Below are 56,129 nucleotides of genomic sequence, written 5' to 3'. Positions count from 1 at the left end.
CGGGTGAGCAGCTGCCCTGAGGGCCAGCGGTCGTGGAAAGAGACCGGCATGCGGGAGAGCTTGTCATAGAGTCTCATGCGCATGGTCATTTCCACCGTGGCGGCGGTATCGACCACCAGCATTCGGCGCACGAAGAAGAGGACTGCCTGGGCAAGACCCAAAACGGTAATGAGCGCGCCGCCCGCCCAGACCCTGCCAGGGGTGGGGGTCTCAGAGCCCACCAGGTGGTCAACAATCCAGGCCAGCACCTGTGGAATCGAAATACCGATCACCGTGGCGGTAACGGCAACCGCGCATCCCAGAAACCAGCGGGCACGGATTGGCCGCATGTATTCCCACAGACCCAGAGCTGGTGGCTCCTGGGAACCCACCTGCAATGGGGCAGGAACAGGCTCCCTCTTCGATTCGATCAGACTCATAGCTTCTAAAATACACCGCAAAAGTTGGGCATGCGTAGGGCGCTCTCGGTCAGCCGAATCGGGGGAGAGTGTACCGGGTGAGTCTTATGCGCGGGCGGTCAGTGTTACCAGAATTGCCTCGGGCGGGCAGAAGAGGCGCACCGGGGCAAAACGGGAGGTGCCCAGTCCGGCTGAGACCTGCACCGGTACCTCGCCCTGGAGAGAAACTCCCTTAGCACGGTCAGTCTCAAGATCACAGTTCGAGGTCAGGGCCTTCCCCCCGGGCAGGCAGACCTGCCCACCGTGGGTGTGGCCGGCGAAAATCGCCTGAGCGCCGTCGTCCACAAAGCGGTTGAGCGTGCGCAGGTAGGGGGCGTGGCACACGCCCAAACGCACGGACGGCGCCGGTTCGGCGTCGAAGGCGCGCGGGGCGAAGCCGGGGTGCTCGTCAAAGCCCAGGTGGGGATCATCCACGCCGGAGAACTCCAGGCGCAGCCCCTTGAGCGTGAGGGTATCTGCTCGGTTAATCAGGCCAACCCAGCCCCGGGCGTCAAAGGCATCGTGCATCTGCTGGGTGGGTAGTTCCTGCCGGTCGGGGCTGATTCCCTCATCTGCGGTGGACTCCTTCCACAGATAGCGCGCCGGGTTTTTCAAGACCGGGGCGTAGTAGCAGTTGGAGCCGGGAACGTAGACCCCGGGGAAATCCAGCAGGGGATTCAGGGCCTCAAGCAGGGAGGGCAGGGCAGACATGTGCGAGAGGTTATCGCCGGTGTTAATCACCAGATCCGGGTTCAGCTCGGCCAGCGAGTGCATGAACTCGGTCTTCTTCTGCTGCCCCGGAATCATGTGCATGTCTGAGATATGCAGAATCCTGAAATCCTCAGCCCCCTGGGGAAGCACCGGAAGGGTCTCGGAGCGAACCTTAAAGTTGTTCAGCTCAATAAAGTGGGCATAGGCTACGGTGGCTGCACCGGCTAGTACCGAAGCACCGGTGGTGGTAGCTAGACCCTTAATCACCGGGCCGGTTGGAAAAGAAACCAAAATCTCCCCTTTAAACGTTCAGGGTCTACGCCAGCTGAATCGAAAACTCGATCACCATCGTAGACCCTGAAATACTCAATTATTCCCCGAGAACCTTGCCGGAGGGCCGGGCAAACCTATCGGTGTTGTACTTATCTGCCTCTGCCTCCATGAACTGCTGCCACTGAGCACCGGCGTAGGTGGCGCCGTCCACGTATTCCTTACGCTGACCACCAATGGAGAGGTCGTTCAGCGAACGGGAACCCAGAGCCAGGTTGCCCACCCACGAAGCGGTGGAGAGACCGCGGGTGTAACCGACAGTCCAGGTCTGGGTTGAATTATCGGTGGTACCGGTCTTCGCCGCCGAAGCACCGGGTAGGTCAATACCGCGCTCGTAGCCGGAGCCGGAAACCAGCACCTGCTCCAGCACGTAGTTCACGCCGTTAGCAACATCCTTATCAATGGCCTGCTCGCAGTCAGCCTGGAAGGTCTTGATGGTCTCGCCGTTGCGATCCTTGACCTCGTTGATGGGCTGCGGGGTGCAGTAGGTACCCTCAGCTGCGAAGGTTGCGTAGGTCGAAGCCATGGTCAACGGTGAGACACCTTCGGTACCAATCAGAGAAGCCAGCGAGGTGATGTCGTAGGCGGGATCTCCCGAACCGTCGGCCTTCATCAGGTGCAGGTCTTCAGCCATAGAGTTCACACCGCAGAGATCCACCGGAGATGCCATGGAGTAGAGGAAGGAGTTGATGGAGTTCTTAATACCGTAGGCAACGGTATCCCACTTCTGGTAACCCTCAACTGCGTTCTGGAAGCTCCAGCCGTTGCCGTCGTCACCGGCAGAGCGGTAGAAGCCGCCGTCCAGGCAGCTTGCCTTCCAGGGGAAGTTCGGCGGGTAGCTGAGCTTAGTACCGTCAATGGTCTGGTTGACGCTCTTACCCTCCTTAATCCACTCGGCAAGAACCACCGGCTTGAAGGTTGAACCCGGCTGGAAGCCGGCGGTACCGCCGTCGGCAATGTCTACGTTGTAGTTGAACATAGAGGAGGAATTATCCTCAGATTCCCCAAAGTTAGAGTTCTGAGCCATAGCCACAACCTTGCCGGTGCCGGGGGCAACGGAAACCAGGGCGGTGTTCACGTTATCGGGGTTGTCATTGCTGGGCTGAGTCTTCTCTACGGCGTCTTTAGCTGACTTCTGAGCCGAGACGTTCATGGTGGAAATAATGTTGTAGCCACCGCGGTATAGGTTGGTCTGGCGGTCCTCGGGAGTATCGCCGAAGGCGGGATCCTGGTAGACCTTAGCGGTGACGTAGTCGCAGAAGTAGGCAGAACCCCCGGCAGTGGTGCAACCGTTCTGGGTGGGGTGAATATCTACGGTCACCGGAGCGTTGAGGGCATCGTTGTATTCGTCCTCAGTAATCTTGCCGTCGCGGTACATGGTGCCAAGCACGGTATCGCGGCGATCCTTGGTGAGCTCCGGGTTCACGTCGGGGCGGTAGGTGTTCGGTGACTGCACCATACCCGCCAGAATAGCTGCCTGATCAACGCTGAGATCCTTGGCAGATACGCCCCAGTAGTACTGGGCGGCGGCTTCAACACCGTAGTTGGAACCACCCAGGTTCACAATGTTCAGGTAGCCCTGCAGGATTTCGTCTTTAGACTTATTCTGCTCCATCGAAATGGCGAGCTTGATTTCCTTGATTTTATCGAGGTAGCCCTTGTTGGCACCCAGGGTGCTCTGCTCTTCGCCGGCAACGTCGGCCTGGTCAATGAGCAGGTTGTTCACGTACTGCTGGGTCAGGGTCGAGGCACCCTGGCGGTTATTGGGGCGCAGAATGTTGTTGACCAGCGCACGGCCCATGCCCAGAGGGGAAACGGCACCGTGGTTGTAGAACTCGCGGTCTTCCACAGAGATAATCGCATCCTGCATATAGGGCGAAATATCGTCGAGCTCAACCTCTTTGCGGTTCTGAGAGTAGAAGGAGGCAAGCTCGGTCTTACCGTCAGAAGCGTAGATGGTTGAGGGCTGGGAGAGGGGGCCGTCTTGCATATCATCGGGCAGACCCTTGAACCAGTCAATCGATGAGGTTGCAACAACGCCCAAACCAACGGTGGGCGGAATCAGAATACCCGCGGTCACAAAACCAGCGATAATACTCAGCGCAAGGAACTGAATAAAATCGCCCGGGGTGCGTTTTTTCCGAACATTCTTCGATGAAGCCATTGCTTCAGTTTACAAGTACAACCTGAGAACCCGGTAGCCTTGGCCCCCGGCGCCACCTCAAATTAACCTAAAAACTTGGTGATGTCTCCCTCAGATGAGGGGAACCTTGACCTCATTTTCTTCTGCCTGTAGGGAATCGCTCAGAGAATACTCAGTGTTCAACTTTTCTTTGGGTTCTCACAGGGTTAGGCTTGGAGCTATGGAGAAATGGGAATACGCAACAGTGCCCCTGATGATTCACGCAACCAAGCAGATCCTCGATAACTGGGGTGAAGATGGCTGGGAGCTGGTAACGGTTCTGCCGTCGTCAGCACCGGCAACCGCTGCGCCTCAGGGCAACATGGTGGCCCCCACCGCGGGTAACCCCATCGCTTACTTTAAGCGTAAGAAGACTAACTAAGAGGCTAGAAGACTGTGTCACGCATCGAAGAGCGCATTATTGAACTGGGCTATCGGTTGCCCGAGGCTCCCGCGCCTGTTGCCGCTTACGTTCCTGCGGTAACCACCGGTAATTACGTCTTTACCTCGGGTCAGCTTCCTTTTGTGGACGGCGCGCTACCGGCTACCGGTAAGGTGTCGGAGAGCAGCGCCGAGGGTACTGTGAGTCCCGAGGATGCCAAGAAGTATGCGGCTATTTCACTACTAAACGCTCTGGCTGCGGCAAAGCAGGTGCTGGGCGATCTTGACCGCGTGGTGAAGGTGGTGAAGGTGGTGGGCTTTGTGTCTTCGGAGACTTCTTTCTTTGCCCAGCCCGCCGTCATCAACGGTGCCTCTGAACTGCTGGGTGAAATTTTTGGTGAAGCAGGTATCCACGCGCGCTCTGCTGTGGGCGTGCCGGTTCTTCCCCTGGATTCGCCCGTTGAGGTTGAACTGATTCTTGAATATGCCTAATCAAGCTCTCTATACGGGCGCACTGAAAGCGGTGCGCCCCCGCTCTGAAGCCTCTGCTGCGCCTCGGAGTACCTCGCGTGAGCGCCTCTTTAAGATTCCCGCAGAGCTGGTGCCCGCTGCCCGGGCCTGGCTGGAGTCTGGGGACGAAGCGCCCTGCCAGCTACGCACGGCGTCAACGGTGGTCTTTGTGCGCGATGGTCAGGACGGCCTTGAAACTATCCTCACCTACCGCCCCGGTCTTTCACCGATGGGCTCGGTGGCTTTTCCCGGCGGGGTGAGCGTTGCCGATGACTGCGACCCTCTGCCCTGGATTGGCCCTAGCCCGCAGACCTGGGCGCAGGCTTTTAAAGAGGACGACGTGGTGGCGGCCCACGCCGCGGTGGTGGGTGCTATCCGCGAGTCTTTTGAAGAGACGGGCATGCTGCTGGCTGGCTCTGATGAGCTGAGCACCGTTGAGGGTTCTGCCGACGGCTTTGACCAGATGGCAGCCCGCGAGGCGGTGGCCAGTGGCGATAAACGTTTTTCTGACTACCTTTCTATGCGCGGCCTGAAGCTGCGTACCGATTTGCTCAAGCCTCTCAGCCGTTGGCAGTCGCCGGACTACCGGCACAAGCGCTACGATATTCACTACTTTGCCTGCGCAGCCCCGGTGGGCCAGTCGGCGGCGCTTCTTAAGTCTAAGGGCATCTGGGGCGAATGGGTCAATGTACGAGAGCTGATAGCAGACCCCACCTCCACCAGAATCGGTGATGCCATTGGTGCTGAAGAGACCGTGGGCAAGCCCTTTGAGCGGCTGGTGACCCCCGGAACCCTCTGCGTGCTCGAAACCCTAGCGGCGGCGTCCACCTCGGTAGCCTTCCTGGCGCAGAAGCGCACTGTGCAGGTGAAGAAGGCCGAGATTATTGAGCAGGACGGCGAGTACCTGCTGCGCTACACCACCCCCAAAAAAGCCGGTACCTGGGAGAAGTGCTCCCTCTAGCTCCGGTAGGATTTAGCCGTTTCCACCAGGTGCTGGCGGAACCTTTGGGCGGCGGGGCTCAGCTCGTGGTCTGCCGCCTGAAGAATCCCCGACTCACCCATGATTTCAAAATCTTCCACCGGCAGGTGGTCTGCGTGGGGAATCATGCTAAAGAGGGTGCTCGGCACCACCGCCAGATAGTCTGAGTGCTGTAGCAGACCCTGCATAATCCCCAGGTTTGAACAAATGATGTAGTTCTCGGGCATAGAGAGCCCGGCCCTGACGAAAGCGTTGCCCACCTCTTTGTGCAGGGTGGTTTCCCGCGCCGGCAGAATCCAGGGGTAGTCTTTTAGGTCTTTGAGCCTGACAGCAGAGCCTGCCTTCTCGGCCCGAATCGGGTGCTTGTGGTGGGCCAGAATGGCCGCCGGCGTGGAGTAGATCGGCTCAAAAGTAATCTGTTCACCGTTGGGTAGAAAAGGGCTGTCGCTGGGCTGGTGGCGGGTCACGATGAAATCCAGCTCCCCGTCGGCCAGCATTTCCAAGAGCTTATCGGGGGTGCGCTCAACAATATGGATGCCGATGAGGGGTGCGGTCTTTTTCATGGCAACAATGGCTTCGGAGAGCGCCCTGCCTGCCCCCGAGAGATAGGCGCCCACAAAAACTTCGCCGGTGGAGCCCTCGTCAAATTCCCTGATATTGCGCACTCCCTGGCGAATGTGGGCCAGGGCAGCCCGGGCTTCGCGCAGGAAAATTTCGGTATAGAAGGTGGGTTCCATGCCGGTGGGGGTGCGCTCAAACAGGGGCACTCCCAGCATAGACTCGGCCTCGCGTAGCAGGCGGGTAATGGCGGGCTGGCTAATCAACAGCTGCTCTGCCGCTTTGACGGTGGATCCGGCTTCAAAGACGGAAATAATAACCACCAGATGGCGCAGTTTGAGTCGCCCGTGGAAGAAATCTCTGTTTTCTACTTCTTGGGCCATGCTTCCCCCAGGGTATAAGGAAAATGAATAGGGCTATCTAAATATGTTAGTAGACCGAATAGGGTAATCCTGACAGTATGTAATTCAGTTCACAGAAAAGCTGTTCCGGGTAGATGGGCACAAACTCCCGCCCCGAAACACGCCAGAGATTTTATAGCTCCGAGGAGAAGCATCATGGTGGATCAGATTCGCAACTTTATCAACGGCGAGTACGTTGATGGCGTAGGAACCTTCGACGATATCAACCCCGTTGACGGTTCACTGGCTGCCCAGGTGCACACCGCAGACAAGGGCGTAGTCGATCGGGCGGTCAAGGCAGCACGAGATGCTCTGAACGGTCCCTGGGGCTCCATGAGCACTCCCGAGCGCGTAGCAATTCTGCGCCGCATTGCAGACCGAATTGAAGAGCGCTTTGACGACTTACTAGCGGCTGAAATCCGCGATACCGGTAAGCCGGTAGAGCTGGCGAAGACCCTGGACGTCTACCGCGCCTCCGCCAACTTCCGTTCCTTTACCGACACCGCGGCGTCCGCGGGGCTGGACGCCTTCATCACCGAACCCGCCAACGGCAGCAACGCTCTCATGTACGCGGTGCGCAAGCCCCTGGGCGTGGTGGGCGTGATCGTTCCCTGGAACCTGCCCCTGCTACTGCTGACCTGGAAGGTCGCACCGGCGCTGGCGACCGGCAACACCGTCGTCGTCAAGCCCTCCGAAGAAACCCCCGCCTCCGCAGCCCTGCTGGGTGAGATTATGGCCGAGGCGGGACTTCCCGACGGCGTCTACAACGTGGTGCACGGCTACGGCGACACCGGCGCGCTGATTACCACCCACCCCGATGTGGACGGCGTAACCTTCACTGGCGAGTCCAAGACCGGCTCTGCCATTCAAAAGGCTGTCTCAGACCGGGTGCTGCCCGTTTCCTTTGAGCTGGGTGGCAAGAACGCCGCACTTGTTTTTGAGGACGCCAACATTGAAGAAACCGTAGCCGGGCTCACCCACTCCCTCTTTACCAACTCCGGCCAGGTCTGCCTCTGCACCGAGCGCGTCTATATTCAGCGCCCCGTCTTTGACGAGGTTGTGGCGGGACTCAAGGAATCTGCCCAGAAGCTCAAGATCGGCACCCCCTACGAGGAAGGCACCCAGTTCGGCCCGCTGATTTCAGCCAAGCACCGCGAAAAGGTACACGGCTACGCCAGGCTGGCGAAAGAGCACGGCGCTGAGACCATCATCGGCGGCGAAATCCCCGATATGCCCGAGGAGCTGGCGGGCGGTTCCTGGTACACCCCCACCCTCTGGACCGGCCTAGAGCACACCGACCAGGTGATGCGGGAGGAGGTCTTTGGCCCCGTTGCCGGCCTGATTCCCTTCGACACCGAGGAAGAGGCGGTTCGCATGGCCAACGACACCGAATACGGTCTGGCCTCTGCTATCTGGACCACCAACCTGGAACGTGCCCACCGTGTAGCACCCAAGATGAACGTTGGCCTGAGCTGGGTCAACACCTGGTACCTGCGCGACTTGCGGGCCCCCTTCGGCGGCTCCGGCCTCTCTGGAATTGGCCGCGAGGGCGGGGTACACTCCTTCGATTTCTACACCGAACCGGTCAACGTAGCGATCAAACTCGCCTAGAAGTTCTCTTTCGGAAAGGATTTTTCATGACCCTCTCTCTCCAAGACATCGCAGAGAAGCTGCATACCGCTCAGGCAAACGCTACCGAGACCAGCCAGCTTGAAGAAGAAATTTCAATCGACTCGGCCTACGAGGTTCAGCGCCTCATTCTTGACCGGCGACTTGCCCAGGGTGAAACCTACATCGGGCCCAAGCTTGGCTTTACCTCCAAGGCCAAGATGGAGCAGATGGGAGTTCACAACATCATCGTTGGCTTTCTGACAGATGCCATGGATCACGACCCCTCCGAAGAACTCTCTCTGAAAGATCTAATCCACCCCCGCATTGAACCGGAGCTGGTTTTTGAGCTGGGGTCAGCTGTTGAGCCGGTGGCCGACGAGAGCGTTGAAGAACTGGCGGAGAGAATCCGCAGCGCCGTTCGGAAAGTCGCCGTGGGTATGGAAGTCATTGATTCCCGTTACAAGGACTTCAAGTTCAATCTGGCAGACGTGGTCTCCGACAACACCTCGGCAGCCAGGTTCGTGGTGGGGCAGTATCAGGACTTCCCCCGCGAGTTGGCGGGGCTCAAGGTGGAGTTCCTCATCAACGGCGAGGTCGTAGACAGCGCAGACACCAACGCGATTCTGGGCGATCCCAACGAGGCTTTCCTCGAACTGGCGAAGATGATTCAGAAATACGGATTCCACCTGCCCGCCGGGGCAACCATTCTCGGCGGCTCAATGACGGCGGCGCAGTGGCTGGAAGCCGGCCAGGTAATTGAAGCCCGCGTTGAGACCTTTGAACCCCTCACCCTGAAGGTCGCAGGCTAACCCCTCAGCAGAAAGGAAGAACTTATGGCAGACGGAAAGGTGATTGGCCACCTCGCCAAGCCCCGCGGAAAGTTCCCCCACGTCAAGCGGGCAGGAGACTTTCTCTACATCTCGGGAACCTCCTCGCGGCGTCCAGACAACACCTTCGTGGGCGCAGAAGCCGACGAAATGGGCGTAACCAACCTCGACATTAAAGCCCAGACCCGAGCTGTACTGGAGAACATCGAGAAGATTCTCGCAGAAGAGGGAGCCAGCCTCAAAGACCTGGTACAGACCACCTGCTACCTGGTGAACATGAACGACTTTGGCGGCTTCAACGAGGTTTTTGGAGAATTCTTCGATGAAACCGGGCCCTCTCGCACCACCGTTGCGGTGCACCAGCTGCCCCACCCGCACCTGCTCATTGAGATTCAGTCGGTAGCCTACGCACCGCAGAAATAAGATTTCCCGGCCTTCGTGCCCGAAGGCAGGACCCAAGTAAGAAACCCCGTGCTGTGCAACCGACCAAAGCAACACATCACGGGGCAGAAAATACACAGACAGGGCATGCATAGATGCTGCCTGCATAGAAAGGAAACCATATCATGGCTATCCCCGGCGCATTCAACTTTATGCAGTGGATCGAAGACAACAAGGAGTCACTGAAGCCTCCGGTAAACAACAAGGCGATGATCGTCAACGAAGACTTCATCATCATGATTGTTGGCGGCCCCAACGAGCGCCTGGACTACCACTATGAGCCCTATTCTGAGTGGTTCTACCAGCTCAAGGGCAACATGCACGTCAACATCATCGAAGACGGCAAGATCCGCAAGGTGGAAATCAAGGAGGGCGAGACCTGGATGCTTCCTCCCAACACCTCTCACTCGCCCCAGCGCCCCGAAGCGGGCTCCATCGGCCTGGTGGTGGAGCAGGTGCGCAAGCCTAGTGAAACCGAGTACTTCCAGTGGTTCTGTGCCGAGTGCGCCAACAAGGTCTACGAGGTTGAGGTGCAGGTTAACGACATCGAAAAAGACCTGCCCAAGGTCTACGAGGAATTCGCCCACACCACCGATGAAGAGCGCACCTGCTCCAACTGCGGCACCGTTCACCCCGCAGTTAAGTAATTCCTAAAATCCCGAGGATCCAACATGTCAGTTATCGATATCCACGCCCACTACGTGCCCAAAGGCTGGGCCGACCTGGGGGAGGCAACCGGAGACCGCTCTCACGACTGGCCCTGGTTGCGCGTAGATTCTGAGAAAGAAGCGATGATGATGGTGGGCGATAAAGAGTTCCGCCCCATCACGCACAATTCTTGGAATGCCGAGGTGCGCTTGAAGGAGATGGACGCCGACGGCGTTGATTTTCAGGTGATGTCTCCCACCCCCCTCTTCTTCACCTATGAGGAATCGGGCAAAACATCGGCCACTATCGCCCGTATTTTCAACGACGAAGCGCTGAAAATTGCGGAGCAGGGCGAGGGGCGCCTGATTCCTTTCTGCCAGGTTCCTCTGCAGGATACCGAAGAGGCTATCAAGGAGCTCGACCGATGCGTTGCCAACGGGCACCGGGGCGTGGAGATCGGTAACCATGTGGGCGACCGCGACTTGGATGACGCGGGGATTGTTGATTTTCTGGCCCATGCGGCCGAGCTTGACGTTCCCGTTTTTGTTCACCCCTGGGATATGGCCGAATCGCCGCGCCTCAACCGCTGGATGGCCCGCTGGCTAGCGGGTATGCCCCAGGAAACCCACCTGAGCATTATCTCGCTGATTCTCGGTGGCGCTTTTGACCGGCTGCCCAAAAACCTCAAACTTGCCTTTGCCCACTCGGGCGGTTCCTTTCCCTACTGGCTGGGCCGCTTTGAAAATGCCTGGCACCGCCGGCCCGATTTAATCGCTAAATCGGAGTTTTCCCCCTCCCACTACCTCGACCGTTTCAGCGTAGACACCGTGGTTTTCCAAGAGGCCTCTTTGCGTTTGCTAGTGGATGTGCTGGGGGAGGACCACGTAATGCTTGGCAGCGACTACCCCTACCCGCTGGGGGAGACCCCGGTGGGAACCGTGGTGCGCGAAGCAAGCTTTCTCACCGATGAGCAAGAAGCAAAAATTCTGGGTGGAAATGCTCAACGGTTCCTAGGCATGAAGTAGAGACAAGATTAAAGGATTTCTTCGATGGATTTGAAAAAGAAGATTAAGGATTCCCGCATGACGGGTTTCCAGATTCGCGCCATCGCAATCTGTTTTATTCTCAACCTGGTTGATGGCTATGACGTGGTGATTATGCCGCTGTCTGCCCCTCAGGTTGCAGAGCAGTGGGCGGTCGGCGACGTCCTTTTGGGCTACCTTCTCTCCGCCTCCCTCATCGGTATGGCGATCGGTGCTTTCGGGCTGACCCCGCTGGCGGATTTTATAGGACGCCGCAACGTCACCTTGACGGCGCTCGTTTTGGCCACCGTGGGTATGGTGGTGGGCCTCTTCGCCCCCAACGTTGAGGTGCTTCTGATTTCCCGCATTATTGCCGGTATCGGTATTGGCGGTATGGTCGCTAACATTACGGTGATTGTGGCTGAGTACTCCAACCGCAAATACGCGGCCCTCGCTACCGGCATCTACGCTGCTGGCTACCCCGTGGGTGCCTCGGTGGGTGGCGCTATCGCGGGCGCCCTGCTGGCCCAGTGGGGCTGGCGCGAGACCTTCCTGCTCGGCGTCGTCCTCACCGCCCTCTGCCTGATTGGCGCGGCTCTGCTCATGCCCGAATCCTACGAATACCTAATTCACAAGGGCGATCAGAAGTCTCTGGAGAAGCTCAATAAGATTCTGCCCAAGATTAACCAGGCACCGGTGACCGTAGCTGACCTGCCCTCCCAGCGGGCGGCTGAGAAGGTGACGGTGGGCGAGCTCTTCCGCGAGGTCTTCTCTAAGACCATGTGGTTGCAGACCGTGCTTGCCTGGGTGGGCTACTCGCTGCTGACCGCCTCCTTCTACTTCGCTAACTCCTGGACCACCAAGATTATTGCCACCACCGCCTCTGACCCCAACACGGGTGTGACCGCCAGCGTTCTCTACAATGCCGGAGGAATTGTGGGTTCAGCAATCTTCGGTATCATCGCCATCAAGGTGGCACCCCGCCGTCTGCTAGCGATCACCATGGTGGTGGCTGCTGCAACCTACTTCTTCTTCGGAGCGACCATCGACACCATCGGCCTAGCTATGGTGATTGGCGTTTTCGCCGGCATGGCCGTGGTTGCCGGTGTTTCGGGCGTTTACCTGATTGGCCCCGCTATCTACCCGACCAAGGTGCGTGGCGCTGGCTTCGGTTGGCTCATGGGCGTGGGTCGCTTGGCCTCGATTGCGGCTCCCATTCTGGTGGGCTACCTGCTTGCGGGCGGCATGGAGGCCACCCAGGTCTACCAGCTCTTTGCCATTCCGCTGCTGATTTCGGCGGCTGCTTTCTGGCTGCTGGGAGTCGTGCGCAAGCGAAACGGCCAGCTCTCTGAGCCCACCCACCAGACCGAAGCGCTGCCGGTGGTGAGCGCTAGCGGCGTGAGGGAGCAGCAGGCCACCTGGACCACGGTTCAGAACTAGGGCTAGCTGCGCTTGAGCCCCGGCAACTGGGCCAGCAGAGCTAGCAGAATCACAGCTGCCGCTGCGCCAAAGCCCCAGACCGGGTGCAGGTTGAAGAGAGGCAGCATGATGATGGGGGTCGATGACGACCCAAAATAGCGGAAGGCCTGCACGGTGGAGAGCACGCGCTCTCCACCGCGGGCCCGCAGGGTTTCCATATTGATAGAGGTCTGGGCAGTCTGGGCCGCCAGCACGGTGATACCCCAGACCGGAGCCAAGAGCCAGACCGAGGGCAGAAGCGGAATCAGCCCGGTGCACAGGGCCGCTACCGCCAGGGAAAGAACCACCATCTTACCGGCACCAAGCGCATCTGTTTTGCGACCCAGCTGGCGGGAGAAAATGAAGGAGGCCAGCCCACCGCACATCACTACCAGCCCGCGGGCCGCCGGCGAGAGGTCAAAGCGGTTGCCCGCCTGTAGAGCCACGATAAAGGCAAGACCAATCACCGAGACTCCAATGGCGTAGCAGCCCACCATCTTCGCCGAGATCACCGGCCAGTCGATGGCTTCTGCCCGCGCCGCCGTCCTGGGCAGTGCCGGAACGTGGGGAACCTTCACCAGCAACACAAAGAGAACCCCCAGCAGAGTCAGCACAAAGATTAGCCGCCAGGAAACACCCGCCGCCAGACCCGCAATAAAGGGGGCGCAGAGAATCCCCAGGGACTGCATGGCGGTGTAGGTGCCCAGCGCACCGCCGAGTTCCCCCGCCGGGGTAATGCGCTTGAGCACAATCTGTAGCACCGGGGTAGTGAAGGCATTGGCGATACCCATGACTCCGTAGGCGACGAGGAAGAGCCACCACCAGGGCGTTGCGATAAGGACGACGGCGCAGGCCAGGGTAACCGCATAGGCCCAGTAAATCACGCTGGAGGGGGAGAGGGCCCGAATCAGATTGGTTGAAAAAAGCATGACCAGGGCGAAGGGCAGCAGGTAGACGGTGAGCGTGAGAGCTGCCTGGTTCACTCCGAGCCCAAAACTAGCGCCAAATTCCGGGAGAATAACGCCTAGTGCCTGCCCTGAGAAAGGGCCCAAAAAGCCGCCGGTATAAATTGCGTAGCGCTGGAGAGTCGGAGAGGGAGCCATAATCGCAGAGTAGCAGAGGCAACCGCTAGGGAGAGCACCGGGGTTTCAGAAGGCGGAACGGAACGACAGTGGAGGTGGGGCTGGCTAACCTCCTTTAAACGTACGCTTCGCGATTCCGCTCACTCTTATGTATTCGCGCGCTCGCACTCGTTTCGCTACATCCCGATACCAATGACCGGGAGCCGACCTATAACCCGGAGAAAGCCCCAGCCCCTGCGGTATAGGGCATGCCTGGATTTTGCACTGAAACAAGCTCTCGGTACACCTAGATTCCTGTAGATAGACCTCAGGTACACGCAAAGCCCGGTTGAAAGGTCAAAGGTACACCTGTATTCCCTGGGTACACATCTAGATGTGTACCCAGGGAATACAGGTGTACCTATGTCAGCCCAGCAAGAAGAAACGTGTACTTTACCTATCGAGCTTTCCCGAGTGGCCACTTTTATACCGAAAACCTGTGAAAAACGGTATAAAAGTGGCCGCTCGGCGATCATGGCAGCCTGTGCAGATGCCCCTGTCTCATTGAGTCGCCGCTTCAGTTGCATTTCGCCGGTTCGTTACCGGCGATTTGTTGCTGAAGCGGCGAAATGTCATCGAAGCGGCGACTCGGCGAGGCTTCCCATTCTGAATAGGTGCCCAGTATGTGAGGAGACCGTTGTTGGGCCACTATCTCGGGTAAGATGCCCGGGCTGGGACACACATTTTGTTCTATAACCCACAAAAAATCCGGGCCCCTTTCGGAACCCGGATTTTCTACTGAGTTTTTAGCGTGAGCGGTTACGCAGGCGCTGCAGGTCGAGAATCACAACCGCGCGTGCTTCCAGGCGAATCCAACCGCGGGAAACAAACTCTGCCAGAGCCTTGTTCACGGTTTCGCGGGAGGCGCCCACCAGCTGGGCCAGCTCTTCCTGGGTGAGCTCGTGAGCCACCAGAATGCCGTCGGTTGCGGGGCGGCCGAAGCGGTCTGCCAGATCAAGCAGGGCCTTAGCTACGCGACCGGGAACGTCTGAGAAGACCAGATCTGCCAGGTTCTCGTTGGTGCGACGCAGACGGCGGGCCAGTGCCTGAAGCACCTGAGCTGAAATCTGGGGTGACTTCTCCATAGCCTTGCGCAGGGAATCGTGCTTCACACCTGCCAGGCGGGTTTCAGAGACGGCGGTTGCGCTGGTTGAACGGGGTGAGGGGTCAAACAGAGCCATCTCACCGAAAATTTCGCCGGGGCCCATAATGGCTACCAGGTTCTCACGGCCATCTGATGCGGTGCGGCCCAGCTTGATCTTGCCGGAAATGATGAAGTAGAGCTGATCGCCCGGATCGCCCTCGTAGAAGAGGGAGGCGCCGCGGGAGAGATCCACTTCGGTAATGTCTTCGGTCAGGGCTGCAAATGCCTGATCGTCGAGCGATGCGAACAGAGGTGCTCGACGCAGTACTTCAATGTCCATGTTTCTCCTTATAAAAGCTTAAAGGTTACTGTCACCACGCTAACAGAGCTACCCAGGGTGCGGTGAGATTTGCCTCTCAGCCACACCGTGAGAGAGGGGTGTGACATAATCAACTAAGTATGAGACTACCGTAATTTTTCTGTAATTACACCTCAAAGGTGTTACATGATTTCAGGAATCAGGGATTTTTTGGTATAGGCACACCGTTATCTCAGGTGGGCGTATTACTATCTTGAAATTAACCACAGTTGCCCCCTGTTTCTTTCACCGTGAGGAGTCAGCTACCCCTTGTCCGTTCTCGATATTGTTTTGATTGCCATTCTGGTGATTTATTTTTTGACCGGCTTGAGCAAGGGCTTCTTTGTGTCTCTGGGTACCCTGGGAGGCTTTATTCTCGGTGCCGTGGCGGCTTTTTACGTTACTCCCTGGGTGGTGACCCAGGTGAGTACCGGCTGGCAGGTGATCGCCGCGGTGCTCAGTGTGCTCGGCTGTATTATGGTGGGCCAGTGGATTGGCTTTTTGCTAGGACGAGCGATTAGGCGGTTTACCGACTCAACCCCCCTGCGAGGGATTGAGCGGGCTGCCGGTGGAATCTTGAATCTGCTGATTTGTGCTTTTGTGATGGTTGTGCTGGCGCTGACCATTAAGCCGCTGGGTATTCCTCAGATTTCAACCGCTATCGATGACTCAAGAACCGTTGGAACCCTGTTGAACCTCACTCCCGACTCGGTGGAGGAGCAGATTAATGAGGTGCGCACCCGGGTACTGACCGAGGGGGCTATCCCCGAAGTTTCAGAACTGCTCTACCCCCGACAGGAGCCGCCCACAGAGCAGCTGGAAAATCCAGCACTGGAACAGGCAAGCTACTCGGTGGTACAGGTGCTGGGCACCGCAGAGAAGTGCAGCTATATCTCTGAGGGCTCAGGTTTTGTGGTGGATACCGACTATGTGGTGACCAACGCCCACGTGGTTGCGGGTGTGTCTCACCCGGTGGTGCAAAACCGCGAGGGTGACTCCACTCCCGGCGAGGTAGTCTACTTCGACCGCCAGAGCGATTTGGCCATTATCCACGCACCTGAACTTAACCTGACCCCGCTACCTCTGGGTGGCGACGTCCCCGCCGGTAGCACCGTCTCTTTCATGGGCTACCCCAAGGGAGGGCCCTTTAAGGCGCTGCCCGGAACGGTGCAGGGGCTGGGCCGCGCCCAGACCGTCAATGCTGAAACCGGCGAGGCCAACCCGCAGCGGCTGGTCTACCAGCTGGCCGCGCATGTGGAGCAGGGAAATTCTGGCGGGCCCGTGCTTGATGAAACCGGTAGCGTGGTGGGCGTGATCTTTGCTAAGGCAACCGAGGGCGAAGTGGGGTATGCAATCCCCTCCTCAATTCTGGCGGACGCGCTGGTGGGTCTGAACTCCTATACCGAGGCGGTGCCCACCGGGGCCTGCGAGGCCAGGTAGGGCAGGGATTAGCGCGTTAGGTGCTGGGCGAGGAAGTCCAGGGCCATGGTGTAGCCAAAGGCACCGGCGCCCGCGATGACGGCGGTTGCTTGGAGGGAAACAAAGGAGCGGTGGCGGAATTCCTCGCGCCGGTGCACGTTGGAGAGGTGCACCTCGACCACGGGTTTTTCGGCGGCTTCGAGGGCATCGTGGATAGCTACCGAGGTGTGGGTGAAGGCGGCGGGGTTGATGATGATGGCGTCTGCTTCGGTGCGGGCGCGCTGAATTTCGTCGATGAGAGCGCCCTCGTGGTTAGACTGCATGAACTCGATGTCAAAGCCGTGCTCGGCGGCGCGGTTACGCACCTGCTTTTCGATATCGGCCAGGGTGGTGGAACCGTAGATTTCGGGTTTGCGGTGGCCGAGCAGGTTGAGGTTGGGGCCGTTGAGAACAAAAATGCGGGTCATGCTTTTCATCTTATTCAAAAATAGGGGCGAAAGCGGAAGTGCGGCGCCACTCGCCGACCGGCGCAGATAGACACGAAAACGGATAGCGCAGTGTCGCAAGCCGACTGGCTCGGGCAGGTGCGAAAGCGGTGGGGTTTTCTCTCGACTGGCATCGGGGCTGGCGTTTAAGGGAGGTCGAGAGAAAACCCCACCGCTGACGCTGAAGCGGAGTCTCGAACAGTGAACGGATACTTACTTCTTGAAGGTCTCCACGATTGCATCCATCACGGTGGAGTCCGCCAGGGTCGTGACGTCGCCGACCGGGCGGTCTTCCGCGACGTCCTTGAGCAGGCGGCGCATGATCTTGCCGGAGCGGGTCTTGGGCAGCTCGGGAACAATCAGCACGCGCTTGGGCTTGGCGATGGGTGAGATTTCTTCGCCCACGTGCTTGCGGATGTCCTCTGCCAGCTCCGCGTGGTCCTTGCCCTCTGCCTGGGCGTCGTCGGAGAGAATCACGAAGGCGATGACTGCCTGGCCGGTGGTCTCGTCGGTTGCACCTACCACGGCGGCTTCTGCTACGGAGGGGTGGGAGACCAGGGCGGATTCGATCTCGGGGGTGGAGAGGCGGTGGCCGGAGACGTTCATGACGTCGTCCACGCGGCCCAGCACCCAGAGGTCGCCGTCGGCGTCGCGCTTGGCGCCGTCACCGGCGAAGTACTTATCGCCGAAGCGAGACCAGTAGGTGTCGATGAAGCGCTGGTCGTCTCCCCAGAGAGTGCGCAGCATGGAGGGCCAGGGCTGGGTGATGGTTAGCAAGCCAGGCTTTTCGTTCTCTAGGGGCTCGCCGAAGTCATCGACTACGTCGATGCTGATGCCGGGCAGGGCCTGCTGGGCGGAGCCGGGCTTAGCTTCGGTGACGCCGGGGAGCTGGGAGACCATGATGGCGCCGGTTTCGGTCTGCCACCAGGTATCGACGATGGGGCAGCGGCCGCCGCCGATGACGCGGTGGAACCAGACCCAGGCTTCGGGGTTGATGGCTTCGCCCACGGTGCCCAGCAGGCGCAGGGAGGAAAGGTCGTATTCGGCGGGAATGTCCTCGCCCCACTTCATCATGGTACGGATAGCGGTGGGGGAGGTGTACATGATGGTGACACCGTACTTCTGCACAATCTCCCAGAAGCGGCCGCGGTGGGGTGAATCGGGGGTGCCCTCGTAGATGACCTGGGTGGCACCGTTGACTAGGGGACCGTAGGCAATATAGGTGTGGCCGGTGACCCAGCCGACGTCTGCGGTGCACCAGTAGACGTCGGTGTCAGGCTTGATGTCAAAGACGTTTTTGTGGGTGTAGGCCGCCTGGGTGAGGTAGCCGCCGGTGGTGTGCAGAATACCCTTGGGCTTTCCGGTGGTGCCGGAAGTGTAAAGGATGAAGAGCGGGTCTTCAGCGTTCTGTACCGAGGGGGTGTGCTCGGTGGAAGCGCCGTCCACAACATCGTGCCACCAGACGTCGCGGCCCTCGGTCCAGGAAACTTCTTCGCCGTTGCGCTTGACCACCAGTACGTGCTCTACCGACTCGGCGCCCTTCTCCAGAGCCTTATCAACGGCGGGTTTCAGGGTGGTGGGCTTGCCGCGGCGGTAGGAGCCGTCGGCAGTAATAATCAGCTTGGCCTGGCCGTCTTCAACGCGGGAGTGGATAGCATCGGCCGAGAAACCGCCGAAGACCACCGAGTGAATAGCGCCAATGCGGGCACAGGCCAGCATAGAGATAACCGCCTCGGGAATCATGGGCATGTAGATAGCCACGCGGTCGCCCTTGGTAATGTCCAGGGATTCAAGACCGTTGGCTGCCTTAGAAACCTCATCTTTAAGCTGCGCGTAAGTGAAGGTGCGGGTATCGCCGGGCTCACCCTCGAAGAGCAGGGCGGTGCGCTCGCCGTTGCCGGCCTCAACGTGGCGGTCTACGGCGTTGTAGCAGGCATTAATCTCACCGTCAGCAAACCACTTTGCAAAGGGAGGGTTAGACCAGTCCAGGGTTTCGGTGAAGTCCTTGCTCCAGGTGAGTAGCTCGCGGGACTGGTTGGCCCAGAACTCGGTACCCTGCTGCTGTGCAGTCTCGTAAAGGTCAGCCTTGGCGTTTGCCTGAGCCGCAAATTCCTGGCTGGGTGCGTAGGCCTGCTGGGGGTCTGACATGTTTGCCCTTTCGTATCGAGACAGGCAGTGTGATGGCTGCCATAGAAGTTTTGGTTGCTATAACCCTAGAAGAAAAAGTTGCTTCTGTCACATCTTTATGCTGTGGTGTGACAAAATTTTGCTGACAGCCAACCGGTAGGCTTAGACCGTGACTGAAATTCCTGATTCCCGCCCCCTCACCGATGCCGAAAAGGCGCAGCTTGAGATTCGCACCGTGCCCGACTTCAAGGCGGCCGCAGCGAAGAAGCGCCGAGCTCGAACGCCCGAGACTGAGATTGGTCTCAAACGCAGGGTGCGCAAAATCAACCGGATTTTGGCGGAGACCTACCCCTACGCGGTGGCGGAGCTGGACTTCGAGAACCCCTTTCAGCTACTGGTGGCAACCGTTCTCTCAGCACAAACCACCGATGTTCGCGTTAATTCAGTAACCCCCACCCTCTTCGCCGCCTATCCGACCGCGCAGGCCCTGGCGGCGGCGTCCTTAGAAACGGTGGAGGAGATCGTGCAGCCGCTGGGCTTCTACCGCTCTAAGGCGAAGTCAATTGTGAAGCTGGCGGGGCAGCTGGTGGCCGATTATGACGGCGCTGTGCCGGCTAGCCTCTACGAGCTGGTGAAGCTGCCGGGAGTTGGTCGCAAGACCGCCTTTGTGGTGCTAGGGAACGCCTTTGGCCGCCCGGGAATTACAGTTGATACCCACTTTGGAAGGCTCTCCCGCAGGTTGGGAATGACCGCCGAAGAAGACCCGGTGAAGGTGGAGCGCGCCGTGGCCGAGCTGTTTGACCCCAAAGACTGGACCATGCTCTCTCACCGGATGATTTACCACGGCCGCCGTATCTGCCACGCGCGCAAGCCCGCCTGCGGGGTGTGCCCGGTGGCGGATCTATGCCCCTCCTATGGCGAGGGCGAAACCGATGAGGCTGCTGCTGCAAAGCTCCTCAAATACGAGATGGCACCGGGTAGAGAGCGGCTACACCTGCGTTTTCTACAGGGAGCAAGCCGAGCTGAACTGAGACAGGAAGGGTGGAACCTTGGAGCCTAAACACATCGCCTATGACGAACTCGCCGCCTTCGCCGCCCGCGCCGATCTGAAGGTTCCTGAGGAACAGAACTGGCGCATAGGCGAGATTGACTCCTCTTCTGTGCAGTCTGCTGCCGTGCTGGTTCTTTTTGGGGTGCTGGACGACGCCCCGGCGGTTTCATCCGTTGCGGCGGGAGAGTGCGGCGAACACGTGGGTGCTGACCTCGACGTTCTCATTGTGGTGCGAGCAGCAACCCTACGCAAACATGCCGGTCAACCAGCCTTTCCCGGCGGAAAAATCGACCCTGAGGACTTTGAGGTTGCCGCTTCTACTGGTCGGCCTGTTGAACACGTGGCTGCCTTACGAGAAGCGGTAGAGGAGACGGGGCTTGACCCTGCCGGGGTGCAGATTCTGGGCTCCTTAGAAGAGATGCCCCTGCCGGTCAGTAACTTTATGGTGACCCCCGTGCTTGCCTGGTGGAACTCCACCTCTACCGTGGAGGCCCAGGATTTCAACGAATCTTCTCTGGTGCTACGGGTGCCGGTGGCTGATCTGCTCAACCCGGTCAACAGGCACACGGCCCAGGTCACCCGGGGCCGGGTCAAGCACAATTCTCCGGCCTTTACCGTGGTGACTGACCAGTCGCCCGAAGGCGAGTTTGTTATCTGGGGCTTTACCGGGATTATCCTAGACCAGCTTTTCTCCGAACTGGGCTGGGAGGTTCCCTGGAACAGGGACGATAAGCGCCCGGCGCCGGGGCACAGCTAGCGCTGAGCTGGGCGGGTGCCGAACGGCCGTGGGGAACGCGGCCACTCGGCGTCATTGCGGCCATTCAAACCCGTGCCCGCAAGCCCGGCTACTTCGCCTTAGCATAGTTATCCGTGGAGACCACCGTGACTGGGAACTGCACCGGTACCGGGCCAAAAATGAGCTCGGCGGCCTGCTGGGCAGATTCGCGCACAATCTTGGTGCAGGTCTGGGCCTCGCGTTCGGGGCCGTAAATCATGATTTCGTCGTGGAGGAAGTAGACCAGGTGCGAGCGCATGGGCTTACCGAACATCACGGTGGTGCGGAGCTTTTGGCGGATGAGCGACATCCAGCACAGGGCCCATTCTGCGGCGGTTCCCTGAACCACGAAGTTGCGGGTGAACCTGCCCCAGGCACGCGATGCCGAGACGGCGGCGCGTTCAGCCTCGGCGGTGGAGCGGTTGCGCTGGCGTTCGAACCAGTCCGCCGACGGCGCCGGGGAGGTTCTGCCGAGGTAGGTGGTTACCTGCCCGCCGCGTTCACCGATACGGGCGGCCTGTTCGGTAAAGCCGATAGCCTGCGGAAACATCTTTTTGAGGTGCGGCATGAGTCTGCCTGACTCGCCGGTGGTGGCGCCGTACATGGCGCCGAGCAGGGCTATTTTGGCGTGGGCACGTTCGGTCAGGGCAGATCCGGTGCGTTCGCCCAGTTCGGCGATGCCCAGGTAGAGGTCGCGGTCTCTGCCGGCGATTGCCAGTTTGGGGTCTGCGCTCATGGCGGCCAGAATGCGGGGTTCAACCTGGGAGGCATCGGCTACGGTGAGTATCATGCCCTCTTCTGCCTGAACCGCCGAGCGAACGTCTTTGGGAATTTGCATGGCTCCGCCCCCGTGGGCGCCCCAGCGGCCGGTGACCACTCCTCCCACCTCGTAGGCGGGGTAGAAGCGGTTGTCTTTGACCCACTCGTCGAGCCAGTTCCAGCCGTTGGCTGAGAAGAGGCGCGAAAGTTTCTTGTAGCGGAGAATGAGATCGACGACGGCGTGCCGCTGGCTTTTCAGTCTCGGGTTTTCGTCTGCCCAGCTTACGAGTTCCCACTTGCGGGTGGACTCCACCCTCATGCCGGCTGACTGCATGGCCTTGAGAAGGTCGGCGGGGGAGTCAACATTGACCTTGGGCGACCCCAGGGCCTGGCGGATTTCCCCGGCGAGTTTCACCATCTCGTAGGGCTTCTCGTAGAGGCCGGGGCGGGGGCCGAGGGCTTCGGTGAGAATTCGCTCGTGGATGGCGCGATTCCAGGGAATTCCATAGAATTTCATCTCCCCAGCAATGAGCCCGCCGGTTGATTCAGCGGCGGCAAGCAGGCGCAAGCGCTTGGGCTGCGGGGAGGCCTCAATGGCGGCTAGCTGGGTCTTGAGTTCTTCCGTCAGCTGGACGGCGGTGGGGAAGGTTCTCTGCGGCCGGGCCGGCTGGAAAAGAGAGTCTTCAAAGAGGGAGTCTTGCCCGGCGGCAACCTGCGCGGGCGGCAGGGTGCCGGCCGGGGCGTCGTCCTCGGTCAGAAGGTCAATCGTGGGCGTAAAGCTGAGGTTGTTCTGCGCGCGGGTCTCGGCGGTAACCAGAATCCGCTGAACCAGGCGCAAATCGTGAGCGCGGAACGGGGAGACCCCCTGATCCAGGAGCAGGGGCATGAGCACTCTGGCATCTGCCCAGGCCCAGCGGATGGTCTTGGAATGGTTGCGAGCCTCTACCTCGGTGATGAAGGCACCCAGCCGCTCGGTGGGGATTCGGCGGTGGGTGCCGAAGCCGGAGTCGGTAAAGGTGACCGCCTCCCAGGCGGCAGGCAGGGCTCCGGTGGCGACCTGCGCCGAGTCTTCAGCCGCTCCCAAGACGATATACATAGGCACCATTATCCCCGATGGTTACCGCTGCCAACAGGTTTGCACTTTTGCGCCGAGTGTGACCAACTTGTCCACCCGAAAAATGTGGATAAGTCGGCCTGGCCCGGTCTTCTGCGGTAGGCGCGAAACCCCCTTATCCACAGGCTAGATTTTTGGCGAAGAAGCGGGTGCAATGGGCTTCAAAGAAAGGAGCACCATGGCAACCCTGTTTAAGGAAATTGCTGCCCGCTACCCCCAGCAGTTTGAGGGTCTACGGCAAATCTCAGGACGCGGGGAAAAGCCTCCTCCGGTAGTCAGCGCTGGGGAAAGGGACCCGGTGGAGCTGACCGTTCGCCGGGCCCGGGAGCAGTTCTTCGCGCCCGCTGTTATCGATACAAGCCCCGCCAGCCTTGATGCCCTGGTACGGGAGGTGGAGGAGCAGGAGCCCCTGCATCTTCAGGAGGAGCAAATCCAGCGGGCGAGCCGTCTCTTACAGGCAGAGTTGTGCGGTCTAGGGGTCTTAGAACCCCTGCTGGCTATCGAGGGGATCACCGACATCTTCGTCAATTCTCCCACCGACGTGTGGATTGAAGCCGCCGGGCAGCTCAGGCGCACCGAGGTGTCTTTTGCGGACGACGCCGCGGTGCGGGCACTTGCCGTGCGGCTCATTACCGCCGCGGGCGCCCGCTTGGACGACGCCGTCCCTAGCGCCGACGTCCAGACCGAAAGTGGCTACCGCGTGCACGCGGTCTTACCGCCTATCTCCCGCGGCTCTCCGCTGCTCTCAATTCGCATTCAGCCGAGCCAGCGCCCCGGCCTGGGAGAGCTGCGCAACCGCGGCATGTTCGGTGAGGAAGTCGCCGCAGTGCTGCGCTTTCTGGCGCGCCAGAAGAAGAACTTTCTTATCAGCGGCGGTACCGGGACCGGCAAGACAACCCTGCTCAATGCCCTGCTTTCATCCTGCCCGGAGAACGAGCGGATAGTAACAATTGAGGATTCTGCCGAGTTGGCTCCCGCCCACCCGCACGTGGTCAGCCTACAGACCCGGGCCGCCAATACCGAGGGGCGGGGCGAAACCGACCTGGCAGAGCTGGTGCGGCAGGCCCTGCGCATGCGGCCCTCTCGGCTGGTACTAGGCGAATGTCGCGGGGCCGAAATTGCCGACATGCTCACCGCCATGAACACCGGCCATTCGGGAACCGGCGGAACCCTGCACGCTAACTCGGCGGCGGCTGTTCCTGCCCGGCTCTATGCTCTGGGAGCCCTGGCAGGTATGAGTGCTGAGGCCCTGGCACTGCAAGCATCTACCGCTCTTGAATTCGTAATCCATATCGAGCGAAGAGCGAGCCAGCGTTTTATTGCGGAAATAGGGCGGCTGGTACTGCGGCGGGGTGAGTTGGCCGTTGAGCCCCTGTGTTCCTGGCAAAAGTGCAGGCGGCGCTCGGTTCTCGAGTGGAGCCCGGCGGGGCAGGAACTGTTGCGGGAGGCACAGCGGTGAAGCCTCTCAGCATCGACGAAATGGAGCTCTGGCCCAACCTTGCCTGGCGCATGTCTGCCCTGCTCAAAGCCGGGTGCAGCCCCGCCACCGTTTTTGAGCGCCTGCGGGCAGAACAGGCTCCGATAGAAGCACCCAGTGACCCCTTGGAACGCCTACTGACAGCTTCAGACCGCGCCGCCCTGACCGCCGCGCGAGAAGATCTGGATACGGTGCTTTCCTGCTGCGCTCGCTCTGCCCGTGGCGGCCGGCCGGTTTTCTCGGCGCTGGAGACTGTTGGATCTTCCCTTGCTCGGGAATACTCACGCGCACGGGTAGCTGAGCTGGCGGCCTGCTGGATGATTTCTGAACGTACCGGGGCGGGTCTTGCCGAGACCCTTGAACGTCTGGCCCGATTTTACGAAAGTGAAATTGACCTGACCCAGGCGAGAGACTCCGCTATGTCGGGGCCAAAATCTACCGGGCATATTCTCTCCTGGCTACCTCTGCTGGGGCTCGGTCTCGGAATGCTTATGGGCACTGATCCTCTGGGGGTTCTCTTCGGCTCGGTACCCGGGGTAGTTGCAGCTGTTCTGGGACTCGGCCTTGCTCTGGTAGGACGCCGCTGGACTGCTCGCTTGGTTACCTCGGCTGAGCGGGGTGAGCTGTGATGGCGCGAAGACCGACCGGGAAGCTGAGGTCGGAAGATACTGGGCTGAACCCTGCCCTCTACCTGGAACTGACGGCAGCCATGCTCTCTGCCGGGCTCTCTTTGGTTCTTGCCCTGGAACGGCTGGGGGAGCTGGAGGGAGGACGGCACCGGGAATATTTACACACTGTGGTTCTGCGCTTGAAGGCGGGTGGTAGCTGGGGCCAAGCATGGGCAGGGGAACCGACACCCGCTGAGCTGGTTCCTCTCAGAGACACGCTGGGTTTCATGGTGGAAACAGGTGCTCCCTCTGCCGCCCTGATTGAAATCATGGCTGCCCGCGAGCGAAGAAAGGGCTACCGAACCTCTGAAAAATCAGCGGCCAAGCTGGGAGTCAAGCTGGTGGTTCCCCTGGGGCTGTGTTCCCTGCCCGCTTTTATCTGCTTGGGCGTGCTTCCCGTGCTGATTTCTATGGTTCCTGCGGTGCTGCCTTGATGGTTTGGGGAGGTGAGACCTGTGGAAAACCGCCTTGGAAAGGAGGGAAATTGCCTGTGGAAAACCCAAACCTCTGTGCACAGGTGGCTTAAAAAGTAATTAAAATATATAAAAGAACACTATTTATCCACAGATTTAAGAAAAATCTAGCAAAACACAGTTAAAAAATGCATTCTAGAGGTAACCGGGGTTTCCGCCCCGGCGACCAAGAAAAATTGCACAGTCAATAAGGAGACAACAATGGAAACCACACCCATCCACCGAGATTCCGCTAGCGCTGAGAACCAGACCCTCGAGGGCGAGGTACTCGGTTCTGAAACCGGTGCCACCACCGCCGAATACGGCATTGTAATGCTGGCGGCGGTGGGCTTCGCCGGGCTTCTGGTGGTGATTCTCAAATCCGATGAGGTTCGCCAGCTCCTCATGGGCATCGTTGAAAATGCGCTCAGTACCGGGGCCTAAACGGGAGACCCCGAGAAAATCCCCGGTAGAAGAAGACCTTTCAGGCAGGGGTGGTTCTTCTGCCGGGGTACCCTCTTGGGAGAAAACATGAACAAGCTGATAGATAGGGGTTCTTCCCGCGATAAAGAAACCGGGGCGGTCACCGCTGAATTTGCAGTGGTTCTTCCCGCCGTGGTCTTTATTCTGGCCCTGGTTTTGGGAGCCTGTGCGGTGGGCCTGACCCAGGTGAAGCTAGAGGAATCAGCTCGAATCGCAGCGCGGGCGGCCGCCCGTGGCGAAAGCTCCCAGACAGTAGAGCGTCTGGCTCGGGAGGTAGAACCCGCTACCGAGATAGCGCTGAGTTCTGACGGCGAGATGGTGCAGGTCTCCGTGAGTAAGCCTGCTCCCGGGGCGATCGGGGCGATGACAGGGTGGGAGCTCACCGCAGTGGCAGTAACGCCAGCAGAGGGAGGAGCCAGCCATGACTAGGAAAGACCGCGAGCGGGGCTCGGGAACGGTGCTTGCCCTGGGCATCATTGCCCTGCTCTTGGTTCTTCTGACTGTAGTAGCGGGCCTCATCGGAGTGGTCACCGCCAACCAGAAAGCTGCCAGGGCCGCAGACCTGGCCGCTCTTGCCGCCGCAGACGCCGCCCGCGGGCTGAGACCGGGAAACCCCTGCGAACTCGCCGCCGAGGTAGCCCGGGCAAACCGGGCGCAACTGGTGAACTGCAATCAGCCAGCGAATCTTGAGGGAACGGTCGATGTTCGAACTAGCTCGGAGATTACGGGTCCCTTCTTCTTTCTGGGACCGGCGGAATCCCTGAGCAGGGCGGGGCCGCCAAGATAGTAGCCGGCCAGCTCCTAGTCAGATTCAGCCTCCCCCGCCTGTACCAGCAGGGCCTCGAGTAGCCGTCGGGCGCCGTCCTTATCCAGGGGCTCATTACGGTTACCGCACTTGGGCGACTGCACGCAGGAGGGGCAGCCCTCCTCGCACTGGCAGGCAAGGACGGTGTCTAGCGTGGCGGTGAGCCAGTGGCGGGCGGCCTCGAAGCCCCGCTCGGCAAAGCCCGCGCCCCCGGCGTGGCCGTCATAGACGAAGATGGTGGGGGCCTCGGTATCCATGTGCAGAGCGGTGGAGAGCCCGCCAATATCCCAGCGGTCGCAGGTAGCAATTAGCGGTAGCAGGCCGATAGCGGCGTGCTCGGCAGCGTGCAGGGCACCGGGAAAAGCCGGTTCGGTAACCCCGGCGCCGGTCATGACCGTGGGAGGGATAGTCCACCAGACAGCGGTGGTCACCAGGTTTTCAGGCGGTAGGTCTAAGAGCTCTTCCCCCAGGTTCTCCTGGCCAATAATAGACTTGCGCTGATACGAGACCACCTGGGTGCGCACGCGCACATGACCAAAATGCATGGTCACCGGCCCCCACTGCTCGGTGCGTTCCTCGGAGAGCACCGTGACCTCGGTGAGGTCGCGGGACTGGGTAAAGTAGTCGGGAAAAACCCGGGAGACCGCCACGATGCGGTTTTCCAGGTCGAGATCTTCAACCACAAAGGTGGCGGACTGGTGGGTGTAGATAGCGCCGGGGTGGCCCTGGTGCTTTGCCTGGGAGGAATCCATGGTGCCAATCACCGTGCCGGTATCCACCTCGATAATCTGTAGCGGAGCGCCCCCGCCGCCGCGCAGGTCTACCAGCTCGGAGGCAGACTCGGGGTGGGTCCAGAACCAGCCGGTGGCGCGCCGTCGTAAATAACCCTGCCGTTCCAGCCGCTCCAAGAGCGCCGGGGCAGAGGCACCGAAGAGAGAAATCTCCTCAGCGCGAAGAGGCAGCTCGGCGGCGGCAGCACACAGGTGGGGTGAGAGCACGTAGGGGTTCTCGGGGTCAAACACGGTGGACTCCACCACCGTAAAAATATCCTCGGGGTGGTGCACCAGGTAGGTGTCCAGCGGGTCGTCGGAGGCAATCAGTACCGCCAGCGAGTCTTGGCCCGCCCGGCCAGCCCGGCCAATCTGCTGGAAGAAGGACGCGCGGGTGCCCGGCCACCCCGCCACCAGAACGGCGTCCAGCCCCGCTATGTCGATTCCCAGCTCCAGTGCCGAGGTGGAGGCGATGCCCAGAATCTCCCCGGAACGCAACTGCCGCTCTAGCTCCCGGCGCTCCTCGGGTAGGAAACCAGAGCGGTAGGCCTGTACCCGGTGGGCCAGGCCCACTTCCACCTCATCGAGGTAGCGCTGGGTAGTTTGGGCGATAGCCTCTGCTCCGCGCCGGGATTTGATAAAGGCGATGGTGCGGGTGCGGTCGAGCACCAGGTCGGTGAGCATCTCTGCCCCCTGCTCAATCACCGACTTGCGCACCGGGGCCTTCTTCTCGGCTTCGGAGCGGGTATCCACCGCGGCTGATAGCTGGTCGGTGACCTGCTCGCGGAATTCCGGCTCCCAGAGCACGGTGTGCACAGCACCGTGAGGGGCGGTGTCTTCGGTGATTGCCTGCACCTGCCCTTGCTCAACCCCCAGCAGACGGGCAAAAGAGGCAGCCGGCTCTGCCGAGGTCGCCGACGCACCAAAAAAGACGGGCGAGGAACCGTAGTGGCGGCAAATCCTGCGCAACCGTCGCAAAAGCACCGCCACATGCGCGCCGAAAACGCCCCGGTAGGAGTGCGCTTCATCGAGCACCACGTATTTGAGGCGGCGCAGAAAAGAAGACCAGGAGGAATGGTGGGGAAGGATTCCGAAATGTAGCATATCGGGGTTACAGAGAAGCACGTTGGCGTGGGCGCGAATCCACCGGCGCGACTCAGCCGGGGTGTCGCCGTCATAGGCTTCAGCCCGCACGGTGGGTAGGTTGAGCGCTCGCAGCGAGTTGAGCTGGTCGGCGGCCAGCGCCTTGGTGGGGGAGAGGTAGAGAACCGTAGCGCGCTCGTCCTGCAGACCGGCCCCGGGGGTGAGCTCCCCGCTGTGGACGGCGTGCAGGCAGGGCATGAGGTAGGAGAGGGACTTGCCCGAGGCCGTTCCGGTGGAAAGAATCAGGTGCCGCCTACCCCCGGTCTGAGCTGACTCGTGTACGAAATGGGCGGCCTGTACCTGGTGAGTGTAGGGCTCGGTAATGCCGAGCGATTCAAAGGCATCGCGGACGTCGCTGTGTAGCCAGGTGGGCCAGGGTGAGGTTTGGGCAGCCCGGGCGGGCACTGTGCGCACGTGGGTAATCTGCTCGGGCTGGGGGCCGTAGCCCAGCTTGCCGATGATCTCGGCGAGGTGGGGAGGTAGGGATTCGAGGGAGGTTTCTTTGCGCACTCCTCTATTCTGCCTGAAAGTGGGCTGGCGGGCGCCGATGTTTCTCGCCCGTAATAGTCGGTATCTTGCGGAAAGAGGCTGGAATAATTGTGACTATGACTACTCCAAAGATGAATATTCACGATCCCAACCGCGCAGAGGCGCACGGTAATCCGGTGACCATTTTGAGCGAGGAAGAGTGCTGGGAGCTGGCGGAACAGACCAACTTCGCCCGGCTGGGTACTTTTCTTGACGGCGAAATTTACATCACCCCCATCAATATCATCACCGATTCCGGCAAAATCTATTTCCGCACCGCTTCGGGGTCTAAGCTCACCCGGCTCATGATTGAAGAAAAAGTTACCGTTGAGTTCGACCGGGTGGAGGGCGGCGGAGCCTACTCGGTGAACATCCACGGTGTAGCTCGGCTACTCACTGACTCCGAAGAGATCGCCCACGCGCACTCGCTGAACCTGGAGCCCTGGCTTCACACCGAAAAAATTGAATTCGTTGAAATTATCCCCACCTCTTCAAGCGGTCGCCGCTTCCGTCTGGGCTCCTAGTTTTAGCGGTGAGACCTCTTACCCCGGTGCACCGGGCGGGTGGAACCTGGAAAGAGTAGGATTAAAAGGTGTCTCAAGAAAAAATCATTCTCTATTACTGCTTTGCCCCCGTTACCGACCCCACCGCAGTCATGCTCTGGCAGAAAGCCCTTTGCGAGAAGTGGGGTCTGACCGGTCGTATCCTCATCTCTAAGCACGGCATTAACGGTACCCTCGGCGGCGATATCAACGCCCTGAAACAGTACGGCAAGACCACCCGCAAGTATCCCGGTTTTGAGAAGCTGGAACTGAAGTGGTCTGAGGGTTCTTCGGCTGATTTTCCGCGCCTGTCGGTCAAGGCCCGCGATGAGATTGTTGCCTTTGGTGCCCCCGACGAGCTCAAGGTCGATGAAAACGGCGTGATTGGCGGCGGCGTGCACCTCAAACCCGAAGAAGTGAACAAGCTGGTTGAAGAGCGCGGCGATGAGGTAGTTTTCTTCGACGGCCGTAACGCTTTTGAGGCGAAAATCGGTAAGTTTAAAAACGCTATTGTGCCCGACGTGCGCACCACCCATGACTTTATTCGCGAGATTGAGTCGGGTAAGTACGACGATCTCAAAGATAAGCCCGTGGTCACCTACTGCACCGGCGGCATTCGTTGCGAAATCCTCTCTGCGCTGATGAAGAACCGCGGTTTCAAGGAGATTTACCAGATTGACGGCGGTATTGTGCGCTATGGCGAAAAGTACGGTGACTCTGGCCTGTGGGAGGGTTCCCTCTACATCTTTGATAAGCGCCAGCACATGAATTTCTCGCCCGATACCGTGACGATCGGTGAATGTGAGCACTGCGGTGCCCCAGCTAACCGGTTTGAGAATTTGGACGTGGACGGCGTGCGCGACCTCGTGCTGCTCTGCCCCGACTGCGCGGCGAAGGCTCTGGGAGAGAAGCAGGCGGCCACCGCTTAACTATGGAAACAGCGCTCATTGAATACGGCAATTTCTTGGTGGCGGGTGTAACCATCAATGCCAGCGAAGACAGTGATTTTGCGGGCGTGTGGAAGGAGCTTTTTGACCGTCTGAGCGAGGAGCAGAAGGCTGCTACCGCCAAGCTACAGAAGGTGGGGGTTCTGATGCCGGACGCCGCCGACGAGGGTTTCACCTACACGGCGGGTTTCATTGTGCAGGGGATTCCCGCGGTATCGGCTCTGGGGCTGACCGGCGTGATTGTTCCAGCGGCCATGTACGCCACGGTGCTGGTGGAGGGCCCTGCCGCCGAATCGATCAAGCCCGGCTTTGACTATCTCCATTCCACTTTCATACCCCACAAGGGAATCAGCCCCACCGGTGTGAACCTTGAAGTCTACGGCCCCGGCGATGTTACCGCCGAGAACTACCGCATGTACTGTTGGTCTGCTGTGGACGGCGTGGAGTCGCCGGTGTAGCCGGCTCCTGGGCAGAAGCTAAATAAAGATGCACCCGGCGCTTTCCCCTAGTGCGCCGGGTGCATCTTTATATAGTGCGATGTGTTCTGGCGGGCCTTGTTGGGCACCGCCCTAAGATACGCGTTGACCAGGCGAAAATCCCCTAGAGTCTCGAGCCTAGCTAGGAAGATTCTACGGCATAAAAAATAATAAGTTACCCAATAGTAATAAAGAATACTTTTTGGTGTATCTGCGCCGGTCGATCCCGGAATAAGACCGGGAGAAAACTTGTTCTGTAAAGTACTGAAAGGTCTTTAAGACACACGATTGATAGAACAGGGCAGTAAACATGACAAAAATTGGCTTTCTCTCCTTCGGGCACTGGGCAGATGTTCCGGGTTCCAGGACGCCCACCGCTAGCGATATGCTGCACCAGGCAATTGACCTTGCCGTGGGCGCCGAAGAAGTGGGTGTAGACGGCGCCTTCTTCCGCGTCCACCACTTTGCCCAGCAACAGGCAAGTCCCTTCCCCCTGCTTTCGGCGATTGCCAGCCGCACCTCCACGCTAGAGCTAGGCACCGGCGTCATCGATATGCGCTACGAAAACCCGCTCTACATGGCAGAAAACGCCGCCATGACGGATCTGATCGCCGGTAACGAGCGCCTGCAGCTGGGTATCTCGCGAGGTTCCCCGGAAACCGTGATTCGGGGCTTCCGGAACTTCGGCTACACCCCTGCCGAGGGTCAGGACGACGCGGCGATGGCGCGCGAGCACACCGCCGAGTTCCTGCGCGCTATCGAGGGGGAGGGCTTTGCCCGCAACGCGCAGAATCCTGCCCAACTCGACCCGATTCAGCCCCAGTCACCGGGGTTGCGGCGGAGAATCTGGTGGGGAGCCGGCTCCGAGGCAACCGCCCGCTGGACTGCCCAGCAGGGCATGAACCTGATGTCCTCCACCCTGCTCTTCGAAGAAAAGGGCATTCCCTTTGATCAGCTACAGGCCCAGCAGATTGAGATTTTCCGCGACGAATGGAAGGCAGCGGGCCACGACTGGACGCCGCGGGTTTCGGTCAGCCGCTCCATCATTCCGGTGATTGACCGCGAATCCAACTACTATTTTGGCCTGCGCGCCCAGGCCGAGGGGCAAGACCAGGTGGGCTACCTGGATAACTCGATTGCCCGCTTTGGCCGCTCCTACATCGGTAGCCCCGAGAAAATCGCCGAGGAAATAGCGCAGGACGCCGCCGTGCAGGAGGCAGATACGGTGCTGATTACCGTGCCGAATCAGCTCGGTGTGGACTTTAACCTGCGCTCGCTGGAATCAATCGTCAAAGACATTAAGCCGGCGATGGGGAACTAGGTTCTTTGACCTTCTCCCAGGGCTCAATCTCACCCTCAACCACCGTGAAAAGGGGGTGGGGTTGGGCCTTTTCTATGTCTGCCAGACGATGAGCGAAAGCGGCCCGATCTCGACCGGCAACCTTTTCTTTGAGGAAGGCGAGCTCGTAGGCTAGCTGGCCGCGGGTTACCGAAATCTGGGCCGGAAAAGAGTCGGCTGCAGTCACAATCTTCGAGCGGTCAAACCTGTAATTACGAGAATCTGCCTCATCGCAGATGCCGTGCAGGTAGGCGCAGATTGCCTCAAGGGGCTGGTCGCAGGCACGAAAGCGATCAAGCTGGGGGTGGTTTCTGTAGCCCTTGGTGAGCCCCTGAAGAACCTTTTGGGCGAGCAGGGTTTCCCGCCAGCAGGCAACCAGACCTTTCTGGTCGAGGTAGCGGGGGTGAAGAGACCAAATGCGCATGTTCCCACCCTACCGGTAGCGGGCGGCTCTGTTACAGCGCCTCTATATGTCACAATGAAACCGTGACTATGCGCGATTATCCCGAATTTTCTAACGTCAAAAATGCCCCGGCGAGCTATGATCCCAAGGCATTGGCACAGCTGGCCGATGCCCTGCGAGCCGTGAACTATTCCTACGAGGGGATTGAAAACCTGCTGGGGGAGGGGCCTTTTGCTGCGATGGCACGAGATCAGATTGTGCCGGGCCGTTATCGGGTAAAAACCATTCGAGAGGATAGTACGGCCAGCGTTGCCGACCGCAACCTGGCTACCGTGGTTGCTTTCTTCATGCTGGGTGATGAGCTGACCGAGAAGCAGCTGAACACCGCCCTGGGGGCGGGGGCAGTCAAGTTGCTGCGCGCCGTCCGGCTGGCAGAACTTTCCCCGGCGGAAACCTACGAACCCACCTACCGGGCGGCGGTAGATCTGCGGCCGCACTCTGCGGACGACGGCACTGACCTCTGGGTCTCCTCTGACCTGGGTGCCCACCAGCGCCCCGGAGTTCTGAGGAAAGACCACGTGCTGGGGATCGGGCAGGCTTCGCTCTCACTGGCGCAGTTTACCGAGCGCCGGCCGGTGAAGAAGGCTCTGGATCTCGGTACCGGCTGCGGTATTCAGACCTTCCACCTGCTAGACCACGCCGAGCACGTGACCGCCACCGATATTTCAGACCGGGCACTGGCCTTTACCCGCTTCAATCTCCTGCTCAACGCGCAACAGCTGGGGCTGAACCCCGAAAATCTGGGTGAAAAGGTAACCCTGAAGCAGGGCTCTCTGCTGGAGCCGGTAGCTGGCGAAAAGTTCGACCTGGTGGTGTCTAACCCGCCCTTTGTGATTACTCCCCGGCACGAAAACGAGACAGCGGAAGACCAGTACACCTACCGCGACGGTGGCCTGGCCGGAGACGGCATTGTTTCTACCCTGGTCACTGAACTTCCCAAGGTACTTAACCCCGGTGCCCGCGCCCAGATGCTGGGCAACTGGGAGATTCCGGTTTCGGCAGGCGAAGAGGCGGCTGACTGGACAGCCCGCCTGCGCGAGTGGGTGGGGGAGAACACCGAGGCCTGGTTTATTCAGCGCGAGGTACTCTCGCCCGAGCAGTACGCCGAGACCTGGCTGCGAGACGCTAGCGAGAACCGCGACCCGAAGCTCTTTGAGTCTGCCTACCTCGACTACATTCGGGATTTCGCCTCCCGCGGCGTGGATTCGGTGGGCTTTGGCATGATTTGGCTGCGGGCTCCCGAGACCAACCAGGCGCACCGGCTCCAGCGTTTTGAAGAAATTACCTATTCGATTCAGCAGCCCATCGCCCCCTTTATTACCGAGGCGGTAGACCTCTACGACGCGGTGGCACCCCTGACCGACGAGCAACTGGCTGCCCTGCACCTGACCGTGGCTGGCGACGTCACCGAAGAACGTCACGGAAGCCCCGGCGCCGAGCACCCCGGCGTCATCCTGCTGCGCGAGGGAGCGGGCCTGCGCCGCACCGTGCTGATGTCCACTGAGACTGCCGGTTTTGTCTCCGCCTGCGACGGCGAGCTGGCGGTGGGCCAGATTGTCAACGCGCTTTCGGCGCTGCTGGACTGGGACTCCGCTGATACCCAGGACGCCGCTTTGGGCGGGTCTGCGGTGAAAAAGCAGGAGCTGCTGGGGCACGTGCGCGAACTGGTGGAGAAAGCATTTCTGCGAATTGAGGGAGCAGGAGAATGAAAGAAGGCACACAGTCCCCGCTGACCGAACTGGACGAGCAGACCTGCCTGCGCCTGCTGAACAACCACAGCATTGGCAGGCTAGCCTCTTCCCTGGGTAATAAGATTGACCTCTTTGCGGTGCGCTATGTAATCCACAAGGGGAAAATCTACTTTCAGACCAAGCCGGGGGATACCTTCAGCTCTATCGTGGTCACCCGCAAGGTGGCCTTTGAGATAGACGAGGCCCGGTTTGACTCGGTGAAGCAGGTGACCGTCTACGGCACCGCCCACTGGTACCCCTACGACGTAGATATCGACACCGAGCTTCTCGAAGAAGCCAGGGTCGCCAGCGCTGACGTCATGCACTGGGTAGAGATAACACCCGAAAAGGTTTCTGGCAGGGAGCTGAAGCTACGCTAAGTGAAAGCAGCCAGTGTAATGGTTGCCTCTTTGGAGTCTCAAGAGCCGGTAGTCAGCCACCGCCACCGTATCTTTTGCGCTATTGTGGAGCGTGAGTAGTCACTGACAGATAACCAAGGAGCAAAGTGCCCACCAAGGCCAAGATCAATTCAGAGCACGGCAAATCACTGCTGATCGTGGAGTCGCCTTCTAAGGTGAAGACCATCAGCGGTTATTTGGGCGACACCTTTGAGGTGGAGTCATCGATGGGGCATATCCGTGATTTGCCCCAGCCCTCTGAGCTGCCCGAGGAGCTGAAGAAGTCTCCGGTGGGTAAGTTTGCCGTTGATCTTGAGAACGACTTTGCCCCCTACTACGTGGTCAACGCCGATAAAAAGAAGAAGGTCACCGAGCTCAAGCGCAAGCTCAAGGAATCTGACGCTCTCTATCTGGCAACCGATGGTGACCGCGAGGGAGAGGCTATTGCCTGGCACCTGCTACAGGTGCTCAAGCCCAAGGTGCCGGTCTACCGCCTGACCTTCCCCGAAATTACCCGCGAGGCAGTTGAGCGTGCTTTCGGCGAGCTCCGCGAGGTGGACCACGACCTGGTGGACGCCCAGGAAACCCGCCGCGTGCTTGACCGCCTCTACGGCTACGAAATCTCCCCGGTGCTCTGGCGTAAGGTTTCCCGTGGCCTTTCAGCTGGCCGCGTGCAGTCGGTGGCAACCCGCCTGGTAGTCGAACGAGAGCGGGAGCGTATGGCCTTCCGCTCCGCCAACTACTGGGACCTCACCGGTACCTTCGCCACCTCCTCCGCCGAATCTTTCACCGCCAAGCTCACTGCGGTGGACGGCGCTCGCGTGGCAACGGGTAAGGATTTTGCCGATGACGGCGCCCTGAAGGCAGCTGCCGTAGGCAAGGTGGCACACCTGGACGAGGCCTCTGCTACCTCCCTGGCCTCCGCCCTGGAAGCGGCGTCCTTTGCCGTTCGCTCGGTCGAGACCAAGCCCTACACGCGGCGTCCTGCAGCACCCTTTACCACCTCTACCCTGCAGCAGGAGGCAGCGCGCAAGCTACGTTTCTCCTCCCGCTCCACCATGCAGGTGGCCCAGCGCCTCTACGAAAACGGCTTTATCACCTACATGCGTACCGACTCGGTAGCGCTCTCTGACCAGGCGGTGAGGGCAGCTCGTACGCAGGCCCAGGAGCTCTACAGCGCTGACTTCGTGCCCGATAAGCCCCGCCACTATGCCTCCAAGTCTAAGAATGCGCAGGAGGCCCACGAGGCAATCCGCCCCGCCGGTGACTCCTTCCGCACGCCCTCGGCGGTCAAGAACGATTTGAGCAGCGACGAGTACCGCCTCTACGAGCTGATTTGGAAGCGCACCGTGGCATCGCAGATGGCAGATGCTAAGGGCTCCACCGCCTCCATCAAACTGGGAGCAACCGCCTCTGATGGCCGAGACGCTGAGTTCAGCGCATCGGGCACCGTGATCACCTTCCGCGGCTTCTTGGCGGCCTATGAAGAGGGTACCGACGTGACCCGCGGCGAAGAGAAAGACTCTAAGGGCGAGAAGCGCCTGCCCCAGATGGCCGAGGGCGACTCGCTCACCGGCTCTGAGATTACCGCGCTATCCCACGACACCACCCCGCCCCCGCGCTACACCGAAGCCTCCCTGGTGAAGGTGCTCGACGAGCTGGGCATCGGCCGCCCCTCCACCTACGCGGCCACCATCTCAACCATCATGGACCGCGGCTACGTGAACAACAAGGGCGGCTCCCTGGTGCCCTCCTGGACTGCCTTCTCGGTGGTGCGCCTGCTGGAAGAGCACTTCTCCAAGTACGTGGACTACGAGTTCACCGCTGCCATGGAAGAAGATCTTGACCGCATTGCCCGCGGTGAAGAGGCCCGTGCCGACTGGCTGCACGACTTCTACTTCGGTGGGGGAGATAAGCACGGCCTGAAGCCCATCGTGGATAACCTGGGCGATATTGACGCGCGCGCTATCAACTCCATCGAGATTGCCGACGGCATTAACCTTCGCGTGGGCAAGTTTGGCCCCTACCTAGAAACCGGCGAGATTACCGACCCCGTTCGCGCCAATGTTCCGGCTGATCTGGCCCCCGATGAGCTGACCGCCGAGAAGGCAGCTGAGCTGATTGAACAGGGTAAGCAGGACGGCCGCGAGCTCGGCGTTGACCCGGCAACCGGCCGCACCATCGTGGCCCGGGACGGCCGCTTCGGCCCCTACGTGACCGAAGTGATTCCCGAGATGACTGAGGAAGAAATCCAGGCATGGATGGACGCCCAGCCCACCGAGTACTACAAGAACGGCCGCGCCAAGCCCAAGAAGAAGCCCAAGCCCGAGAAGCCCCGCACCGCCTCGCTCTTCAAGTCAATGGACTTGGCAACGGTGACCCTGGACGACGCTCTGAAGCTGATGAGCCTGCCGCGTGTTCTGGGCACCGACGAAGAGGGCACCGAGATTACCGTGCAGAACGGCCGCTTCGGCCCCTACCTGAAGAAGGGCACCGATTCCCGCTCTATCGGCTCCGAAGAAGAAATCTTCACCATCACCCTGGAACAGGCGCTAGAGATTTACTCTCAACCCAAGCAGCGGGGCCGTGCTGCGGCTAAGCCGCCCCTGGCAGAGCTCGGTATCGACCCGGTCTCCGAGAAAAAAATCGTGGTCAAGGACGGCCGCTTCGGCCCCTACATCACCGACGGCACCACTAACATCACCGTGCCTCGCTCAGAGACCATCGAGTCGCTGACCCACACCCGCGCGGTGGAGCTCTTGGCCGAAAAACGTGCTAAGGGTCCCGCCAAGAAGAAGGCACCCGCCAAGAAAAAGACTGCGGCAAAGAAGACAGCGGCGAAAAAGACTACCGCGAAGAAGGCTTCCGCTAAGAAATAGCGGCTACCCCGAGTCGCCGCTGCAGTTGCGTATCGGCTATAACCTCGGTTTGTACAGGGCTATCTCCTCTGTACAGGGTTGTCTCTGTACCTCAGAGACAACCCTGTACAAAACAGTCGGGGCCTCTACTCGGCGTATTCTTTACTCATCTGCGCCGACTTCTCAGCGCAGGCCCGCATTGCTTTCAGCGTCAGTTCTTCCAGACCGCCCTCTTGATAGGTCTTAATCGCCTGCTCGGTGGTACCACCGGGGCTAGTAACCGCCTTGCGGAGATCTTCGGGGTTGGGGTCTGAATCCAGCAGGGCACCAGCGCCCGCCACGGTAGCCGCCGCCAGCTTGGTGGCGGTTTCTCGGTCAAAGCCCAGTTCAACCCCCGCCTTGGCCATGGTCTCAGCTAGCAGAAAGGCGTAGGCGGGGCCCGAGCCCGAAACCGCGGTGACGGCGTCCATCTGCTCTTCCTCCACCTGCACCACCTCGCCGACGGCGCTGAGCAGGCTTTCGGCGAGCTCCTTCTGTTCCTCCGTTACGGTGGAGCCGCTGGAAATAGCCAGCACGCCCTTGCCCACCCGAGAGGGGGTGTTGGGCATACAGCGAATCACCGGCTGGTTTTCGCCGGCTGCTTTCTGCAGGGAGTCCAGGGGAACACCGGCGGCAACGGAAATAACCAGGGTCTGAGAATCCAGAGAATCTGCGAAGTCGCGCACCACCTCAAGCACATCGTAGGGCTTGACTCCCACCAGCACGGCGTCCACACCGGAAACAGCATCCCGGTTAGCTGTAGCTGACGACTCAGCCGAGAAAATCTTAACCTTCTCGCCGCCGTCCCCCAGCTTATCGACCAGCTTCTCTGCGCTGGCGGCAGAACGCACGGTGGCCCGCACCTTCTCGGGGTCAAAACCGCTGGCCAGCAGGCCAGAGGCAATGGCGCCGTTCATGGAGCCGGTTCCTACAAAAGCTACCTGAGTGGTCATGTTCTACAGCCTTTCTATCGTGAAACTTGCACCGGGAAACTTGATACAAGACGGTGGCAAGCTCTCTTGCCAGCTCGCACCCAGTTTTTTGAAGCTGAATTTCATCTTTGGCTTCTATCCTGGAAGTACCTCATGGGATTTACCTCCTCATTAGGTGCGAGTGATTGATGATATTGAAGATGAGATGTGCAACTTATCTTCGTAAATGCCGGTGGGCGAACTGAAGTGTTTCAACAAGCATTTCGTCTCGCTCACCGGTTTTTTTACCCTTGGTGTCGATCTCAGCGCAGACCACGCCGTACCAGCTGATATCGGCAAGGTATTCGAGGGTCTCAGCCACTGGCTGCTTGCCGTAGCCGGGCATGAGATGCTCGTCCATCACCTTATCGCCCTTACCATCAGTGAGGTGAACGTGGCCCAGACGGTCGCCAATTTTCTTCACGTATTCGAGGGAGTCTACGCGGGCGGCTGCCGCGTGGGAGAAGTCCCAGGTCATCCAGTCGTAGTCAAAACGGGTGGGATCCCAGTGGGGCAGGTACATCTCAACGCTTTTACCTAGGGCTTCCCAGGGGTACATGTTCTCCACCGCGATTTTTACGCCCTCTGCCTGGGAAATTTCGCGCACGCCCTCAACAAAGTTCTTGGCGTACTGGCGCTGCCAGCGGAAGGGCGGGTGAGCCACGATCACGCTGGCGCCCACGCTCTTGGTGAGCTTGGCTGCCATTTGCATCTTGTTCCAGGCCCGGCCCCAGACCTGCTGGGTCAGCAGGAGGGTGGGGGCGTGAATCGCGGAGATGGGCATCTGGTACTTATCGACCAGTTTGAGTAGGTCGTAGGGTTCCTGCGAGATGGCGCTACCGGTAATCATCACCTCAACGCTGTCGTAGCCCAGGTCTACCGCGGTGGCGAAGGTGTCTTCGAGGTTGGGCGGGAAGATGCAGGACGACGACAGGGCAACTTCGATCGGCTGGTTCGGCGTATTTTCCATCGGCTTACTCCTGGATAGACCACGGTCACAATCTTCTTAAAAGTCTACGCGTAGAAAGTAAGGTGCCGGAGGACCGCTAACCCGCCTGTTTTGTACAGGATTGTCTCTGGTGTACAGAGATACCGCTGTATAGGAGAGACAACCCTGTACAAAACGGGGGTAGATTAACAAAATAAAGGCTCCGACTGTAGGGAAGCAGTCGGAGCCTTCGCGCATTTCTAAGAGAATAAGAAACGCATCAGCTTAGTTTCTCAACAAACGGCTTAGGGGATACCGAATCAATAGTTGAGAAATCAAACTGTTTGAACGGGTTCGCAATCCGTTCAGTAATCACTCGCACCTTTAGAGGTGACTCTAGTTTAGGCAGACAGGTGTAGAAAAAACAACTCAAAATCCGGCTTTTGATGAAAAAAATTGTAATATTTTCCCAAATGGCCCGGCAGATAATGTTAAAATAAGCTCTGACCTGCGCAAACAGCCTTTAAGGCCGAGCAGCAAACCGTTCAATTAAATCAACTTGGCCCGAAACAATCAAGAGGTCACGGGACGTAACTTTTGTGTTTGGGGTTGCGTAGGTGAAATCTTCACCGGGTGACTTCACACCGACAATGGTCACGCCGTATTTTTCACGCACGTCTGATTCCGCCAGGGTGAAACCGTGGGTTTCCTTGGGGGGATGCATTTTGACAATGGCGAAATCGTCGTCAAACTCGATGTAGTCCAGCAGGCGGCCCGAGACCAGGTGGGCGGCGCGTCGTCCTGCATCTGCCTCCGGAAAAACTACCTTGTGGGCGCCGATGCGCGAGAGAATCTTGCCGTGGGCGGGAGTAATTGCCTTAGCCCAAATACGTTCGATGCCGAGATCTACCAGGTTAGCGGTAATGAGAACCGACGCCTCAACCGAGGTGCCTACCCCCACTACCGCAGAGGTGAAGTCGGCTGCGCCGAGCTGGCGCAGGGCATCAATGTCGGTGGCGTCTGCCTCGACGACGTGGGTGAGCTGGCCTGACCACTTCTGTACCAGGGTGGGGTCGCGCTCAATAGCCAGCACTTCTTTATTCTGGCGCTTGAGCTGGGCTGCCGTGGAGGCGCCAAAGCGGCCCAGGCCAATCACCATCACCGGGGCGTTGTGTTGAGTGCGGTCAGCCAATGATGGGCCTTTCTTCGGGGTACTTGTAGAGGCGGCGGCGCGAACGCAGCGCTAAACCTGTTGCTACGGTAATGATACCGATGCGGCCCACGAACATGAGGGCGGCGAGTATGTAGATGCAGGACGGCGGTAGGGTGGCTGCCAGCCCCACGGAGAGTCCACAGGTGGCGTAGGCGGAGATGACCTCGAAGAGAACTCGGTCAAGGGACTCGCCGGTAATAAAGACAATGGCCGCGGTGCCAATAAAAACGATAATTGCGCTCATCATAATCACCGAGATAGCAATGCGCAGTACCGAGTCGGGAATGGTGCGGTTGAAGGCAACCACAAACTGGTCGCCGCGGGCTTCTGCGATGACTGCCAGAATTACCACGGTGATGGTGGTGATTTTAATGCCGCCGGCGGTGGAGGCTGAGCCGCCGCCAATAAACATCAGCACGTCGGTGATGAGCAGGGTAATGGGGTTGGCGTCGTTCATATCGACCAGGTTGAAGCCGCCGGAGCGGGTCATGATCGAGGCAAAGAAAGAGTTGAGAAGTTTGTCGAGAAAACCTAGCTCACCGATTGTTTTGGGGTTAGACCATTCAAAGAGTCCCCAGAATGCCATGCCGATAAACAGCAAAGAGACGGTACCGATAATGGTGAGCTTGGTGGTGAGATTCCAGCGGTTGAACTTGAAGGGATGTTGCTGAATCACCAGAATCACGGGAAAGCCCAGGGAGCCGATAAGGACACCCACGCAGATGGGCAAAAGAATCCAGAGGTCATGGCCGTAGGGCACAATTCCGTCGGAGTGAGGGGTGAAACCGGCGTTATTGAAGGCGGAGACCGCGTAGAAGATACCGTGCCAGATGCTGTTGCCCAGCCCCTCGCCCAACAACAGAAAGCGGGGGATGAGAATCAGGGCTATGGCGGCCTCGAAGAAGATAGAGGTCATGGCGACGGTGCGCAGTACCGAACCCAGTTCGCCCAGCTTGCCGATGTTCATGGCCTCCTGGGCAATCAGTTTTGAACGCAGACCCAGCTTGCGGCCCACCGCCATGGCCAGCAGGGAGGTCATGGTCAGGGTTCCCAGTCCGCCAATCTGAAAGGCGATGAGAATCATGAGCTGGCCAAAGAAAGACCACTGGGTGGCGGTGGAGACGGTGGTCAGGCCGGTGACGGTCACCGCTGAAGTGGCGGTAAAGACGGCGTGGTGAAAGTTTATGGCGCGGCCATCGGCGGAAGAGATGGGTAGCCAGAGCATGAGCGAGAAAAAGATAATAACCACCGCAAAGGCAAAGATTGCCATGCGGGCGGGAGTAGAAGCCACCGTGCGGTCGGCGAGGTCGCGGGTTGCCAGGAGAACCCGGGTGGGCAGGTTTAAAGAGCTCTCGGTCTCTGCCACGCCCCACCTCCTTCTTCTCGGCGTCGTCATAAAAGCGGGATAGCGCGTTATAAAGCTTAGTCCTCGCACGCCTTATCTGACAGATGCGGTGGAAAGTGCCGCGGTGTGTTTATGATTGGCTGTGATGAAAGTTACTAGTAGGGGGTGGGTATGAGCTTCACAGATAAATGTTCGCCGGTTCCCACGGCTATTTTCTGGGACCCTGCCATGTGCCAGTATTACTTTGGCGACTATCACCCCATGCACCCCAGCAGGCTAGACGCCACCGAGCGACTGGCGCGCAGCATGGGGGTCTTTGATCTACCCCAGGTGCGCGAAGAGAGGCCCCCGGTTGCCAGTGATGCTGAGCTAGAGCTGGCCCACGACCCCGACTATATTCGGGCGGTGCGAGCTATTAGCGAAGACCCCACTCTGAGTATTCCCGACTCTGGCCTGGGCACAGAAGACACCCCCGGTTATGCGGGAGTGCACACCGCCAGTGCCCGCTTGGCGGGAGGAAGTCTGCTCGCAGCGCAGATGATCCTTGACGAAGACGCCGTCCACGCCGTCAATTTTGGCGGCGGTATGCACCATGCCGACCGTAATAAGGCGAGCGGCTTCTGTATCTATAACGACTGTGCGGTGGCGATTCAGCACCTGCTTAACTCGGGGGTGCGGCGCATAGCCTATATTGATGTGGACGCCCACCACGGCGACGGCGTGCAGAACATCTTTTGGGATAACCCCAACGTGATGACTTTTTCTCTGCACGAGAGCGGTATGACCCTCTTTCCCGGCACCGGTTTCTGCAACGAAAGCGGGCCCGAGGGATTAGCTTCTGGCACCTCGGTCAACATCGCCCTGCCCGCCTCGGTGTCAGACAGCGGTTGGATTCGCGCTTTTGACGCCGTGGTGCCCCCGCTACTACGGGAGTTTCAACCCGAAATTATTGTCAGCCAGCACGGCTGTGATTCCCACACCAAAGACGACATGAGCCACCTCAATATTTCTATTGAGGCGCAGCGAGAAATTATGGCCTACGTGGGGCAGCTGGCGCACGAGCTGTGCGAAGACCGCTGGATTGCCACCGGCGGGGGAGGGTATTCGATTTATGACGCCGTTCCCCGTAGCTGGACCCACATGATGGCGGTTGCCGCCGGGGCTCCGCTGTCGGTCAATAGCGCTACCCCTACCAGCTGGCGCACCTACATGAAAGAAAAGTACGATATTTCTCCCCCTATTGCCATGGGGGACCACGCAGATATCTGGTGGGCCTCCTGGGAGGTCGGTTTCAATCCCGCAGATGAGGTAGACAGGGCTGTGATGGCAACCCGCAAGGAAATCTTTCCCAACTGGGGCCTAGACCCCTGGTATGACTAAATTATTGCGCTGTGCTTCTATATGGGCATGGAGGTATACGTGCTAGTGGTAGCAAAGATTAAAGCTTGCTGGGTAAAACCTATAAAACGGTGAGGGTTGAAGATTCTTACAGAGGTATATATGTAAGATAGAGCTCATGATTGATGATGTGTTTGCAGTGATTGCCGATCCCACGCGGCGGCAGATTCTCCGTGCGCTTTCTGCAGGACGACACTCGGTGGGAGAGCTCGTCGAAGAGCTGGAAATTAGCCAGCCTACGGTCTCCAAACACCTGAAGGTTCTGCGCAATGCCGGTCTGGCAGAAACCGAAGCGGTGGGCCAGCGCCGCTACTATTCGCTGACTCCCGGCCCTCTTAACAAGGTCACTCTCTGGATCGAAGCCCTGAATTCTGCGCATCATCATTCCAGCGGTGCTACCGCTGATTCCGCCGAAGTGGCCCAGGCCCAGGCCGAGCTTGAAGAGGCCGAGCCTAACCAGCCCATGACCGCGGCGGGTATGGCTGCCGCTGAGTCCCGGGCTGCCGAAGCATTTGCTGAAGATGAAGCGGTAGCTGAAGAGACCGCTAGCGAGAGCACTGAAATCTCCGAAGAAGAACTTGCCGCTGCCGAGTCGGAGTATATGGAGCAGGGTGAAGAAGCGGAAGAGTCTGAGTATCGAGCCCGTCACGCCATCAGCTTCACGCCGCTGACTGCGTTCACGCCGAGCCTTGAGCCTGCCGGTGAAGAGTCGGAGCAGGGCGAAGAAGAGTCCTCTGAGATGGGCGAAGACACAACTGAGTTGAAGGCCGGCGCAGAGGTTCTTGAAGGTGAGGAAACTCCCGAAGCACCTCTTGCTGAAGATGTCGCTGTCGAAGAAGCCGAAACAAGCGCTGAAGAGATTGAGGTGCTCCCTGCTCTGCCCACCCCCGAAGAGCAGCATGAAGACCACGAATCGCGCGGTCTGCTGGCAACGCTGACTCGCTTCCGCCGGCGCCGTTAATTCATTTCAGCCCTTCCTCCCACCTTTTCTGAAAGACTGTCTACTTTTCCATGTCTGTTGACCAAAAAATCCTCCACTGGCTAGAAACCGAGCTGTTTGAGGGGCGTATTGCGCTGGGTGAGAATCTGCCGGATGACCGTCGGATTGCCGACATTCTCAAAACCGGCCATTCCAGCACCCGCGAAGCGATTAAGCGCCTGGAAATCATGGGTGTTTTCCGGCTCTTTGAGGGCAAGCGGAAAACCATTATTCCCCAGCTGGTCTCTGACCCCGCCCGTGCCGTCACCCCTGCCCTGCGCCTGCACATGGCCCAGGCCCAGCACCCCACCCGAGATTTGATTCAGACCTGGGTGTTGCTTGAAACCTGGGCGGTAGCCCGGGCCGACCGAAGCAATCCTGCTATGGAGGAGCTGGAGCGTCTGCTGGAAGAGATGAAAAGCGACGCTCTTTTCCCGCAGGATTTTCACGAGCTTGAGGCAAGTTTTCACGTCACTTTGGTGAAGCTGGCAGGTAATCATGCGGTGAGTGGCATGATGACCGCCCTGCACGATTCCATCTACGAATATCTGCTCTCTCTGCTGGGTAGGGTACCTCTCTGGAGCGCAACCGCAGCCCGCCTGCGGGCTGAACACCAGGCTATCGTCGACGCCTTGAAGTGCGGTGATAATGAACTGGCCCAGCAACTGGTGGCGGCGAGCATCGAGAACCAATATGCCGAGGCAGGCATAGAACTGGATGAGCCCACCGAGGTCGCCAACTCCCTGCCGGGCACTCTGGCGCGGCTCGAGCCGGTTGAGGATGAGCCCGATGATGACCTGGTACCCGAGACCTGGGAAGGCTCTGTCTCGCCCACCCTGATTTCGGCGCTGGAAAACATCGGTTCCCCGTCGGCTCCGAGCCAGCCCACCCCGGCGGCAACCAGCTCCGAGGCAGCCAAGCCGCAGGACGACGTCCTGCCGGCTGAAACCGCGCAGACGGAAAAGTCGCAGCCCGCAGAGACTCACAATATCCCCGAGCAAACTCAGGAACAGACCGGGCAGGAGTCCGCGCCCTGGGCCCGGGCACAGGAGGCCAAGGCGCAGCGCTATAGCGATTACGCGGCAGACCCTGACTACGTTCCCTTCTCCGAGCGGAACGTGCTCCGCGCGCCCGAGAAGCAGGGAGCCCCGGCCCGTAAGCGCAGGGGCACGGTGTCTGCGCCCGTGCACGCCACCGTTATTAAGCCTATTGATCGATCAGGCCGGGCAACCGGGGTTGCGGCGGGCCAGGTTCCCTCGAAGTCTCAGGGGGATCTACCGCGGGCCGAAAAGCCCGTGCAGGCAAAAGAAAACAGCTGGGGCGAGCCGGTGAGCCGCGACGTCTTGCGCGCCAAGCCGCGAGAGAAAGCTGAGCCGGTCGAAGAAGCTCCGCAGGCTGAGCCGAGGGAGGAAGAGACTCCGCGAGCTAGGCGTTTTGGTAAGTGGTTCCACCGCAAGGGTGGGGTGCAGGAGTTCGACGCAGAAGCCCATGAACTCGCACGGCAACAGCGTCTGGCGGTGCTGACCGCACCTGAGGACGACGCCGCTGAGGTCGAGCACGGTGAACAGGAGCAGGACTCTCTGCCCAGCGGCTATGTGCTGGCAGATGAGTACCAGGAGCCCGAGGTCATCGACCAGACCCAAACCCACTCCATCACCAAAAAGAAAAAGAAGAAAAAGAAGAAACGCTAGTATTTTGGAGAAAAAGCTCTCATTTAGCCAGCACGATTGCGGAAAAACCGCTGAATGCTTGTAGTCTATACAGAGAGCGTTTTTCACCAAGGGGCACGTGTGTGCCTTTTTGGTGTTTTAAGAAAGCGTTTATACCGGTATAACCGCGAACTCTGCATAGCTAACGCAACCCTTGCACGGGAAGCGGCAGAGTAACAAATAATAAGTGAGGTGAATCCAATGGGTTCAGTTATCAAGAAGCGCCGCAAGCGCATGTCCAAGAAGAAGCACCGCAAGCTGCTTCGTAAGACTCGCCACCAGCGCCGCAACAAGAAGTAAATTCTTGTCAGCTTTTCGAGCCCCGCTTCTCTTTTTGGGAGAGGCGGGGCTCGCTGTGTTTTCAGTAGACTGGTTGCTATGGCTGAAGAATCAAAACATCGGGAACCTCAGGTAACTCTTCTCACTCGTCAGGGCTGCCACCTGTGTGAGGCTGCGCGGCAAACAGTGCACCGGGTGACCTCCGAGCTGGGGCTGGGTTTTCATGAAGTAGACGTCGATGAGCACCCCGATCTCAAGGCCCGCCACGATACCGAAATTCCGGTGGTGATGGTCAACGGCGAACCCAAGGATTTTTGGCAGATTAACCCCAAGCGTCTGCACAAGATTTTGGCCAAGGAACTCGGGCTCTAGAGGGGCTGGCCGGTTCAAGGCACTGGGAAAACGAAAAACGATTTGAGAGACTGAAACCATGACTTCATCAGCGATTGCCAAAGTTCACCTCATGCGCCACGGCGAGGTGCACAACCCCCGCCGGATTGTCTACGGCCGGCTACCGGAATACCATCTCTCCGAGCTGGGGCAGAAGATGGTTCGCCTCTCTGCCGAGCGCTTTAAAGAATGGGCAGATCAGGGCGCCAATATCGTCTACCTCGCCTGCTCACCGCTGACCAGAACCCAGGAATCAGCTGCCCCCATTACCGAGCTTCTGGGGCTTGAAGCCCACCACGACCCCCGCGTGATTGAGGCAGACAACTATTTTGAGGGCCTGCACGTTGATAAGAAAGAGCTTCTGAACAACCCCAAGCACTGGTTGAAGATGTACAACCCCCTGCGCCCTTCCTGGGGGGAGCCCTTTAAAGCGCAGGTGGCGCGCATGGCAGAGGCAACCCGCGATGCTGCCCGCATCGCCTATGAAATCGGCGGGCCGGGGGCAGAGGCCATTATTGTTTCCCACCAGCTGCCTATCTGGATGGCTCGCCGCTCTGCCGAGGGCAAGTTCTTACCGCATGACCCCCGTTCTCGCCAGTGCAACCTAGCGTCAATTACCACCTTCGAGTTCTCAGACCTTGAGGGTAAGAACCGCCCCACCGTGAGCTATTGTGAGCCAGCTGCTTCCCTTTATTCAGGTATTATTCAGCTGCCTGGTTCATAATGGTTTCGTTTGAAATTTTCTAGCCGCACACACTGAAAGATTTCTATGTCTACTTCCCAGAGCTTCGAGGCCAACAGCTCCAAGTTTTCGCGCAAGCAGGTACTTTCTTTGGCCGGGGTTGCCGCAGCTTTCGCCCTGGTGGGCTGTTCTTCTGAGAACGATGATCTGGCGGCACAGGCAGATGCTGGCGATGAAAAGGGCTACATCGCAGGCGATGGGTCGGTGACCGAGTACGCGGAGGACGAGCGCTCTGAGCCGGTGGTCTTCACCGCCAAGAACTACGACGGTTCTGAGACCAGCTCTGAGCAACTGCGGGGTAAGCCCGTGCTCTTGAATTTCTGGTACGCCGGCTGTGCCCCCTGCCGGGTTGAGGCTCCCCACCTGAAGGCTCTGCATGAGGAATTCGGCGATCAGGTAGAGTTCTACGGCGCTAACCTGCGTGATGAGGAGGGCACTGCCGCCGCCTTCGAGCGCAAGTTCGGTATCGACTACCACAGCTTTGATGATACAGACGGAAGCATTCTTTACGATCTTTCCAAATACGTTCCTGCCCAGGCTGTTCCCACCACCCTGGTTCTCGATAGCCAGGGTAGGGTAGCCGCTCGAGTCTTGGGCGAAATCGACGAGTCGATTATGCGCACCATTCTCGATGAGCAGGTCAGCGCCGCATAATGAGTTTTGGCGAAATCGTCTACGACGGTTCACTGTGGCTTTCGATTCCGGTAGCAGCGCTGGCGGGACTTGTCTCTTTTGCCTCCCCCTGTGTTCTTCCCCTGGTGCCCGGTTACCTGGGCTATGTCACCGGTCTTTCCGGTACTGACAGCCAGCACCGCACCCGCCGCACCGTGGCAGGCATCGGTCTTTTTGTGCTGGGCTTCTCTTTCATCTTTGTGATGATGAGCGTGATTCTGGCTCAGATTGGTGCTGCTCCCTGGCTCAAGGGCCAGTCCTGGGTACAGGTGGTTCTGGGCGTGCTGGTGATGCTGATGGGCCTGGTTTTCATGGGCCGGTTCTCCTGGTTCCAGCGGGACCGCAAGATTCAAAAATGCCCGCCTGCAGGCCTGTGGGGTGCTCCCTTTCTGGGCATGACCTTCGGCCTGGGCTGGGCCCCCTGTATTGGCCCCACCTTTGCTGCGGTGCAGACCCTGGTTTATCTTGACGGATCCAACCTGAACAAGGCAATCATTCTCACCACCGCCTACTGCCTCGGCCTGGGCATTCCCTTCCTGCTGGTGGCCCTGGGTATTGCCCGCGGTGCTACCACTTTCTCCTGGGTGCGCAAGCACCACCTGCTCCTGCAGCGTATCGGCGGCATTGTTCTGATTGTGATTGGTGCCATGATGGCATCGGGAATCTGGATGAAAATGATGTCCTGGTTCCAGGCAACCCTTCCCACCTACGAACTACCAATCTAAGAGGCTCACCAGATGGCTAACACTGAGAAGGACGCACCGGCTCTCGGGCCGCTGGGCATGCTCCGTTGGGCGTGGACCCAGCTCACCAAGATGTCAACGGCAATGTTCTTGCTGCTGATGCTGGCGGTGGCTGCTGTGCCCGGCTCTGTCTACCCCCAGCGTATTCAAGACCCCACTCGGGTCACTGACTACATCGAGACTCACCCCACCTGGGGCCCCATTGCCGATAAGCTACAGCTCTTCGATGTGTTCAGCTCCTTCTGGTTTGCTGCCATCTATCTTCTGCTTTTCATCTCACTGATTGGCTGTGTGCTTCCCCGCGCGAAGAAGCACTGGGAGTCCATGCGCAAGCCTCCCGCCCGCACCCCCAAACGTCTTGATCGGTTGCCGGTGCACCGCACCCTGACCTTCCCCACCGAAGAATCGGGTCTGAGCCCCCAGCAGGCAATGGAAGATGCCCGGGCGATTCTTAAGAAGCGCGGCTACCGGGTAGATATTCGTACCGAGCACGGTTTCACCTCGGTAGCTGCCGAGCGCGGCTACCTGCGCGAAATCGGCAACATCCTCTTCCACACCGCGATGATCGGTGTGCTGATCGGTGTGGCGGTGGGTGCCCTCTTCGGCTACAAGGGTCAGAAGATTCTGGTGGAGGGCGACACCCACGTGAACTCCCTCATTAGCTACGACAGCTTTACTCCCGGCACCAACTACAATCCCGACTGGCTGGAACCCTATTCGGTAACCCTGGATAAGTTCACCGTGGAGTACGACCGCCAGGAAGATTCGCCCTCCTACGGCGATGATATTTCCTACGCTGCTGATCTGACCTTCACCGACAGCAAGGGCAAAGACCAGAAACAAACCCTGAAGGTCAACGAGCCGGTGCGAGTGCAGGGCAGTAACCTCTACCTCTCCGGTAATGGCTACGCGCCGATTATTAAGGTAGAGGACGGCGAGGGCAACGTAGCCTTCGAGGGCCCGGTGGTTGGTCTGCCCACCGGCGATCCCAACTACACCTCCAGCATCGTCCTGAAAATCCCCGACTCCTCGCCCGACCAGCTGGGCTTTGTGGGCATGTTCCTGCCCACCGGCGACTACGCGGCCACCAAGGCCCCCGTTTCCATTGACGCCGCCCCGCTGAACCCCACCCTGGTTCTACAGTCTTACTACGGCGATTTGGGGCTGGACGACGGCACCCCGCAGAACGTCTACGTGCTCGATACCGCGACCCTGAACCCGCTCAATACCATGGCCATGGGCAACGGTATTGTGCTCACCGAAGAGGCAAATCAGGCTGAACTCCCAGGTAACAGGGGTACTATCACCTTTGAAGGCTACAAGCGTTACGTGGGCCTCGATGTGCAGTATGACCCCGGCCAGGGCTTGGTTCTGGTCTCGGCCCTGCTGGTATTTGGCGGTCTGATTATTTCTCTCTTTGTGCCGCGGCGCCGAGTCTGGGTTACCGCTCAGGAAACCCAGATAGACGGTACCAAGGCTATAGAAGTTGAATACGGTCTGCTGGCCCGTGGCGAAGACCCCCGCCTCGTTCTTGAAGCTGACAAACTCACCGATATCTTTGCTGACCGGTGGGGACTAGAATTTGGTGAAGACTAGAAGCCTGACCCCTAAGATTTCATCGTTGATGACACACCCCTAAGGAAACCTATGACCAGTGAGATTAATACAACTCTTGCCCAGTGGAGCGAGTTGTTCATGTATCTTGCAGCAATTACCTACACGGTAGCCTTTCTCGCTTTTGCCTGGGACGTTGCGGCTAATTCCCGTGCCACCCTCAAAGCAGAAAACGAGGCTGAACTGGAGCCTGAAAAAGAGCTGGTAGGTGCCGGGGCACCGGCGAAGGCACGCGCCTCGGTCAAGAACATCAACTCGGTTCGGGTCTCATCCACCGAACAGGGCACCGGCGCCCGCGGTATGGGCTATAAGAAGTCCGCTGAAGCCAAACTGGCCGGCCACGTGGCTGATTCCTCCATGCGCTGGGGCACCTCAACCGAGCGTCGTCCTGCAGCCCGCGTTGCTGTGGTTGTCTTGGCCATCGGCGCTGTGATCCACCTGGCCGCCGTGCTCTCCCGCGGTATCGCCGCCCACCGCGTGCCCTGGGGCAACATGTACGAGTTCTGCACCACCGGCGCGCTGATCGTCACTGCCGTCTACCTGATTACCCTGATTTTCCGCGACGTGCGCTTTGTGGGTGTTCTGGTTTCGGGCCTGGCCGTGCTGATGATGTGTGCGGCAACCATCGGTTTCCCCACCCCGCTGGGCCACCTCAAGCCCGCGCTACAGACCTACTGGATCTGGATTCACGTTTCCATTGCGGTGCTGGCCTCGGGCATCTTCACCATCACCTTTGCTATGGCGATTCTGCAGCTGCTTCAGACCAAGCGTGAAAAGGCCATTCTCTCCGGCGAGACCCCCAAGTGGAACTTCATGCGCCTGGTGCCCTCGTCTCAGGCGCTGGAGAACTTCTCCTTCCGCCTCAACGCCGTGGCCTTCGTGATGTGGACCTTCACCATTATCGCCGGTGCTATCTGGGCTGAGAAGGCCTGGGGCCGCTACTGGGGCTGGGACACCAAAGAGGTGTGGTCTTTCGTGATCTGGGTGGTCTACGCCGCCTACCTGCACGCCCGCGCCACTCGTGGCTGGTCAGGCCCCCGCTCTGCCTGGCTCTCCATTGCTGGTTACTGCTGCATTCTCTTCAACTTCGGCGTGGTCAACGTCTTCTTCCAGGGCCTGCACTCCTACTCGGGCCTGTAAAAACCAAGAAAAATCGGCTCCACCGCTTGCGGGTGGAGCCGATTTTTTATGCGGGATTAGGCCTTGTGGGACCCCGCGGAATCGTCAGGGTTCTCCGGGTCTTCCGAGTTCTTCGGGTTTTCCTGACCGCTCGCTGAGCTGCCCTCGCCCTCGGAGGCCGCCGGGCCGCCGTCCTTCTCCTTCTTCTTCCGCAACTCCTCGTCTAGCCTGCGGTTGAGCTCGGCCTCGCGTTCTTCCTCCTGACGGCGCTGCTGTGCCTGCCGCTTGGAGCGGTTGCTGAGATAGCGCAGGTAGTCCTCGTCGTCATCGGGGGCCTTGGGCGCCTGCCGCGGAGCTACGGGGCCAAAGGACGACGTGTATCTGGACTTACCGGCAAAGAGCCAGAGCAGGGCACCCACCACGGGAAAGAAGATGATAATGAGCATCCAGGCAGGTTTGGGCAGGGTCTTGACCCTGCTGTGGTCGGTGCGGATACAGTCGATGATGGCGTAGATAATAAGACCCACCAGAAGGGCCCCCACGCCGATAATTAAGATTGCTCTAGCCATGCGCCCATTTTTTCACACTCGGCAAGCACTCAGCTAAATTCGCTAAACTGGTGGGGTGAATTTTCTGAAATACTCTCTTCTGCGCGTTGGTTTGATGGTGGTTGTTTTTGCCATCTGCTGGTACTTCAACATCGGCATTATCTTCTCTGGCCTCTTTGCGATTATCATCGCCTTTGCCGTTTCCTACCTGGGCTTCCCCCGCCTGCATGACGCCGCCGGAGCTGACATGGCCCGCTGGTTCAAGCGCAAGCCCCGCACCAAGACCACCGCAGAAGAAGAGAACCGACTGGCAGAAGATTCCTACGTGGACGCCGCTAAGCGGGAGCGTGGCGAGGACTTTTAGGGGAGCTTAAGCTGGGATTTTAGGGGCGGGCAACTGGCATCGGGGCTGGCGTTTAAGGGAGGTTGCCCGCCCCTAAAATCCCAGCGGAATCCTAGTAGCCGGTAAACTGCTGGACTTCCTCAACAAAGAGGTTGAGGTGGCCCAGGTAGACCGCAATGAAGGCAAGAATGCTGAAGGCAAGGGCCACAAAGCCCGCCTGCTTGAGCACCGGAATCAGCGCCGGGCCGGTGTTGCCTGAGAGCACCACAAAGCAGGAGTGCATTACGGGGCCGATGAGAATAAAGAGCAGCACGTACCAGGGATTGTGCGGTACCAGAAGCAGAACCAGCGCCAGGGAAATAATCATCTCAAGTGCGTAGGCCCGGCGAGACCAGGTATCACCCAGGCGAACCGCCAGGGTCTTTTTACCCACCTCGCGGTCGGTGGGAATATCGCGGATATTATTTGCCATGAGCATACCGCAGGAAATCAGGCCCATAGCGATGGCAAAGACCCAGCCCGCCAGGGTCAGGTGGCTGGTTTGGGTAAAGAGGGTGCCCAGGGTGGCCACCAGGCCAAAATAGATGAAAACAAAGAGGTCGCCCAAGCCCATATAGCCGTAGGGGTGCTTACCGCCGGTGTAGCCCCAGGCCGCAAAAACTGCCGAGAGGCCGATAGCGAGAAACCACCACTGGTTGGCAATCCACACCAGGGCAAGACCTGCCAGCATGGCAAGACCAAAGCAGAGAAAGGCGGCCATCTTGACGTGCTTGGGCTCGGCCACCCCGGAGCCGACCAAACGCAGCGGGCCTACCCGAACCTCATCGGTGCCTTTAATACCGTCTGAATAGTCGTTGGCGTAGTTCACGCCCACCTGCAGAAAGAAGGCCACCAGAAAGGCCAGAAAAGCCCGGCCGGGGCGGAAGTCCCCGAACTCATAGGCAGCCGCAGACCCGGCGATAATCGGCGCCACTGCCAGGGGGAGGGTGCGCAAGCGTGCTCCTTCAATCCACTGAGCAGGTGTTGCCACAAGAAACTTCTTTCTCTCTGATGATTCGGGGGAGGCTCGCGGTATCCTCGCAAGCCATGCTCTATTCTCTCACACGCTTCTTCCCGCAAGATGCCGTATCTACTGTGAGCTATCAGCCAGCTGTCAGTTGAGACCGCCCTCTTTTTCTCTGAGCTTCCGCGCGAGAATCTCAGCAATTGCTAACCGGTCTGGCTTACCCGTAGAGAGCGCCGGCAGCTGACCCACCTGCTCAATCACCTTGGGAGCGGCAGGCCTACCCAGAGCGAGGCTAACGTGCTCGGCGAGTTCTGCCGCCGGCGGCGCCGTCCTCCCCTTCTTCAGCGTGATCATGGCGGCCACCGCCTGCCCCCAGCGCGGGTGGGGCACCCCGGTGACTATTGCTTCTTTGACGGCGGGGTGCTCCTCGAGTCGCTCCACGATTTTGCGGGCGGAGACCTTGATGCCGCCGGTAATGAGGACGTCGTCGGCGCGGCCCTCAACGGTCAGGACGCCGCCGCTGAAGCTCCCGCGGTCATCGGTGCGGTACCAGCGGGTTCCGGCGGGGTCGGTGAAGAAGCTGGCGGCTGTGCGTTCGCTGTCGTTGAGGTAGCCCTGCGCCAGGGGAGTGCCACCGAGCCAGATACGACCGATTCTCTGGGAGTCGGGGTCTTGGATTTTTACCGCCACGGTGTTCAGGGGCTGGCTGTTGTAGACACAGCCCCCGGCGGTTTCGGCGGAGCCGTAGGTGGTTACGGTTTTAATCTTGAGGTCCTCAGCTGTTCTGAGCAGCTCCTTGCTGGCAGGGGCACCACCGAGCAGAATCGCGGTGAAACTTTGCAGGACCGAGACTGTTTCCGGCAGTTTATCTGCCGCCTCGAGCAGCTGGTGCAGCTGGGTGGGCACCAGGGAGAGCATAGTTTTGGGGGAGGAAAGTTTGGCGGCCGTTTCGAGAAAATCTTCGGGGGTAAAACTCTGGTGGTGGGCGACCGAGTTTGTGATCGCAGGTCTTGTTCCTGCCAGCGCTGATCTGGCGATAACCTGGGCACCGGCTACATAATGCAGGGGCAGCGCTAGTAGCCACTGGGCACCGTGGGAGTCGGTGAAATCTGCGGTGGCCTCCCCTGATGACCTGAGTGCCTCTGCACTGAGTACTGTCTGCTTGGGTTTGCCCGTGGAGCCTGAGGTAGTGACGACGAGCGCCGCCTCATCTTGCGGCGCGGAGCCCGTGTGTGCGGGGTGGCTGGCTCTTTCAAAAGCTCTGCTGAAACTATCTAGCATGGCCTGCGGATTAGCCTCGATTTTTTCCCCGACTATCACGGTGGTACTAGCAAGCTGGGTGGGGGCCTGGGCAGGGGAAAGAGCTGAGAAATCCATAGCTTCTCTATTTTAGCGCTGGGGTGAGGTAGCAAGCGGCAACGCTGCTGGAACCAGATGCCGAACTACACGTTAGGCGCCGAGCCACCAGTAACGTGCTGGTGGCTCGGCGCCTTTCTGGTGTTTCAGTCTACCCTTCGGGCTAGACCGGGCTTACGCCGTCCGGCGAAATCACAAATCCGTTTCCGTTGGGGTTGATACAGCGAATCGAATCGGTGGTTTCAGGTTGGCAGGAGACCGCTTGGAAATTGATGGTGGTGCCAACATCCAGGGGCTTGGCGTAGAGCATAGCCAGGGTGGGGTCGTTTCTGAACCCCTCCGAGGGCACTGCTGCTGACTCGGCGTCCATGCTTACCTTCCAGGTGGGGCCGTATTCGTGGCCGCGCTGGAGGGTTTCGCACTCCACCAGTGCTCCGCCGTTGACGGAGCAGGCAAAAACGCTACTTCCGCCGGCAATATTGAACGCGTAGGAGAAAGCGGTTCCTCCTTCTGCTGTGAAGTACTCTTCGGTGTTAGCTACCGGGCCAGGCAAAACATCCATGCCGGTGCGCAATTCAAAGTGTTCACCCTGCTCACCCTTGCACACAGCGTAGGTGCCGGTATCCCGGCTTTGCTGGCTAGACTCCTGGCAGGTGTAGGTATTTTGAATCAGCTCTGTGGCGCCTGATAGGCCACCCACGTGGCCGGTCATCAGCGGCTCAAATTCGTTCATGACCCCAAGCGCTGTATCGCAAGAAACAGGGCCACCAAAAACGAAAACGGTGTTTGAGCCCTCGGTGCTACCGCACTTGGTTCCCGGAGCCGCAACCTCGGCTGCACTTTCTTCACTGGAAGCGCTTGTGGTCG

55 protein-coding genes (2 of these 55 cut by a window edge) are annotated in these 56,129 nt (G+C 59.3%); 36 read left to right on the top strand and 19 right to left on the bottom strand.

Translation table 11 applies throughout. From position 1 onward, the window contains the following. The 3 genes from IEV00_RS05230 to IEV00_RS05220 form a co-directional block, all read right to left on the bottom strand. A protein-coding gene (locus IEV00_RS05230) for an ABC transporter ATP-binding protein (RefSeq protein ID WP_188359217.1) crosses the window boundary here: on the bottom strand, positions 1-419 show its beginning. It extends 1,477 nt beyond the left edge of the window; 419 of the gene's 1,896 nt are visible here — the first part of the coding sequence; its start codon is at positions 417-419; its stop codon lies beyond the left edge, outside the window. Positions 420-503: 84 nt separating this feature from the next. Further along, on the bottom strand, positions 504-1,415 hold the full coding sequence (locus tag IEV00_RS05225) for a metallophosphoesterase (RefSeq protein WP_229723111.1): 912 nt from the start codon (positions 1,413-1,415) through the stop codon (positions 504-506). A 103-nt stretch (positions 1,416-1,518) separates the two neighbouring features. Continuing rightward, the gene (locus IEV00_RS05220) at positions 1,519-3,642 is read right to left on the bottom strand and encodes a transglycosylase domain-containing protein (RefSeq protein ID WP_188359216.1); all 2,124 of its coding nucleotides are present in this window, start codon (positions 3,640-3,642) and stop codon (positions 1,519-1,521) included. A gap of 199 nt (positions 3,643-3,841) precedes the next feature. Between IEV00_RS05220 and IEV00_RS05215 the strand changes: the two genes are divergently transcribed. From IEV00_RS05215 to IEV00_RS05205, 3 genes are read left to right on the top strand one after another with little or no spacing between them, the layout of a single operon-like run. Continuing rightward, complete coding sequence (locus IEV00_RS05215) at positions 3,842-4,042, top strand: DUF4177 domain-containing protein (RefSeq protein ID WP_188359215.1); 201 nt, start codon at positions 3,842-3,844, stop codon at positions 4,040-4,042. Positions 4,043-4,056: 14 nt separating this feature from the next. Continuing rightward, on the top strand, positions 4,057-4,533 hold the full coding sequence (locus IEV00_RS05210; protein ID WP_188359214.1) for a RidA family protein: 477 nt from the start codon (positions 4,057-4,059) through the stop codon (positions 4,531-4,533). After that, positions 4,526-5,512 (top strand): NUDIX hydrolase, encoded by a 987-nt coding sequence (locus IEV00_RS05205; RefSeq protein ID WP_229723070.1) that lies wholly within the window; start codon positions 4,526-4,528, stop codon positions 5,510-5,512. Before IEV00_RS05210 ends, IEV00_RS05205 begins: the two co-directional genes overlap by 8 nt. On the opposite strand, the gene IEV00_RS05200 is transcribed toward IEV00_RS05205, so the two are convergent. Then, positions 5,509-6,471, bottom strand: a complete 963-nt coding sequence (locus IEV00_RS05200) for a LysR substrate-binding domain-containing protein (RefSeq protein ID WP_188359213.1) — start codon at positions 6,469-6,471, stop codon at positions 5,509-5,511. The two genes, IEV00_RS05205 and IEV00_RS05200, sit on opposite strands and share 4 nt — an antisense overlap. A gap of 174 nt (positions 6,472-6,645) precedes the next feature. Between IEV00_RS05200 and IEV00_RS05195 the strand changes: the two genes are divergently transcribed. The 6 genes from IEV00_RS05195 to IEV00_RS05170 all read left to right on the top strand — a co-directional run bounded on the left by IEV00_RS05195 (position 6,646) and on the right by IEV00_RS05170 (position 12,478). Next, positions 6,646-8,100 carry a 2-hydroxymuconic semialdehyde dehydrogenase gene (locus IEV00_RS05195; protein WP_188359212.1) on the top strand — a complete coding sequence of 485 codons (1,455 nt, stop codon included), beginning with the start codon at positions 6,646-6,648 and terminating at the stop codon, positions 8,098-8,100. Positions 8,101-8,126: 26 nt separating this feature from the next. Next, the gene (locus tag IEV00_RS05190) at positions 8,127-8,909 is read left to right on the top strand and encodes a 2-keto-4-pentenoate hydratase (RefSeq protein ID WP_188359211.1); all 783 of its coding nucleotides are present in this window, start codon (positions 8,127-8,129) and stop codon (positions 8,907-8,909) included. A gap of 24 nt (positions 8,910-8,933) precedes the next feature. After that, positions 8,934-9,350, top strand: a complete 417-nt coding sequence (locus IEV00_RS05185; protein WP_188359210.1) for a RidA family protein — start codon at positions 8,934-8,936, stop codon at positions 9,348-9,350. Positions 9,351-9,493: 143 nt separating this feature from the next. Beyond that, the gene (locus tag IEV00_RS05180) at positions 9,494-10,015 is read left to right on the top strand and encodes a 3-hydroxyanthranilate 3,4-dioxygenase (protein WP_188359209.1); all 522 of its coding nucleotides are present in this window, start codon (positions 9,494-9,496) and stop codon (positions 10,013-10,015) included. Positions 10,016-10,039: 24 nt separating this feature from the next. Further along, entirely contained in the window at positions 10,040-11,041 is a 1,002-nt protein-coding gene (locus IEV00_RS05175) for an amidohydrolase family protein (protein WP_188359208.1), read from the top strand. Positions 11,042-11,065: 24 nt separating this feature from the next. Further along, positions 11,066-12,478, top strand: coding sequence for an MFS transporter (locus tag IEV00_RS05170; protein WP_188359207.1), 1,413 nt, complete (start codon positions 11,066-11,068; stop codon positions 12,476-12,478). Positions 12,479-12,480: 2 nt separating this feature from the next. Here IEV00_RS05170 and IEV00_RS05165 read toward each other — a convergent pair whose 3' ends face one another. Both IEV00_RS05165 and IEV00_RS05160 read right to left on the bottom strand, forming a co-directional pair. Beyond that, positions 12,481-13,599 carry an MFS transporter gene (locus tag IEV00_RS05165; RefSeq protein WP_188359206.1) on the bottom strand — a complete coding sequence of 373 codons (1,119 nt, stop codon included), beginning with the start codon at positions 13,597-13,599 and terminating at the stop codon, positions 12,481-12,483. Between the two features lie 764 nt (positions 13,600-14,363). After that, positions 14,364-15,041, bottom strand: coding sequence for a Crp/Fnr family transcriptional regulator (locus tag IEV00_RS05160; RefSeq protein ID WP_188359205.1), 678 nt, complete (start codon positions 15,039-15,041; stop codon positions 14,364-14,366). A 288-nt stretch (positions 15,042-15,329) separates the two neighbouring features. Here IEV00_RS05160 and IEV00_RS05155 point away from each other — a divergent pair, with 288 nt between their 5' ends. Then, positions 15,330-16,499, top strand: a complete 1,170-nt coding sequence (locus tag IEV00_RS05155) for a MarP family serine protease (RefSeq protein WP_188359204.1) — start codon at positions 15,330-15,332, stop codon at positions 16,497-16,499. Positions 16,500-16,507: 8 nt separating this feature from the next. Here the strand turns inward: IEV00_RS05155 and aroQ are convergent, their stop codons facing one another. Together aroQ and acs are read right to left on the bottom strand one after the other, a co-directional pair. Then, on the bottom strand, positions 16,508-16,945 hold the full coding sequence (gene aroQ / locus IEV00_RS05150; RefSeq protein ID WP_373868219.1) for a type II 3-dehydroquinate dehydratase: 438 nt from the start codon (positions 16,943-16,945) through the stop codon (positions 16,508-16,510). Positions 16,946-17,176: 231 nt separating this feature from the next. After that, positions 17,177-19,111 carry an acetate--CoA ligase gene (acs, locus tag IEV00_RS05145; protein ID WP_188359202.1) on the bottom strand — a complete coding sequence of 645 codons (1,935 nt, stop codon included), beginning with the start codon at positions 19,109-19,111 and terminating at the stop codon, positions 17,177-17,179. Between the two features lie 157 nt (positions 19,112-19,268). On the opposite strand from acs, the gene nth reads away from it, so the two are divergent. Together nth and IEV00_RS05135 are read left to right on the top strand one after the other, a co-directional pair. Continuing rightward, positions 19,269-20,150: an endonuclease III gene (nth, locus tag IEV00_RS05140; protein ID WP_373868231.1), complete on the top strand. Its 882-nt coding sequence runs from the start codon at positions 19,269-19,271 to the stop codon at positions 20,148-20,150. Further along, on the top strand, positions 20,140-20,898 hold the full coding sequence (locus tag IEV00_RS05135; RefSeq protein ID WP_188359201.1) for an NUDIX hydrolase: 759 nt from the start codon (positions 20,140-20,142) through the stop codon (positions 20,896-20,898). Before nth ends, IEV00_RS05135 begins: the two co-directional genes overlap by 11 nt. 88 nt (positions 20,899-20,986) lie before the next feature. Here IEV00_RS05135 and IEV00_RS05130 read toward each other — a convergent pair whose 3' ends face one another. After that, a complete protein-coding gene (locus tag IEV00_RS05130) occupies positions 20,987-22,771 on the bottom strand; it encodes a bifunctional 3'-5' exonuclease/DNA polymerase (protein WP_188359200.1) in 1,785 nt (594 codons plus the stop codon). 196 nt (positions 22,772-22,967) lie between these two features. On the opposite strand from IEV00_RS05130, the gene IEV00_RS05125 reads away from it, so the two are divergent. The 6 genes from IEV00_RS05125 to IEV00_RS05100 all read left to right on the top strand — a co-directional run bounded on the left by IEV00_RS05125 (position 22,968) and on the right by IEV00_RS05100 (position 26,656). After that, a complete protein-coding gene (locus tag IEV00_RS05125) occupies positions 22,968-24,248 on the top strand; it encodes a TadA family conjugal transfer-associated ATPase (RefSeq protein WP_188359199.1) in 1,281 nt (426 codons plus the stop codon). Beyond that, the gene (locus tag IEV00_RS05120) at positions 24,245-24,895 is read left to right on the top strand and encodes a type II secretion system F family protein (RefSeq protein WP_188359198.1); all 651 of its coding nucleotides are present in this window, start codon (positions 24,245-24,247) and stop codon (positions 24,893-24,895) included. The genes IEV00_RS05125 and IEV00_RS05120 overlap by 4 nt, the downstream gene beginning before the upstream one ends. Further along, positions 24,895-25,368 (top strand): type II secretion system F family protein, encoded by a 474-nt coding sequence (locus IEV00_RS05115; RefSeq protein WP_188359197.1) that lies wholly within the window; start codon positions 24,895-24,897, stop codon positions 25,366-25,368. The genes IEV00_RS05120 and IEV00_RS05115 overlap by 1 nt, the downstream gene beginning before the upstream one ends. A 240-nt stretch (positions 25,369-25,608) precedes the next feature. Next, positions 25,609-25,830, top strand: coding sequence for a DUF4244 domain-containing protein (locus tag IEV00_RS05110; RefSeq protein ID WP_188359196.1), 222 nt, complete (start codon positions 25,609-25,611; stop codon positions 25,828-25,830). Between the two features lie 87 nt (positions 25,831-25,917). Further along, positions 25,918-26,298 (top strand): TadE family type IV pilus minor pilin, encoded by a 381-nt coding sequence (locus IEV00_RS05105; protein WP_188359195.1) that lies wholly within the window; start codon positions 25,918-25,920, stop codon positions 26,296-26,298. After that, positions 26,291-26,656, top strand: coding sequence for an Rv3654c family TadE-like protein (locus IEV00_RS05100; protein WP_188359194.1), 366 nt, complete (start codon positions 26,291-26,293; stop codon positions 26,654-26,656). The genes IEV00_RS05105 and IEV00_RS05100 overlap by 8 nt, the downstream gene beginning before the upstream one ends. Positions 26,657-26,670: 14 nt before the next feature. Here the strand turns inward: IEV00_RS05100 and sftH are convergent, their stop codons facing one another. Further along, on the bottom strand, positions 26,671-29,097 hold the full coding sequence (gene sftH, locus IEV00_RS05095; protein ID WP_229723068.1) for a DEAD/DEAH box helicase: 2,427 nt from the start codon (positions 29,095-29,097) through the stop codon (positions 26,671-26,673). Positions 29,098-29,192: 95 nt separating this feature from the next. Here sftH and IEV00_RS05090 point away from each other — a divergent pair, with 95 nt between their 5' ends. The 4 genes from IEV00_RS05090 to IEV00_RS05075 all read left to right on the top strand — a co-directional run bounded on the left by IEV00_RS05090 (position 29,193) and on the right by IEV00_RS05075 (position 32,401). Beyond that, positions 29,193-29,639 (top strand): pyridoxamine 5'-phosphate oxidase family protein, encoded by a 447-nt coding sequence (locus IEV00_RS05090; protein WP_188359193.1) that lies wholly within the window; start codon positions 29,193-29,195, stop codon positions 29,637-29,639. A 68-nt stretch (positions 29,640-29,707) separates the two neighbouring features. Next, positions 29,708-30,586, top strand: coding sequence for an oxygen-dependent tRNA uridine(34) hydroxylase TrhO (gene trhO, locus IEV00_RS05085; RefSeq protein WP_188359192.1), 879 nt, complete (start codon positions 29,708-29,710; stop codon positions 30,584-30,586). Between the two features lie 2 nt (positions 30,587-30,588). Then, entirely contained in the window at positions 30,589-31,062 is a 474-nt protein-coding gene (locus tag IEV00_RS05080; RefSeq protein ID WP_188359191.1) for a GyrI-like domain-containing protein, read from the top strand. 328 nt (positions 31,063-31,390) lie between these two features. Continuing rightward, a complete protein-coding gene (locus IEV00_RS05075) occupies positions 31,391-32,401 on the top strand; it encodes an LLM class flavin-dependent oxidoreductase (RefSeq protein ID WP_188359190.1) in 1,011 nt (336 codons plus the stop codon). Here IEV00_RS05075 and IEV00_RS05070 read toward each other — a convergent pair. Next, positions 32,379-32,843, bottom strand: a complete 465-nt coding sequence (locus tag IEV00_RS05070) for a pyrimidine dimer DNA glycosylase/endonuclease V (RefSeq protein ID WP_188359189.1) — start codon at positions 32,841-32,843, stop codon at positions 32,379-32,381. The genes IEV00_RS05075 and IEV00_RS05070 overlap by 23 nt on opposite strands. A 68-nt stretch (positions 32,844-32,911) precedes the next feature. On the opposite strand from IEV00_RS05070, the gene IEV00_RS05065 reads away from it, so the two are divergent. The 3 genes from IEV00_RS05065 (at position 32,912) to topA (ending at position 37,889) form a co-directional block, all read left to right on the top strand. After that, positions 32,912-34,591 carry a DUF7059 domain-containing protein gene (locus IEV00_RS05065; protein WP_188359188.1) on the top strand — a complete coding sequence of 560 codons (1,680 nt, stop codon included), beginning with the start codon at positions 32,912-32,914 and terminating at the stop codon, positions 34,589-34,591. Further along, positions 34,588-34,992, top strand: a complete 405-nt coding sequence (locus IEV00_RS05060) for a pyridoxamine 5'-phosphate oxidase family protein (protein WP_188359187.1) — start codon at positions 34,588-34,590, stop codon at positions 34,990-34,992. Before IEV00_RS05065 ends, IEV00_RS05060 begins: the two co-directional genes overlap by 4 nt. Positions 34,993-35,117: 125 nt before the next feature. Next, positions 35,118-37,889 carry a type I DNA topoisomerase gene (gene topA / locus IEV00_RS05055; protein WP_188359186.1) on the top strand — a complete coding sequence of 924 codons (2,772 nt, stop codon included), beginning with the start codon at positions 35,118-35,120 and terminating at the stop codon, positions 37,887-37,889. A gap of 125 nt (positions 37,890-38,014) precedes the next feature. Here topA and proC read toward each other — a convergent pair whose 3' ends face one another. The 4 genes from proC to IEV00_RS05035 all read right to left on the bottom strand — a co-directional run bounded on the left by proC (position 38,015) and on the right by IEV00_RS05035 (position 42,415). Then, on the bottom strand, positions 38,015-38,860 hold the full coding sequence (gene proC, locus IEV00_RS05050; protein ID WP_188359185.1) for a pyrroline-5-carboxylate reductase: 846 nt from the start codon (positions 38,858-38,860) through the stop codon (positions 38,015-38,017). Between the two features lie 193 nt (positions 38,861-39,053). Further along, positions 39,054-39,848 carry a sugar phosphate isomerase/epimerase family protein gene (locus IEV00_RS05045; RefSeq protein ID WP_188359184.1) on the bottom strand — a complete coding sequence of 265 codons (795 nt, stop codon included), beginning with the start codon at positions 39,846-39,848 and terminating at the stop codon, positions 39,054-39,056. Between the two features lie 481 nt (positions 39,849-40,329). Further along, entirely contained in the window at positions 40,330-40,965 is a 636-nt protein-coding gene (locus IEV00_RS05040) for a potassium channel family protein (RefSeq protein WP_188359469.1), read from the bottom strand. Positions 40,966-40,990: 25 nt separating this feature from the next. Continuing rightward, complete coding sequence (locus IEV00_RS05035; protein WP_188359183.1) at positions 40,991-42,415, bottom strand: TrkH family potassium uptake protein; 1,425 nt, start codon at positions 42,413-42,415, stop codon at positions 40,991-40,993. 120 nt (positions 42,416-42,535) lie between these two features. On the opposite strand from IEV00_RS05035, the gene IEV00_RS05030 reads away from it, so the two are divergent. The 10 genes from IEV00_RS05030 (at position 42,536) to ccsB (ending at position 52,030) form a co-directional block, all read left to right on the top strand. Continuing rightward, positions 42,536-43,744, top strand: coding sequence for an acetoin utilization protein AcuC (locus tag IEV00_RS05030; protein WP_229723066.1), 1,209 nt, complete (start codon positions 42,536-42,538; stop codon positions 43,742-43,744). Positions 43,745-43,880: 136 nt separating this feature from the next. Next, entirely contained in the window at positions 43,881-44,723 is an 843-nt protein-coding gene (locus IEV00_RS05025; protein ID WP_188359182.1) for an ArsR/SmtB family transcription factor, read from the top strand. A 50-nt stretch (positions 44,724-44,773) separates the two neighbouring features. Next, positions 44,774-46,432 (top strand): FCD domain-containing protein, encoded by a 1,659-nt coding sequence (locus IEV00_RS05020; RefSeq protein ID WP_188359181.1) that lies wholly within the window; start codon positions 44,774-44,776, stop codon positions 46,430-46,432. 219 nt (positions 46,433-46,651) lie between these two features. Further along, positions 46,652-46,750 (top strand): 30S ribosomal protein bS22, encoded by a 99-nt coding sequence (locus IEV00_RS05015; protein WP_005504750.1) that lies wholly within the window; start codon positions 46,652-46,654, stop codon positions 46,748-46,750. A gap of 78 nt (positions 46,751-46,828) precedes the next feature. Beyond that, on the top strand, positions 46,829-47,101 hold the full coding sequence (locus IEV00_RS05010; RefSeq protein ID WP_188359180.1) for a glutaredoxin family protein: 273 nt from the start codon (positions 46,829-46,831) through the stop codon (positions 47,099-47,101). A 58-nt stretch (positions 47,102-47,159) separates the two neighbouring features. Then, positions 47,160-47,843, top strand: a complete 684-nt coding sequence (locus IEV00_RS05005; protein WP_188359179.1) for a histidine phosphatase family protein — start codon at positions 47,160-47,162, stop codon at positions 47,841-47,843. A 45-nt stretch (positions 47,844-47,888) separates the two neighbouring features. After that, positions 47,889-48,515, top strand: a complete 627-nt coding sequence (locus IEV00_RS05000; RefSeq protein WP_188359178.1) for a TlpA family protein disulfide reductase — start codon at positions 47,889-47,891, stop codon at positions 48,513-48,515. Further along, complete coding sequence (locus IEV00_RS04995; protein WP_188359177.1) at positions 48,515-49,258, top strand: cytochrome c biogenesis CcdA family protein; 744 nt, start codon at positions 48,515-48,517, stop codon at positions 49,256-49,258. Before IEV00_RS05000 ends, IEV00_RS04995 begins: the two co-directional genes overlap by 1 nt. A gap of 12 nt (positions 49,259-49,270) precedes the next feature. Then, complete coding sequence (gene resB / locus IEV00_RS04990) at positions 49,271-50,872, top strand: cytochrome c biogenesis protein ResB (protein WP_188359176.1); 1,602 nt, start codon at positions 49,271-49,273, stop codon at positions 50,870-50,872. A 51-nt stretch (positions 50,873-50,923) separates the two neighbouring features. Continuing rightward, positions 50,924-52,030: a c-type cytochrome biogenesis protein CcsB gene (gene ccsB / locus IEV00_RS04985; RefSeq protein WP_229723065.1), complete on the top strand. Its 1,107-nt coding sequence runs from the start codon at positions 50,924-50,926 to the stop codon at positions 52,028-52,030. A 56-nt stretch (positions 52,031-52,086) separates the two neighbouring features. On the opposite strand, the gene IEV00_RS04980 is transcribed toward ccsB, so the two are convergent. Further along, positions 52,087-52,578 (bottom strand): PLD nuclease N-terminal domain-containing protein, encoded by a 492-nt coding sequence (locus IEV00_RS04980; protein ID WP_188359175.1) that lies wholly within the window; start codon positions 52,576-52,578, stop codon positions 52,087-52,089. A 55-nt stretch (positions 52,579-52,633) separates the two neighbouring features. Here IEV00_RS04980 and IEV00_RS04975 point away from each other — a divergent pair, with 55 nt between their 5' ends. After that, positions 52,634-52,921 carry a DUF4229 domain-containing protein gene (locus tag IEV00_RS04975; protein ID WP_188359174.1) on the top strand — a complete coding sequence of 96 codons (288 nt, stop codon included), beginning with the start codon at positions 52,634-52,636 and terminating at the stop codon, positions 52,919-52,921. 91 nt (positions 52,922-53,012) lie between these two features. Here the strand turns inward: IEV00_RS04975 and IEV00_RS04970 are convergent, their stop codons facing one another. From IEV00_RS04970 to IEV00_RS04960, 3 genes are all read right to left on the bottom strand, one after another. Continuing rightward, on the bottom strand, positions 53,013-53,930 hold the full coding sequence (locus IEV00_RS04970; protein WP_188359173.1) for a 1,4-dihydroxy-2-naphthoate polyprenyltransferase: 918 nt from the start codon (positions 53,928-53,930) through the stop codon (positions 53,013-53,015). Between the two features lie 123 nt (positions 53,931-54,053). Further along, positions 54,054-55,283 carry an AMP-binding protein gene (locus IEV00_RS04965; protein WP_188359172.1) on the bottom strand — a complete coding sequence of 410 codons (1,230 nt, stop codon included), beginning with the start codon at positions 55,281-55,283 and terminating at the stop codon, positions 54,054-54,056. A gap of 142 nt (positions 55,284-55,425) precedes the next feature. Next, on the bottom strand, positions 55,426-56,129 hold the 3' portion of the coding sequence (locus tag IEV00_RS04960; protein WP_188359171.1) for a hypothetical protein. Its footprint extends 85 nt past the window's final position; the window shows 704 of its 789 coding nt (coding positions 86-789); its start codon lies off the right edge, out of view; its stop codon occupies positions 55,426-55,428.

The organism is Rothia aerolata, from assembly GCF_014635585.1.
Classification (GTDB): Bacteria; Actinomycetota; Actinomycetes; order Actinomycetales; family Micrococcaceae; genus Rothia; species Rothia aerolata.
Note: the sequence above shows the minus strand (reverse complement) of the source record. Positions and strands in the feature narration are given on the sequence as shown.

Excerpts from the sequence above, each read along its gene's own strand:
- IEV00_RS05165 (WP_188359206.1), bottom strand. The coding sequence starts at position 13,599 with ATGGCTCCCTCTCCGACTCTCCAGCGCTACGCAATTTATACCGGCGGC.
- IEV00_RS05030 (WP_229723066.1), top strand. The coding sequence starts at position 42,536 with ATGAGCTTCACAGATAAATGTTCGCCGGTTCCCACGGCTATTTTCTGG.
- IEV00_RS05060 (WP_188359187.1), top strand. The coding sequence starts at position 34,588 with ATGAAAGAAGGCACACAGTCCCCGCTGACCGAACTGGACGAGCAGACC.
- IEV00_RS05090 (WP_188359193.1), top strand. The coding sequence starts at position 29,193 with ATGACTACTCCAAAGATGAATATTCACGATCCCAACCGCGCAGAGGCG.
- IEV00_RS05170 (WP_188359207.1), top strand. The coding sequence starts at position 11,066 with ATGGATTTGAAAAAGAAGATTAAGGATTCCCGCATGACGGGTTTCCAG.
- IEV00_RS05025 (WP_188359182.1), top strand. The coding sequence starts at position 43,881 with ATGATTGATGATGTGTTTGCAGTGATTGCCGATCCCACGCGGCGGCAG.
- IEV00_RS05215 (WP_188359215.1), top strand. The coding sequence starts at position 3,842 with ATGGAGAAATGGGAATACGCAACAGTGCCCCTGATGATTCACGCAACC.
- IEV00_RS05100 (WP_188359194.1), top strand. The coding sequence starts at position 26,291 with ATGACTAGGAAAGACCGCGAGCGGGGCTCGGGAACGGTGCTTGCCCTG.
- proC (WP_188359185.1), bottom strand. The coding sequence starts at position 38,860 with ATGACCACTCAGGTAGCTTTTGTAGGAACCGGCTCCATGAACGGCGCC.
- IEV00_RS05020 (WP_188359181.1), top strand. The coding sequence starts at position 44,774 with ATGTCTGTTGACCAAAAAATCCTCCACTGGCTAGAAACCGAGCTGTTT.
- IEV00_RS05065 (WP_188359188.1), top strand. The coding sequence starts at position 32,912 with ATGCGCGATTATCCCGAATTTTCTAACGTCAAAAATGCCCCGGCGAGC.
- aroQ (WP_373868219.1), bottom strand. The coding sequence starts at position 16,945 with ATGACCCGCATTTTTGTTCTCAACGGCCCCAACCTCAACCTGCTCGGC.
- IEV00_RS05205 (WP_229723070.1), top strand. The coding sequence starts at position 4,526 with ATGCCTAATCAAGCTCTCTATACGGGCGCACTGAAAGCGGTGCGCCCC.
- IEV00_RS05180 (WP_188359209.1), top strand. The coding sequence starts at position 9,494 with ATGGCTATCCCCGGCGCATTCAACTTTATGCAGTGGATCGAAGACAAC.
- IEV00_RS05015 (WP_005504750.1), top strand. The coding sequence starts at position 46,652 with ATGGGTTCAGTTATCAAGAAGCGCCGCAAGCGCATGTCCAAGAAGAAG.
- IEV00_RS05005 (WP_188359179.1), top strand. The coding sequence starts at position 47,160 with ATGACTTCATCAGCGATTGCCAAAGTTCACCTCATGCGCCACGGCGAG.
- IEV00_RS05185 (WP_188359210.1), top strand. The coding sequence starts at position 8,934 with ATGGCAGACGGAAAGGTGATTGGCCACCTCGCCAAGCCCCGCGGAAAG.
- IEV00_RS05220 (WP_188359216.1), bottom strand. The coding sequence starts at position 3,642 with ATGGCTTCATCGAAGAATGTTCGGAAAAAACGCACCCCGGGCGATTTT.
- IEV00_RS05125 (WP_188359199.1), top strand. The coding sequence starts at position 22,968 with ATGGCAACCCTGTTTAAGGAAATTGCTGCCCGCTACCCCCAGCAGTTT.
- IEV00_RS05200 (WP_188359213.1), bottom strand. The coding sequence starts at position 6,471 with ATGGCCCAAGAAGTAGAAAACAGAGATTTCTTCCACGGGCGACTCAAA.
- IEV00_RS05115 (WP_188359197.1), top strand. The coding sequence starts at position 24,895 with ATGGCGCGAAGACCGACCGGGAAGCTGAGGTCGGAAGATACTGGGCTG.
- IEV00_RS05075 (WP_188359190.1), top strand. The coding sequence starts at position 31,391 with ATGACAAAAATTGGCTTTCTCTCCTTCGGGCACTGGGCAGATGTTCCG.
- IEV00_RS05080 (WP_188359191.1), top strand. The coding sequence starts at position 30,589 with ATGGAAACAGCGCTCATTGAATACGGCAATTTCTTGGTGGCGGGTGTA.
- IEV00_RS05190 (WP_188359211.1), top strand. The coding sequence starts at position 8,127 with ATGACCCTCTCTCTCCAAGACATCGCAGAGAAGCTGCATACCGCTCAG.
- IEV00_RS05040 (WP_188359469.1), bottom strand. The coding sequence starts at position 40,965 with ATGGTGATTGGCCTGGGCCGCTTTGGCGCCTCCACGGCAGCCCAGCTC.
- IEV00_RS05010 (WP_188359180.1), top strand. The coding sequence starts at position 46,829 with ATGGCTGAAGAATCAAAACATCGGGAACCTCAGGTAACTCTTCTCACT.
- IEV00_RS05175 (WP_188359208.1), top strand. The coding sequence starts at position 10,040 with ATGTCAGTTATCGATATCCACGCCCACTACGTGCCCAAAGGCTGGGCC.
- resB (WP_188359176.1), top strand. The coding sequence starts at position 49,271 with ATGGCTAACACTGAGAAGGACGCACCGGCTCTCGGGCCGCTGGGCATG.
- IEV00_RS05130 (WP_188359200.1), bottom strand. The coding sequence starts at position 22,771 with ATGTATATCGTCTTGGGAGCGGCTGAAGACTCGGCGCAGGTCGCCACC.
- ccsB (WP_229723065.1), top strand. The coding sequence starts at position 50,924 with ATGACCAGTGAGATTAATACAACTCTTGCCCAGTGGAGCGAGTTGTTC.
- IEV00_RS05035 (WP_188359183.1), bottom strand. The coding sequence starts at position 42,415 with ATGACGACGCCGAGAAGAAGGAGGTGGGGCGTGGCAGAGACCGAGAGC.
- IEV00_RS04965 (WP_188359172.1), bottom strand. The coding sequence starts at position 55,283 with ATGGATTTCTCAGCTCTTTCCCCTGCCCAGGCCCCCACCCAGCTTGCT.
- IEV00_RS05045 (WP_188359184.1), bottom strand. The coding sequence starts at position 39,848 with ATGGAAAATACGCCGAACCAGCCGATCGAAGTTGCCCTGTCGTCGTCC.
- acs (WP_188359202.1), bottom strand. The coding sequence starts at position 19,111 with ATGTCAGACCCCCAGCAGGCCTACGCACCCAGCCAGGAATTTGCGGCT.
- IEV00_RS04995 (WP_188359177.1), top strand. The coding sequence starts at position 48,515 with ATGAGTTTTGGCGAAATCGTCTACGACGGTTCACTGTGGCTTTCGATT.
- IEV00_RS05105 (WP_188359195.1), top strand. The coding sequence starts at position 25,918 with ATGAACAAGCTGATAGATAGGGGTTCTTCCCGCGATAAAGAAACCGGG.
- IEV00_RS05110 (WP_188359196.1), top strand. The coding sequence starts at position 25,609 with ATGGAAACCACACCCATCCACCGAGATTCCGCTAGCGCTGAGAACCAG.
- IEV00_RS05195 (WP_188359212.1), top strand. The coding sequence starts at position 6,646 with ATGGTGGATCAGATTCGCAACTTTATCAACGGCGAGTACGTTGATGGC.
- IEV00_RS04980 (WP_188359175.1), bottom strand. The coding sequence starts at position 52,578 with ATGGCTAGAGCAATCTTAATTATCGGCGTGGGGGCCCTTCTGGTGGGT.
- IEV00_RS05160 (WP_188359205.1), bottom strand. The coding sequence starts at position 15,041 with ATGGACATTGAAGTACTGCGTCGAGCACCTCTGTTCGCATCGCTCGAC.
- IEV00_RS05070 (WP_188359189.1), bottom strand. The coding sequence starts at position 32,843 with ATGCGCATTTGGTCTCTTCACCCCCGCTACCTCGACCAGAAAGGTCTG.
- IEV00_RS05000 (WP_188359178.1), top strand. The coding sequence starts at position 47,889 with ATGTCTACTTCCCAGAGCTTCGAGGCCAACAGCTCCAAGTTTTCGCGC.